Origin of the sequence: Anoxybacteroides rupiense, from assembly GCF_014196195.1 — a bacterium.
In the GTDB taxonomy this organism is placed as follows: domain Bacteria; phylum Bacillota; class Bacilli; order Bacillales; family Anoxybacillaceae; genus Anoxybacteroides; species Anoxybacteroides rupiense.
The window spans coordinates 173,014-230,684 of record NZ_JACIDF010000005.1 but is presented as its reverse complement, the minus strand read 5'-3'; the positions used below and the strand labels follow the sequence as shown (position 1 = coordinate 230,684).

Sequence of the window (57,671 nt, the reverse complement as noted above, 5' to 3'; positions counted from 1 at the left end):
TGGAAATCCTTGTTTTCTTCAATCTGTTTTAGATCTGATGGATTCACATCTTCCATTAAATCAATTTCGCCTTTTAACAGCGCATTTAAGCGAGCTGAGTTGTCAGGAATAGAGACGAAGATTAACTGATTTAATTTTGGATATCCTTTCATCCAATAATCCTTATTTTTCTCAAGCACAATCCGCTCATTTCGCTTCCATTCTTTAAAAACGAACGGACCGGTTCCCACAGGATTTTCTGCAAACTTATCGCCATATTTTTCGATAGCTGCCGGACTGGCGATCGCAAACGGCGGCATTGCAAGGTTTTTCAAAAATGGCGCTTGTGGACGTTTTAATACAAACTGAACGGTATGATCATCCAGAGCTTTTACTTCTTTAATCACATGGCTTTCGTCATTTTTATATCCGCCAAACATCGATCCATAGTATGGGAATTGGTCGGCATTTCCATTAGCCCACCGTTCGAAATTAAATACGACAGCTTCAGCGTTAAAGTCAGTGCCATCATGGAATTTAACGCCTTGTCGAAGCGTAAATGTGTACGTTAACCCGTCTGGAGAGATATCCCATTTTTCAGCTAGTCCAGGCTGGACAGATGTGTCACCTTCATTATAGTCCAGCAGTGTATCAAAGATATTTTTCGTTACCTTCAATGATTCCCCATCTGTCACTGTTGCAGGGTCAAGTGCAACCGAGTCTCCCCCGCGCCCATATACTAGCGTGCTTTGTGACGATGTTCCTCCCTTTCCACCGCTGCTTGTCTTTTCTGATTTTCCACAGCCGACAAGCGCTACAGACAGTGCCAGCATAACAGCAAGCAATGTCATCAATGACTTTTTCTTCATAACATATTCCCCCTTTTTCCAGTAGCCTTATGTTTATGACTTCGTTGCGTTTCATCTCATTGATAAAGATGGCAAGCAACGTAATGTCCTTTTTCAACCTCTTGGAGCGTTGGCCTTGTCGTTTTACAAATGTCCATACAAGCGCTGCATCTTGTATGAAAAGCGCAACCTTTTGGCGGATTAGCCGGGCTTGGCAAATCCCCTGTTAAAAGTTGCCGTTCCTGCTGATATTCAGGATCTGGAATAGGAACGGCCGATAGCAGCGCCTTTGTATACGGATGTTTAGGAGATTCGTATAGTACATCACTATCAGCTAACTCTACCATCCGGCCTAAATACATGACTCCTACACGGTCGCTGATATGGCGAACAACTCCTAAATCATGCGCGATAAAAATATAGGTGAGCCCAAATTCCTTTTGCAAATCCTCCAGTAAATTTAATACTTGCGCTTGAATCGATACGTCTAACGCGGAAACAGGCTCATCGGCAATAATCAGCTTCGGCCGGGTCATCAAGGCACGGGCAATGCCAATTCTTTGGCGCTGTCCCCCGCTAAATTGGTGTGGATACCGCTTGGCATGATAACTTCCCAGGCCTACAACCTCCAGCATTTCGTAAACTTTCTTCTTCCGCTCCTGCTTCGAGCCGATTCCATGTACAACTAGCGGCTCTTCAAGAATCTTTTCTACCGTATGGCGCGGGTTAAGAGAAGCAAAGGGGTCTTGAAATACCATCTGCATGTCGCGGCGCACTTTTCGTAATTCTTGCTTCGATAAATTTGTAATCTCTTGATTCTCAAACACAATTGAACCTTCTGTCGGTTCAATTAAACGCAGAAGCATTCGCCCCGTTGTTGATTTCCCACAGCCGCTTTCTCCAACAATGCCTAACGTTTCTCCTTTATACACAGTAAAAGTCAGATCGTCGACAGCTTTTACCTCGCCAATTTTTTTGCTGAAAACACCGCCCGTAATCGGGAAGTATTTTTTAAGATCTTTCACCTGCAACAACGGCTCGGTCACCCTTCGTTTCCTCCTCTCTTTGATGCAAAAAACAACGAACGCGATGCCCTGTTTGATCAATGGAGTATAGCTGCGGTGTTTCTTGAAAACATCGAGCAAACGCATGCTCACACCGTGCTGCAAACCGGCATCCTTGTTTGATCGTTCCCGGTTTTGGAACATTGCCCGGAATCGAATAAAGACGTTCCTTTTTTTCACGAATATCAGGAACAGACTGAATTAAACCGATTGTATAAGGGTGTTTTGGTTGCTTAAAAATCGTATGTACGTCGCCTTCCTCGACAATTTTTCCTGAATACATGACAATCACTCGCTGGCACACTTCTGCCACGACCCCTAAATCGTGAGTGATCATCATAATAGCGGTCTGGAAGTTTTGGTTTAAATCCTTCATGAGCTTTAAAATTTGCGCTTGAATGGTCACATCTAACGCAGTCGTCGGTTCATCGGCGATCAAAACAGCCGGACGACAAGCCATTGCCATCGCGATCATGACCCTTTGCCTCATTCCTCCCGATAATTGGTGAGGATATTCGTCGATGATGTCTTCCGCTCGCGGAAGACCGACTAGCTTTAACATTTCAATCGACCGCAGACGCGCTTCTTTTTTTGTGAGGTCTGTATGTGTACGAATGGCTTCGATTAGTTGATTGCCGATCGTAAACAACGGATTAAGAGAAGTCATTGGCTCTTGAAAGATCATCGCAATTTCATTTCCCCGAATCGCTTTCATTCTTTTTTCCGACGCATTGACAAGATTTTCGCCTTTCAACCAAATTTCGCCACCAACGACTCGTCCGATTCCTTTTGGTAACAGCCCCATAATCGATAACGAGGTCACGCTTTTTCCACACCCAGATTCTCCAACAATCCCCAAAACTTCCCCCTCGTTTATATAAAAATCGATATCATCGACGGCCGGAATTTCTCCATCATCTGTAAAAAAGGATGTTTTCAATCCTTTTACTTCTAGCACTCGTTGTTCACTCATGACGTCACCTCCTATCTAAATAAAAAAGAATAGTAGTACAATTCTGCCATTTTCATTTAAATTATGCCATGCATAGAAGAATAATACAATAATAATATTCTAAAAAGTTCAAATTATATAAATAAAACAAAAATACCTGGATGAAAGAGGAAAACTATTCCTTTCCAATATGAAGAAAAGCATCTGCGAAATCTCCGATATGATATTAAAAATCCTCGCCGCGCAGCATGTCCGATCAATAACTGGTTTTGCACGCTCTCTTTGTATTTAATTTCCTTCAATAATGATGAATATTTTTTTACTTTATCTCTTTATCAATCCAAAGACAGCGGCTTCGTCTCTTACATACAACTACAAACCTACGGACAAAGGCAAATCACCTACTTGCCCTGATTGCACTTTGGATTGACGCATCAAATTGTATCTATAACCTATGTCCATTGATTTTTCGACATCCCCAATCATTTTCTGAACGTTTGAACAGTTTTATTTTTTATTTATGCCGCTTTTCCAATCCGAATCTACACGAAAAAATAGGGTTCAGACACAAGTGTCTGAACCCTATTTTTTTGAACACTAGTATTAACTGCGATATGAAAGAAACTTCTCATACCACATGTCAATAAAATCAGGCGCAAACGGTCCTTTTCGCTGCTGGATCCAGCTAACGAGCTTTTGAACATTATTTTTTAAAATGCGATCGATCACAGCTGGATAATTCATCTCCTGTCGATGGCGCTCATACTCATCTTCATCTAAAAGATTATAGGTCATGCTTGGAAAAACTTTTATATCAAGATCATAATCAATATATTTAAGCGCCTCTTGATCCCAAACAAACGGCGAGCTTAAATTGCAATAATAATAAACGCCATCCTCGCGAATCATTCCGATAATATTAAACCAATGCTTCGCGTGAAAAAAACAAATGGCAGGCTCTCTAGTAATCCAAGTCCTTCCATCAGATTCTGTCACAACTGTTCGATCATTTGCTGCAATAATATAATTGGACGTTCCTTTTAATACCAATGTTTCTTTCCAAATTCGATGAATCGAACCATTATGCTTATAGCTTTGAATTTGGATAATTTCTCCTTCACGTGGATATTTTGTCGTCATTTTTCTTACCTACTTTCATATGGACACTTTCTATATATAATGATCCAACCCAAACCAATAAACCGTACTGAATTTCTCGCTTTTTTTGCCCTAGTCGGCAAGACTATTTACTTTCCGAACAAGTATGCCCTTCTCAAACAAGGGACCCTTGGTAGATACATTTGAATATATTATAAATAATTTCGCTTCGAATTGAAAACAAAAGAGCCACCAACTCATTATGATGGCTCGCCCGCATGACAATAATGGCGCTGGTAGGATCGAATGACTTCCTCCGTTTGTTTTTCAAATGTTTGCTGAATTTCTTTTAATTGCTGCTTCATTTGCTGAATTTCTTCTTGAACCGATTGCAGCTTCGCTTCATTTTGCAGTTCAATTAATTCTTCTTCTATGGATTGACATCTCTCAATTTCTGATTGCAAAAATAATAGCTGCTCCATCGTTTTTAGCTGCTCGCCGACTAAACGATCAAAAAGCTCCATACTCTTTCTCCCCTTTCAGCATTCTATCTTAATACATTCGGGAAAAGAGCAGGAATTTCCTTTGACTATATCTGTAGAGTAGTGATAACTTTTGTCGAGCATGTAGATAAAAAAGCGCAAAGCGTCCCGCCGAGGAGAGCTTGCGCAGATAACTCAGCGAAGCGGCTCAACATGTCGCTGCCACAGTGCGCAAACTGATGGCGCTTGAAGGTAGACAGCACCTTACGAACAGGATATAAAAAGGCACCCCTTTACCGAAAAAAGGAGTGCCTATAATGATATAGTCAAGCATGTTCACGCATTGGACGCTTAGCGTGATGATTTTTGTGATTTGCGCGCTTCAGCTTGAGCGTTTTGTTGTTTTACTTCTTGGACATCTGTTTCAGCAGCAAATTCTGTGCCAAATTGTCCTGCCGCACCAGCTTGAGCGTTTTGTTGTCTTACCTCTTGAATGTTTGTACCAGCAGCCGTTTTGTTTGGTTGTTTTGCCATCGTTATCACCTCCACGACTTTAATGTGTCCAGGAGGTGATTTTTTTATCCGCAAAAAATTACGCCGGCAGACGTAAATAAAATCAAGTTGAATTTCTTCGTCTGACAAGCCATAGATAGCAGCCAATGGAACGAAAAAACAGCCCATATCCATTCATGAACCTTCCCCCCACTCCGTTAAGAGATGGAAGACTTCTCAGCGCAGTATGTTAAAAATTCGGATAGCCTAAGAAAAAAATGGATCAACCATGCTACATTAATAAAGATCTGCCACCATCCACAATAATGGTCTGTCCTCGTATCATTTCCGCTTGATCAGATAATAAAAATAAAACAGCATTGACGATGTCCTTCGGCTCGACCATTCGTCCGGCTGGCGTTTTGGCAACAGCATCAGCCAACAATTCAGCGCGATTCGGAAAATGTTTCAACGCGTCTGTATCAATTGCCCCGCCAGAGACGGCATTGACAGAAATATTTTTCGCCGCTAGTTCTACAGCTAGATAGCGAGTCAACGACTCAACAGCTGCTTTTGAAACCCCTACCGCTGTATAGTTTTCTAAATATCGGATGGAACCGAGCGAGCTAATGCTTACAATTTTTCCGCCTCCGACCTTTTCCATACGCTTTGCTGCTTCTTGCGCGCAAAAGAGCAAGGCCTTGCTGTTAATATGCATTGTCCAATCCCAATGGGATTCTTCCAATTCCATCGCTGCCCGCAATACTCCAGATGCAGCATTATTAATGAGAACATCTACTCGACCAAAAGCTTCGTCAATTTGTGCAAACATTTCCTGGATCTTTTCAACTTTTCCTACATTCGCTTTGACTACAAGCGCATGTTGACCTAATGCTTCAATTTCTTTCGCCGTCTGTAAAGCTGCTTCCTTGCTTCGCGCATAGTTGACAACGATATCGTAGCCTTCCTGCGCTAATCGAAGGGCAATCGCTTTGCCAATTCCCCGGCTGCTTCCAGTCACTACTGCCACTTTTTTGCTCATTTCTTCCTCTCCTTTATTATGTATAAATTTACGGGCTATTTTTTACACTATTGAGAAAAAGGAGGAATAGCCCATGTATGTTGGTCGTGATATGACAGAACTTTCCATGATACCAAAATCGAAATGGAAAGATAGCGAACTCGCCTTCTTTCACCATTCATTCCAGCAAATAGCCCCGTATTTAAACGCGGAGGGACAAGCCATTCATCGCGAAATCATTGAAGAAATTGAAGCGCGCGGTGTAAAACGAACAGAAGCTACCTATACAAAAGGAACAAGGCCATCCTATGACTAAGGACGATTTTTTAGTCTGCCTTCCATCATTCACTCTCATGTTTTCACATCAGACGACTAGCAGACAAGAAGCGCAGTCATACAAAGTGCAGATCCGCCCAAGGCAGCAGTTGTTAACAGTCTGAGGCGGATTTTTATCCGCCTTCCTGTTTGAATTGCTTATATTCTTTCCAAATGCGTTGGTGTGACACAGGAAAAGCAAGCTGCTGAATCTCTTGCTCGCTCACTAGCTTTAGACGATCTGTTTCCGCTATATCGCCCATGATTGTACCACAATATACAACAATATTCCAAACCAAGTGGGAAAACACATGCTCTAAAGCGGCAAAAGGAGAACTTAGCTCCACGCAAGCCCCATATTCTTTTTTTAGAAAAGCGGTCAATTCTTTTTGCGGCTGTTCTTTTCCTACCTCACAGTTTGGAAATTCCCATAAATTCGCTAAAAGCCCTTCTTGATCCCGCTTATGAATGAGAATACACCCCCGTTTATCCATAACAACAGCAGCAGCGATAGAAACCTCCTTCACTTTCGCTTTTTTTGTTTTCACAGGCAGCTCTTCTTGTCTTCCTTCTGCAAATGCTCGGCAATGGGCCTGAACAGGACAAAGCAAACAAGCAGGTTTCCCCGGAACACAAATGAGAGCTCCGAGCTCCATCAAAGCTTGGTTAAAATAAGAAGGATTCTCATGAGAAATAATCATTCTTACGATGTTTTCGAATATTTTCCTCGTTTTTACCTTTGCGATGTCTTCCTCTACTAAAAAAATTCTCGATAATACACGCATCACGTTGCCATCTACAGCTGGCTCTGGAAGCCCGTACGCGATGCTCAGCACCGCTCCAGTCGTATACGGTCCTACACCTTTTAGCTTTGAAAATTCCTCTGCGCTGTCAGGCACTTTCCCTCCGTACCGCTCCTTTACTTCTTTTACCGCGGCATGCAAATTGCGGACGCGCGAATAATATCCGAGCCCTTCCCAAGCTTTGAGCACTTTCTCTTCATCAGCAGTTGCCAAAGATTCTAAAGTGGGAAATTGCTCCATAAACTGATGAAAATAAGGGATGACCGTATCGACTCTCGTTTGCTGCAACATCACTTCAGATACCCAAATTTTATACGGATCACTGTCCTTTCTCCACGGCAAATCGCGCTGCTCGCGCTCAAACCACTGAATTAAATCACGCTGAAACGCTTCGATCTGAAATTCTTCAATAAATGGTTGCATTTGTTGGTTCACGTTTGCTCCTCCAAGATGTTAAACTAATGATAGTATAGTGTGGATGTACAAAAAATTTCAATCGTTTGGTACATACCCAATCATCTAAAGAAAAGATGGATATACTATGAAACAGAACACTATAAGGAGGCTTCTTCGTTGGACACGGGAACACATATTGTCATGGGAGTGGCATTAGGAAGCATCGCCACTTTAGATCCTGTTATTGCACATGATCCAGCTTTAGCACAAGCTGTTTTAATCGGTACGCTAATAGGCTCTCAAGCTCCTGATTTAGATACGGTTTTAAAGCTAAAAAATAACGCTAAATATATTCGCAATCACCGCGGCATCACTCACTCCATTCCAGCTTTATTGATTTGGCCTCTACTCATTACAGGAGTTATTGCTCATTTTTATCCTATATCCAATATGTTTCATTTATGGATCTGGATTTCAATCGCTGTGTTTTTTCATGTGTTTGTCGATATTTTTAATGCCTATGGGACACAGGCTTTGCGGCCATTTACAAAAAAATGGGTTGCTCTTGGCGTGATTAATACGTTTGATCCGGCCATTTTTGGAATGCATCTTGCTGGCATCGGACTCTTGTTTCTTGGCGCTCATCCAGGCTATACGTTTTTAGCGATTTACGTGCTGTTAGTCGGCTATTATATCATTCGCTTTCGCCAGCAAGCCATGATTAAAAAAGCGGTGATGGAAACCATTCCGCATGTGGAGCAAATCATTACCGTGCCGACCTTGCGTTTTCGTGAATGGCATTTAGCGATTACGGCCAAAGACCACTTTTTCGTCGGCCGTGCCAAAAACGGCGCAATCCATATTTTAGATACATTTGAAAGATGCCCGATTCCTTCTCATCCCGCGATTGAAGCAGCCAAAAAAGATGAAAATTTAGCAGCCTTTCTCTCTTTTTCACCTGTTTATCGCTGGGAAGTCAATGAATATAGCGATCATTATGAAGTTCGCTTTACCGACCTGCGCTATCGAAACAAAGGATACTATCCATTTGTGGCTGTTGTACAGCTTGATCGCCATTTTCATGTTGTCAGCTCTTATACAGGGTGGATTTTCAGTGAAGGAAAATTGCGCAAAAAGCTCGAATTAATTCCGGGCTAATAAGTGATTGAAATCCCCACAATCGCTTCACGTTGTAGACAAAGTCAAATGGGCTTTGTCTACAATCATTTTAACGTCCTCATTATCTTGTGCTGGCTGCATATCAGACCGGCTTGAAAACGCTTGGCAAGCAAGGAACGCAGCCGAGTGAAGACGCAAATCGAATCAAAACGTTTTAAGCGGACAAACAAGGTCAGCGACACAGGATGAAAGCGGTTGAAACCACCAACCACCTATTTAGTGCTTTAAATAGTCGTCTCGGTTTAGTAAATGCTTGTACTTAGGATTTGTGGCCTCGAATTCATGGAGCTTGGCACCATATTGCCTAATCCATTGTCGAACCACTCTTTCTGTTAATTCTTTTCCCTTATAGGAATAACCTGCACGCGCATAAGTAGCTTCAAAATCCTCCCATAATAGCTCTACCCACGTTCGTGCTTGTGCATATGCCAGCGCATCATTTTGGTCGAGCAACTCCTTTGTCAGCCGCTCAAAATATGCGTTCATTGTCATCGTTTTCCTCTCCTTTCCTGCCAAGATTTGAACACATAACATGTCGACAATTCGCTATACTAAAAATGTGTTGGCAAACAACACAAACAGGAATGACGAAAGGGGAAACAGAGTCATGCGCAATAAAGAACGCAACTTCCCTAACCAAAATCATAACAAATTAGAAGGCGAACCTCGTGCCAAGGCAGAATACGCTTCTAAGCGCGCAAATGGCACGATTAATACCCATCCGCAGGAACGCATGAGCGCTTCAAATCATCGGGATGAATAACGTCTTACACTTATTTAATGACGTCCATCGTTTTTCATCCGTTTTCATGTCTTGCTTATGTCAAGTTTTTTTACCCTGAATGTATCTATAGACGTCCATGACGAATTTTCCCGGCTTAGGCGTCTATACAGGAGGTGCCGGATCGTGAATCGTCATTCTCGAAAAAAATTTTACAATAATCTTTATTCCAATCCGTTTCAGCAGCCATGGGCGAACCCAAAGCATGCCCACTCCCAAGTTAATGGCGAAACGCAACAAACCGTCGATTTAATGATTTTAGAACGACAAACAAGAAAACAATCGTAAGCTTGCGTAACAGCCAGAGAGCTTTCACATCTCTGGCTGTTACGCCTTCATTAACAAAGAAATCGGCAAAGCCTCCTCTTCACCATCGCCATTCAATCGGTATCCCCATGCAAACACTCCGTTTAAATAACGAATTTTAAAAAAAGAGCCAGGATCTCCATCAATTTCATATATATCTCCGGGCTGAAAATCCTCTGGATTCAATAAATACGCCTTTGCCATAGCGATTTTCCGCTCATAAACCGCTAATTCATTCACCATTCCCATTTGTTCTGCTTTGCGCGCCTTTTCCGTCAGTGCGGCTATTTCTTGCTTCAGCTCATATTCTGTCATCTCGCTATACCGTTTTTGCATCATCTTTCATTCCTCCTCGCTTTTCATTATAGTATAATTTGGACATCTTGATCTCCTAATAAAAACCTGTTATGATTTTCAAGTTGTATACATGGATGAACGGATAGGCTATAAAGCCATTATTCAAGCCACGATGGATAAAGAACAGCAGTCAACGGAGGATAAGCATATGGAAGCAATCGTCATTACAGGGGCAGGAACAGGCCTAGGAAAGCAACTAGCTTTGAAATACGCTAAGAAAGGGCATCCCATCATTTTAATGGGGAGACGAGAGCACCCTCTTTTCGCCGTTAAACAAGAAATTGAAGCAAATGAAGGCCAAGCATTTATTTACACATTAGATATCCGAAGCTATGAAGACGTTTGCCAAGTATCAGCACAAATCATCCAGCAGCATAAAATAAGGTGTCTAATTAATAACGCTGGGATCGGGCATTTTGGTTCTCTCGCTTCCCTCACATGCGAACAAATTCATGAAATGATCGAAACGAATGTTTGCGGAACCATTTATATGACAAAAGCTTTTCTTCCCTATTTTCAAACATTGCCTAAAGCAAAAATCATCAATATTATCTCGACAGCCGGACTGCGAGGAAAAGTAAATGAATCTGTTTATGCAGCCACTAAATTTGCAGTTCGCGGATTTACTGAAAGTCTTGTTAAAGAGCTTGAGAACACTCCTATTTCTATAACAGCCGTATACATGGGAGGAATGGACACGCCTTTTTGGGAAGGAACCGATCATATTCAAGACCGTTCCCGCCTTCTTCCTCCTGAACAAATCGCTGAGTATATTATTCAAAATGAAAATGGACAGGCTGAAATGATCATTGAATCGAATAAGTTGTTATAGCCATCCATATCAGTGATCGTCACATCCCCATTTCATATGCCAGTGGAACATTGGCTTCTGATCACGTCAGCAAAATATATCGTTCCAGCTGGTTTTATTCATGAAGGGGGAAGCTGCATAAGAGCGTTGCGATAAATCAATGAATTTTCCAACGCCATCCCATGGCTTTCATCGTTTTCTAGTCGACTTAAATGCCCGCTCATATCGTTTTTTACAGATGCCATAAGAAGCTGGGACTGATGGCCGCTTCAAAAGCAGAATCTCATCTTTTTCGACGGTCGGTGTTTAATCGCCCGACCGTCGACCGCTCGCGTGGAAACAAATGTTGAGAGATCTGTTGCATCTCATGCACACCGAGCCCCACAGATAAACAAGGCTTATTTCTACTTCATTGATTTTCCTCTTCTTTTAGCTTATTTAGCATTTCATTAATTTTTTCAAGCGAAAAACCTTTTCGATATAGCGCTTGCTTCATTTTTTGGTCATATATCAAACCATTATAAGCCTGATAACGACGATGGGCCTTCCGCGCATGGTGCTCAAGCGCCTCCCATTCTTTTGCTTCGTCTGGAGCTTGTGCATGCTCATCCGTTATTTTTTGAGCCATCCATCGTGGAAATCCTTTGCGCTGCAATAGCTGTTCAATATATTGCTTCCATTCATAAGCAGAACGATGCTTGGTCTGTTTCATCGCTTTTTCATATAGCTTTTTGGCGGCTTCTAGCTGGCGATCCTCTGTCAATAACAACAAGGTCTGTTCAATGAGATCTTCTGCAATCCCCAAGCCTTCAAGCTCTCTGCGAATAACGGCCGGCCCCTTTAAAGTGGTTTTTATTTGTGTTTGGACATAAGCGTGCGCAAACTCTTCGTCATTTACATATTGATGTTTCTTTAATTCATGTAGCACGTCGCGGATAACGGCTTCCGTTTTCCCTTTTTTCTTTAAATGATTGACCACTTCTTGTTCAGAACGCATGCGATACGAAAGAAAATGAAGCGCTATTTGATATGCTTTTTTCACTTCATCTGCATATACTATTTCTTGAAATGTAAATTCATCCACTTCCATTCCTTTTTTCAGCCGAAACTCAATCAGCACATTTTGATCCACACTAAACGAGAAGCGTTCTCCATTTTCCTTAAGTGCATGAATCATCAAACGTTCCCGGTTTTCTTGCTGCACCTCAATTTTAATAATAAGCATGATCAACCCTCCATCATTTATGATATCAAAAAAGGAATCAAGCATCGATAAAGCGAACTATGTAAAAAAGAAAAGAGGTGGATGAATTGAACATTGCAATTGCTGGAGGAACCGGTTTTGTTGGGAAAACGCTCACACATTACTTACAGCAAAAGAATCATGAATTATACATTTTGACAAGAAGAACCCCTCCCACATCTTCGTTGCCAAATGTCCATTATATGCAATGGATGACATCTAAAAGCCGCCCAGAAGCCGCGCTTCCCTCACTTGATGCGATCATTAACTTGGCTGGAGAGTCCATTAACAGCGGAAGATGGACAAAAAAACGAAAAGAGCGAATCGTCCAAAGCCGATTATCTTCCACGAAAGAAATCATTCGTTTTATGCGCCTTTTGCCTTCTCTCCCCCGTGTGTTCATTAACGCTAGCGCGATCGGCATTTACGGAACTTCCTTCGCCGATACATTCACCGAAAACACGGAAACGATTGGAAACGATTTTCTTGCGCAAACCGTCAAGAAATGGGAAAAGGAAGCAAGTCAGGCCCAAATACTCGGAACTCGTACCATTTTTGCTCGTTTTGGCATCATTATCGGCAAAAACGGAGGAGCGCTTGGAAAAATAGCGCTCCCATATCGCTGCTGGATGGGCGGAACAATCGGATCGGGGAAGCAATGGGTCTCATGGATTCATATAGAGGATGTTGTTCGAGCCATCGAATATATGCTAACCCATGAACAGCTTGTCGGACCTGTCAATCTAACAGCACCGTCTCCTGTTACGATGGATGAATTAGGGAAAACAATAGCTTTCGTTCTAAAGCGCCCTCATTGGTTGCCTATTTCCGAACCAATGCTGCGGTTGCTTTTAGGAGAAAAGAGCAGCCTCGTATTAGAAGGTCAACGAGTCATTCCCAAAAAGCTACAAGAATCAGGATTTTCGTTTTCTTTTCCTTCTCTTGACACGGCACTGCTCCATCTATTCAAAGACAGCGACGAATTATAGGAGAAGACTGTCGTAGCTATTTCCTATCATCAGAATATAGCTTTGGAACATTTGACTCTTTTATATGAGATTCTTGCCGTTTTTCAATAGTGGAATGACGAGATCCATGGATGGATCTTCACTCTTTTTACACATCCGTTTGATAAACGCAAGTCCCAAATTGCCTCTGGCCGTCAACAGGGTAACTGCTCCGCCTTTTAGTTATACGGCCATGATTCTTTATCGATGGCGATAACACTCAAGTGATCGCTCCGTCTGAAGTTTTGGAATTCTTCATCACAAACCCGTGCTTAAAGAACAGATCAAACACGGACAACAAGGGAGTTGGCGATGAAAAAACGATTATTAACCAATGCAACGATTCATCCTATCACAAGTGCGACGATGCATCAGGCAGATTTACTTATAGAAAATGGAAGAATCAAAGCAATCGACTATCAATTATGTCCTGATGAACAAACAGAAGTGATTGATTGTGGAGGAAAGCATTTATTTCCTGGTTTCATTGATGTTCATACACATCTTGGCTTGTATGACGAAGGAACAGGCTGGGCAGGAAACGATGCCAATGAAACGATCGAAATGATGACACCTCATATTCGAGCGATCGATAGCGTCTATCCTTTTGATCCCGGCTTCCGTGATGCTATTTCTCATGGGATTACAGCCGTTCACATTATGCCGGGCAGCGCCAATGTGATCGGCGGAACGACTTCCGTTATTAAAACATATGGAACAAACGTTTCTCGCATGTTAATAAAAGAAACGGCCGGTTTAAAAATTGCGCTCGGGGAAAATCCAAAGCGCATCCACAGCAATGGCAGCGAAGCATCCATTACCCGCATGGGCATTATGGGAATGCTTCGTGAAACCTTTTATAAAGCAAAATATTGCACTCATCCTGAAGATTTGCGCATGGCCCCAATTGTTCGTGCACTCAAACGAGAAATCCCTGTACGCATTCATGCTCATAGAGCTGATGACATTATTTCCGCTATCCGCTTCGCAGAAGAGTTTCATCTCGATTTACGTATTGAGCATTGCACAGAAGGACACTTTATCGCCAAAGAATTAGGTGAGAAAAAATTAAAAGTATCGGTCGGGCCAACCTTGACACGCCGCTCAAAGGTCGAACTGACAAATAAAAGCTGGATGACATATAAAATTCTTCATGATGCCGGTGTCGAAGTGTCAATAACAACCGATCATCCCTATACGCCTATTCAATATTTAAATATTTGTGCTTCCGTCGCTGTCCGTGAGGGACTGGAAGAGCAAAAAGCAATCGAAGGAATCACGATTCTTCCAGCACGCAATTTAGGAGTGGATGAGCACATCGGCAGCCTAGAGGTTGGTAAAGACGCGGATCTTGTTCTATGGAATGCCCATCCGTTCCACTACTTGGCAAAACCTATTTTCACCATGGTAAATGGGGAAATGATATACACAAAAAATTAACAAAAAAGCTATTTCCTTTTTACACATAATCATGTATGATGAAGGAAGCCATTACATGAAAAATGGACCTACAATTAGATAATGACGCTTCAAATCAAGGGAAGGCAAATGGTGCGCCACCAGCCGAGATGCTGGTTCTAGTGGGTTCGATTCCCACCCCGAAATTTTTTGATTGAAATACATTAAAAAATTTCGAGGGTGGTTTCCCACGTGTAAGCTGCCCTCAAAACAGGAGGGAAATGCAATGTTAAAAAAACGTGAATTGCAGGATTGTCAAGCTCTTTACGAACTAATGGTGCACCCTGAGGTCTTCCCTTTTGTGCGCCAAAAAGCCCATTCCTATGAGGAATTTCTCTTTATTACTAAACAAACCATCGAAGCCGAAGAGCGCGGTGAGCTCATTTCGCGGACCATTTTAGATGAATGGGGCAATCCGATCGGCACGATTAGCTTGTTCGATGTTCAAGATGGAGCAGGATTTTTAGGAACATGGCTAGGCAAGCCTTATCACGGCCAAGGTTACAATCAACAAGCAAAGCAGGCATTCTTTAACGAATTATTTTATGAACTTTCTATTCAAACCATTTTTATGAGAATTCGCAAAGTGAATGTCCGCTCGATAAAAGCAGCCGAAAAACTCCCTTATGTCACATTAGCAAATGAAAGAAGGAAAAGCTTATTTGACGAAATCAACCAAGGTAAGGATATCTATCATTTATACGAAATTTCAAAAGATAACTACACGCTTTATACGATGCGCTGTCCTCTGCTTTTAGAAGAAGAACAGCAAAGAAAAGAAGCGTAGACAAAGAGGAACTCTCACAGTTGGCTGAGCAGTTCCTTTTTTTGCATAAAATGAAGGCGGATAGGGAAAAATAACAATGAAAAAACTGCCGTAAAGCGAGGGCAAAACGATGAATGAGAAACGAAAACGCGAAAAAACAAAAAACACCCTGTCTAGCGCTCAAGAAGTGATCTATTCACGCGAGTTCAAATTGGCTGATCGAGCCGGGGGCTATACAGCAAAAAAAGCCCGTCATTAATCCAATCCTGCTATTGACAGCTGTGTTGATGATCCTAATAACAACCATTTGACATCGTTTGATGCTTAGGAACGCCAGCGGGCAAATGAATGGGCCTTCTGGCGTTTTTGTCTGAGAAAAGAAGGCAGAAACGAGACCATCCTGTATTTTTTAGTAAAATAATGGATCATCAACATTTATGTACTACTTATACTTTTTCCGCGCTGTGTCATCCTAAACATGAATCAAGATTGATTCATCCTAGCTATGGAGGGGACAATTGTTATGGGCAGATCTCGAGGACAACGCACACGCGACAAAAACAAAGCATCTCTTCCACAAGTTCCAAAACAGCTCAAATCGGATGGTTTAGATGTTGAATATTCACGTGAACTTGCCGATCATGAAGATTTAGAAGCTGAAGCACGCGCAGCTGCTTCCGGAATTCGTCAAAGTCAAAGACGAAACAACTAGAAACTGTTTTTAAAAAACAGAAGCAATCAGGTTGTAGACAAAGTCCACATGGACTTTGTCTACAACCATTTTAACATCCCTCATTTGTTTGGGATCAGTGTGGTTCGATCGCCCGACTCTCGAAAGCGGATCACCAATCGATATCGATCATGTAACGCTCCACTAGTACCATGGGTTTCATTTCTTCTTCATGATTAATCGTCAGTCCCATTTTCGCTTTCATGTAAATCTTGTAGTTCTAAAACGGATTCAATTCTCATCCATTCCGGGCGCAGACGATATTCTTTCATTTTTTTTGTAATGACTTGTTTTATCGCCTCTTCTGGCGAATGAGCATATACAAGGCTTCTTCCTTGCAAAACGCTTCCGTCCTCTACGAACGAATTCCAACATACACGGTACGTTTTCATTTTGTTCACCTTCTGACCTTCTGGTACTTGCCAGCCTCATCTTATTTTCAAAAATTCACCATCTGCCATTTCCCCATATCCCCGCTTTACAAAAAAGCCTCCTGTCAGCTATATGCAAGTTATCCCGTGAATCTTGCGATGAAAAAAGGAGCTTGTACATGCTTTGATTTTCTTCATCACTACCTATTACATGATTCCTTTTTCCTTTAGAATAGACAGAAGCTGCCAAGCTGCTCCTCTATTTTTCATCCATGAAGAAAAATCGACATTTTTTTGCAATCTATGATCGGACAAATGTCACCTTGGTCTGTTCATTCTAATCACAAAACCGATGCACTTCTTTGCATCGCTACATCATTTCATCAATACATTTACTAAATCCTTTTATAGATACTATATGGTGGCTCTCCATCTTAAAGAATGTTTTTTTCAAAATTTAGCTGATAAACCTTTGCAATGAGTTGGGAGCGATCTTTTACTTCTAATTTTCTAAAAATATTCGTGATGTGATTTTTAACCGTATGTATACTAATATATAGTTGTTCCGCAATATCACGATTGCTTAGCCCTTCTACAACATATTTGAGTACATCCAGCTCTCTTGGCGTTAGCACTTGGGAAAACATCGCTTGATCAACACTTAACGACTTGTCTTCAGAAGATGGGAACAGCTTTTGTAAATGAATGGCCATCATGTTTGTCAGTAAAGCAAGGCAGACTTCCCTCTCTTCTATCTGTTCGGGCTGCGTGACATATATAGCAAACACCCCTTGAACATGCTTGTTAATATAAAATGGACACTCAATGACCATCATCCGCCCCATTTCGATCGAGCGCGGTACCATACAAGCGTGCATTGGCTCATTGTGCAAATAATGCTTCCTTACATATTCAAGGTAATAAGATAAATCGCTTTTTTTGTGTGAAGTTTGAGAATCAGCAATGATTTTTTGTTCATTATACTGCTGAAGGACAATGACACTTTGCTCGCCATCCATTAAGTCAAGCGCGGCATTCACAGCTAGCTGCAGTATTTCATCGCCATGTTCTTTTTCGCTCATCGATGCGCTTAGTTCATTTAGCTTTTTTAAGCCAAGAAAGTGTTGTTTCGTGCATACCAGCTGTTCGTAGGATAAGCATGCTTCCATTAATTTCACAAGCAAATAACCTTTTTCTTTAATTTCTTTAGAAAATCGTATTTTTTCTTTACTTCCGACAAAAATGGCTCCCAATACGATTCCATTTTGCTTAATTGGATAAACAAACAGCGTTTTTAATTCGTTGCGGTCGGCCCAATCGCCAAGTTTAAGCTTCGCTGATATGTTTTCTAAATATAACGGCTCCCCTTCTTGAATCAGGCGGTGGATGATCGGATGATGTATCGTATAAACAGGTTGCAGCCAGCTTTGTTTTTCCTCTTGACTTACGAATTTCTGGATCACAAAACGCTGACGGTTCATACGCTTTGCATAAGCTGTGATATGAATAGATGGGTGGAGCTGTTGAAGCATGCGTAAATATGTTTGGATCGGTATCGATGGAAAAGAATTCGATTTCACAGCACGTTGCAGCAATCTAACCGGCTTGCGATATTCCTGTTTCAGCAGCTCATTTTCGAGTAACTTAGCGCAAACAGAGGCCATTTTTCCCATCATATAGAGCTTGGAACGAATGCTGGACAGTGAATGCGCAGGCGTGTTCGCCGAAAATTTTTTCTGTTTTGTCCCCTCTTCCGCCTCATTAATTTGTGCCTTTCTATTTTGTATAACAAATGGCCCAGCCCAAATTAATGCTTGCGACTGTCCTCCTACAACAACAGGCGCAACCAATCCCTTTATTCCTTGAAATGTTAGATCAATCATGGCCGGAGCGGTCAGCTGCAAATAAGATTTCCATCGTTGCCGCATCACTTGTTTTATTTCTTCCCTCTCAGAAGTAAGCAGGCATTGAGAAAATGGATCGATATTTGAAATAGAGGTTAATGATGTTTGCTGAGAATCGATAATCACCATCGGCAGTCCAACGAGAGAAGCATAGGCTTCTTGAACGCTTTGCAACAATTCATTTACATTCAACCTTACTTTCCTCCCTGTTTTTTTGTTCATACTCCATCGACTTCATAGGACCATAAAAACCCATTCATAAGCTATCTTACCTACACACCTCTCTCTTTGCATGAGAACATTTAACCAATACGCCTACATTTTCATTAAAAAATGGCACACTCGTCAAAACGCTCGTACCTTAAGAAGTAAAAGGATGATTTTCAATTTTGATTTTCCAAGACTCGTATGGCTTCTTTTACCTATAAAACGATCCACAACAAACAATGGGAACATGGATTACGCCATGTTTTTTCTAATTGGACAAACGAGATGATGAATAGTGATGTAACCTAGCGTGTTAAAAGTTGTATGGATGTGAAGTTTGCGTCATTCTCCCCTTCTACCAAATGTGATGAGGGCAAGTTAAAAAAGTGTCTCTGATGGTAGAAAATTTTTGGATCCATTGTCCCGTCTTCAAGATGTATTTTCATTTACATGAACAATCCGTTGCTACATTTGTTACTAAAGCTACATTGTCATGATAAGCCGAAAAGCGCAGACATCTCTCCACACTTTCAAAGCTCTTGCGGCTTAGCTAAATAATACCCTTGACCAAAATAGATGCCTAATGATTGGGCGCATTGCATGTCTTCTTTTGTTTCAATTCCTTCCAATATCATTTTTGTTCCCTCATTAAAAAATTGCATCGTGGATAAGATGGCTCTTTGCTTTTTATGGCTTTTTGCTAAATCCTTTGCAAAATAACGGTCGAGCTTGATTACCTGCGGTTCAATCTCGATCAACGCTTGAAGCGAATATTCTCCTTTTCCTAAATCATCTAACGCCACGACAAATCCTTTTTTCTTTAGTAAATACACATTTTGCAGCATTTCATCTAAGTTTTGAATTCGTTCCGATTCGTTAATTTCCAAAATAATTTGCTGATGAGCAAGTGAAGCTGCCTGCACTAGCTGTTCCAATGTTTCAAGAAACATTGGTGCTGCAACTGTCGAAGGATACACATTCAGCGACAAAAACAAGTCATGTGTATTGGCAGCCTTGATATAAGCTGCAAAACACTTGATAGAATTAGTAATGGAAGCCATATCAAGTTCGTATAAATAACCGTTCTCATGTGCATCATGAAAGAGTAAATCCGGGCTTTTCACAAATGGACAACGCAACAAGCTCTCATATCCAACGATGCTTTGACCAGGCAGATAATAGATCGGTTGGAATGCATTCGTAAATAAATGATCGTCGATAATTCTTTTCACGGATTGTGTAGTTATTGCCACTAGTCTCCCCCTCCATTGCATTCGAACACTGCAATATACAAAAGCACATAGTATAAACATACGGATACAAATATCCTACGGTTTAGATACGAATTTCTCAGCATTCAGGCCGACATCATATAATCCTTCATAGTGAAATAGCGAATCGGTCATAGATAGGGCCAGATTAGAAAATCGGCATAAACAAGACGCTTCTATCGACTATATCAATACAACTTCAAGATGGAACGAATGGTGTCTGTCAGCATCCATAGTCAGAGGCAAGACGGTGACTTGCCTCAGTCACGTTAAAGTGTGACTGAGCGCCGATCAACAAACTTTAGAACAACAGGTATGTTGATTATCCAAAAAAACAATGAACAGTACTGGCTTTCTCGCTTTTCTGCTATAGTCAGCAAGTCTAACGGCATGTCCTTTTCGAACCATCGACACTCGGTGAACCAATTCATTTGTCCACAGGCGGTGTTCATGGCTTGAGGAAAGAAGCAAAAAAGCAACATTAAGCCGTATCATGCTGTTTTTAAACAAAATAATGGATCATCAACACTAGTGTTAGAACATTGACTTTAGACCTATTATGGAAATTAGTCTGAACGAAATAAAACTGCCCTCTATATCGAATTAAAAGAGGGCAGTTTTTACATACTATTCCAGTTAAAAACAAAAACCTTCTTTATTACTTTCATCCATAAGAAGGGCAACTGGCTGGCATGTCTATTTGAACAATAGATTTAGCCCCTTTAGCTTTGCGTCCTACCCTTTCGAGTAGTTTGCCGTTTCTATATTCAGTTTTTCAGAGTAAGATGTATAAAACATACAAGCTTCAACTCTTCTATACTAACACTATTAAACAGAATATACAAATCATGATGCTAAGATTTTGTTGTATTTTGTCATATTAAGTAATATTTTGTCTAAACATGCAAACAATTCAATGATAGCATACATAATATGAAAAGTGAATCGATTTTTTTATTTTCTCCAATTCAAGACAAATCACTCTCTCCCTATATACCCAAAATGAATTATGTAAAACTGAAAGATGTAGTATCTTGAAAAATCTTCAGATTGTAAAAAAGCATCCCCCGTATCTATGCCAATGTTAACATGTCAATAAGATGATTATCCTCATATAGAGGAAAATGATAAATGACAGAAACTGAGATTTATTTCATAAAACAAAAAGATAGAGCCGAAACGAAATCGGCTCTATTTTGTGCATCCAGATGGGATATAAGGCTATAAACGCTTGACTGCTGAACGACACACCTTTTTCACTTACATTTTCCATCTCTGCTTTCTTTTCTTCCTTAACATATACCGTTCCTCCGCATCCCTGTATTGCTGTTTTTCCTCTTCTGTTTCTGGGATCACGGCTGGCACAGAAGTTGGTTTTCCTGATTCATCTAACGCAACAAATGTTAAATAGGCATGAGCTGTTACTCTCCTTTCTCCTGTCAATAAATTTTCCGCCTCTACTTTCACAAATACTTCCATTGATGTTCGATGGGCCCATGTTACATAGGCCTCTAAATAAATGGCTTCTCCTGCCTTGATCGGAGCAAGAAAATCTACAGAATCGCTTGAAGCTGTCACCACTGGCTTCCGGCAATGCCTCATCGCCGCAATACAAGCAATTTTATCAATATATGCCATAACTTTTCCGCCAAAAATAGTATGATGATGGTTCGTATCTGATGGGAGCACTAAATCGGTTAATAGTGTCCGTGACTCACTTGCTCGTTTTGACTGCGTCATAGCGTTTTCCTTCCTCCCATTCTTTTTTCTCTTCCAGCAATCTCGCACGCACCAACTTGGCAGCAGCCACCATATTTTTTAAAGAGGCTACTGTCTCTTGTTCTTTCCGCGTTTTTAGCCCGCAATCGGGATTGACCCAAAATTGTTCCGGGTTCAAGACTTGCAGAGATCTTTCAATCATTTCCGCCATTTCCGCTACAGACGGAACTCGCGGACTATGAATATCATAAACGCCTAATCCAATTCCTTTCGGATATGTTTCTTTTGCAAAAACAGAAATCATTTCACCATGGCTTCTGGATGTTTCAATTGAAATTACATCTGCATCCATTTGATTGATGACAGGCAGATAAGACGAAAAATCACAATAGCACATATGAGTATGAATTTGCGTCTCATCCTTTACAATGGAAGTGGCTACACGAAACATCCGTACAGCCCACTCTAAATATTCCTGCTTCTTTTCTTCTTTTAGAGGAAGTCCCTCAAGCAAAGCGGGCTCATCCACTTGAATGACTGAAATTCCTGATTCCTCTAGTGCTTTGATTTCGTTTCGCAACGCAAGGGCAATTTGCTCCGCTACTTTATGTCGAGGCAGATCATCACGAACAAATGACCAATTTAAAATAGTGACAGGACCTGTGAGCATTCCTTTGACTATTTTTTCTGTTAACGATTGTGCGTATACACTTTCCTTAACCGTCATCGGCTGCAAAAATTCGACATCGCCGTATATAATCGGCGGGCGAACGCAGCGCGAACCATATGATTGCACCCATCCATTTTCAGTAAAGGCAAAACCCCCTAATTTTTCGGCAAAAAATTCGACCATATCGGTTCTTTCAAATTCACCGTGCACCAAAACATCTAATCCTATTTTTTCTTGAATATCGATCCATCTCTTAATTTCCGCTTCAATAAAGCGCTCATATTGCGGCTGGCTCCACTCGCCTTTTTTGAGCTTTTGGCGCGCTTTCCGCACTTCTGCTGTCTGTGGAAAACTGCCAATTGTCGTCGTTGGCAATATTGGAAGCTGGCTTATTTCTTGCTGCTTCTTTTGCCGTACCAAATAGGATGATGCTCTCTCAAGCTGCGCCTTCGTTAGGTTCTCGCACTCCTTGTGCACGTTCGCATTATATCTTGAAGCATCCTTTTTCCATAAATGAAGCGCTTGTTGATTTTGAGCATAATAATGAGCGCGCTTTCCTTCGCCATCGATGAATCGTTCTGTTAAATACACAAGCTCCTCCAGCTTTTCATCAGCAAATGCCAGCATCTGCTGCAAGTTCAAAGGCAATGTTTTTTCGTATGTTGTCGTAACAGGGACATGCAGCAAGCTATTTGATGGCTGCAGCCATAACCGTTCAGATGGGACAGAATGCAAAATTTTTTCCACGAGACGGCTGGCTGCCGACAGGTCGGTCCGCCAAATATTGCGTCCATCAATCACCCCTGCCGCTAGCACTTTATCTTCTGGAAAACCGCTCTTCGATAAATGGCGCAAATTTTTCTCTAGGCCATAAACAAAATCAAGGCCAATCCCGCTAACAGGAAGCTTGATTAGTTCTTCATACCAGTCTACTGCCTCAAAGTATGTCTGCAACATCATCTTTAAGTTAGGAGCAGCTTGAGGCAACCGCTCATAAACAGATACAAATTCCTCCATCTCTTTTTTGGTTAAGGAAGTAGCAAGAATGGGTTCATCAATCTGTATCCATTTTACCCCCTCGCGCTCCAGCTCCTTTAGTATTTGCTCATAAAGCGGAAGCAGCAATGATAGAAAATAGGAAAATTGCTTTTCATCATAGCCTTTGGAAAGCTTCATAAACGTATAAGGTCCGATCAAAACAGGTTTTCCTTCAACTCCTAATTTCTCCTTCGCTTCCCGAAAATCCTTTAATGGTTTGTTTTCTGTTATATGCAGGCGGGAGCTTTGTTCCTTGCTCCATTCTGGAACAATGTAATGATAATTGGTGTTAAACCATTTCGTCATTTCGCATGCTGGTGCTTTTTCATTGCCGCGCGCCATCGCGAAATAAACTGAGAGAGGAACCTCTCCCCCCTGATAATCGAAACGTTCAGGAATGAAACCAAACATAGCCGCTGTATCAAGCATATGATCATAAAGGGTAAAGTCGCCAACCGGCACAAGATCAATCCCTATTTCCCGCTGCTTTTTGATATGGTTTAGCCGAATGGACTGCATCGTGTCCAAAAAAATTTTTTCGTCTATCTCTCCATTCCAGAAAGATTCTAATGCTTTTTTCCACTCTCGTTTTTCCCCAATACGTGGATAGCCAAGATTGCTTGATTTCATTTCCTCACTCTCTCCTATCATTTTATTTTTATCGTTTTTCCACTCTCTACCTGATCTTTAGGCGGGACTTGCCTGATAGGAAATCTATGTTGTCCATTCGATGGCTCGGTTTCCCGTTCATCCTTCCAGCTGAGTTGCTCTTCTCCTCACATCTCCCCGCATTCACCGCGATTTGACGTCATGTTTCTTTTTCCGAATAAAAAAAAAGCATTCCTAACGCTCCAACGGAAGCTAGAAATGCCATAAAAAAGGATTAATCCCTTTGTCCATGATGAACACCTCCCTATCCTCCGTAGGTAAAAGCAGTGTTGTCAGAACAGGCAGGTCTCCTGACTTAAGGATCATTGCTTTCCGCTCGCCTTCCCAATCTTTGATCAGTGGCAGTAAAGCGGAAAGCTCCTCTATTACAGTGGCGGGACCGTGCCGGAATCTCACCGGTCTTCCCTTTTCATCCGCAGGGAGCCTTGGACTGGGCCATTTAGTCTTGACTCACCTTTGGAACCTGTTCCCACATTTATTTTCTTGTTCGCCAAGAAAAAAACGCTTCAAACCTCCATTCTAAGCCTGTCATGAAGTATCAGAAAAATTTTACAATAACCCTATCATTCTTCGAAAAAATTGTCAAGGAGATTAAGTCTTCTGATTCATGGCGCAAATCTAATTTCGACAGAAGTCGATCGCTTTTATTAAGATTAACCATTCAAAAAGAGCATTCCAGTTTCAAAGCGTAACAAGTATCAACCAATAAGCTGTAGACCGTGTTGTTCGAATGCTCAACCGTCGAAATCGGAGCATCACCTTCTCATTTTTCATCCTTAAGTTATATCTAGATAACTTTCATGATCGAACACTGTCGGAAGCAGCCCAGGCCACCTGTTAGAAAGTTAAGAATTTTTTTGTTTTCGTCTCAGAAAAAATATGATATAGTGAACTTGAAAATTGAATAACTTTGGTTAGGATCAGGTATCGGTAAGCAAAAGAGCGCTTGACCGGTTTAAAAGGGAAGTTCGGTGCAAATCCGACGCTGTCCCGCAACTGTAAATGGGAGCAACCTGCCAAAACCACTGTTGAATGCTTGACATATCAACGGGAAGGGGCTAGGAAGCGATGAACATAAGCCAGGAGACCTGCCTGATTCGGTCCACACCAAAAACCTACGAGGATAGGGGGTGTTGAGGAAGCGGAAAAAACATATGTTTTTTTGTATATGTTTTTCATAGGGAATCGTATGCGCTTTTTCAGCATCTTCATTTGCGAAGATGCTTTTTTTATTTGCTTCAAGCGCATGTCCATCATTCGAATCGTATTGGAACTTGAGAACGAAAGGACAGACATCATGCACAACACATTCGGAACAAAGCAATATTTTTTGGAAGCGTTTAAGCAAACGGTCATGAACAATTTTACAATACATCCACCCGTTTCTTTAATGGATCTGTACGATCATTATCAATCGGAAATTGCCGTCCGCCTCCCTTTGTCAGAACAGCCATCATGCCGTGCTAATTTGCAGCAAGCATATCAAGAAATACGACAAGAACTTGTTTTCAGCAAGGAGGCGGCAGACGAAAGCAAATGATTTTAAATTAAGGAGGGATCTTTTTGGAATTTCGTCCAGGATTAGAAGAAATCATAGCGGCTGAAACGAAAATTTCATTTCTTGATGTGGAGAATGAAGAAATCGTCATCCGGGGATATGATCTGATCAAGCTTGCAGAAACCAAAACATATACCGAGGCAGCACATCTGCTTATTGAAGGAAAACTACCGTCACAGCCAGAAAAAGAGCGCTTTGAAATGCAGCTTCACACACAAAGAACACTGCCGCAAGAACTGGTGAAAATTTTGAAGCAGCTGCCGCAAACTACCCATCCGATGGATGCACTGCGAACCGGTATTTCCGTTTTAGCCAGCTTTGACCCACATCTCGATGAACGAACAGAAGCAGCTAATAAAGAAAAAGCGATTAAGCTTTTGGCTCAAGTACCTGCCATTATTGCAAGCAGCCATCGCTTGTTGCATAACCAGCCAGTCGTTCCATCGCACCAAGAACTCTCTTACAGCGCCAATTTTCTATATATGCTGACAGGGAAGCAACCAAGCGAGCTGGAAGTGGAAATATTTGACCGTTCGCTCATCGCTTATATTGAGCATGAGCTGCCAAACTCGACATTTACAGCGCGCGTCATTTCCTCCACCCACGCCGATTTGTACGGAGCATTGACAGGGGCTGTGTCATCGTTAAAGGGGCATCTTCATGGAGGAGCCAACGAGGCCGTGATGTATATGCTCAAAGAAGCAGAATCGCCAGAAAAATACAAACAGCTGCTCTATCAAAAGCTAGCCAATAAGGAACGAATTATGGGATTTGGTCATCGCGTATACATGAAAAAGATGGATCCACGAGCCTTGCTTATGAAAAAGGCGCTTCAAGAGCTTAGCGAAGTCCGCGGCGACACGACTCTGCTCGAAATGTGCGAGGCGGGAGAAACAATTATGAGAGAAGAAAAAGGACTCTATCCAAATCTAGATTACTATGCTGCTCCTGTCTATTATTTGCTTGGTATTCCAATTGAGCTTTACACACCGATTTTCTTTAGTGCCCGAACCGCCGGCCTTTGCGCCCACGTGATTGAACAGCATAACAATAACCGGCTATACCGCCCTCGCGTCAAATATGTCGGAGAGCGCCACCTGCAAGTGAACTGAAAAAGCAGATTAAACGCTCACCCGAAGAGGAATTGGGGCCAGCAATTCCTCTTCTTTTTATCATAATATAAATGGAGTCTAGAAAGGAAGAGATTCATGAGTGAAGTTTTAATAAAAAATAATGAAAAACAACAAACAGACGAATTGCTTGTTCAAATTGCGGATTATGTTCTTAACGGAAAAATCGAAAGTCATGAAGCATTCGAAACAGCTCGCTATGTCCTATTGGACACGTTAGGCTGCGGCATTCTTGCACTCCGCTATCCGGAATGCACAAAACTGTTAGGCCCCATTGTGCCAGGGACCGTCGTTCCTAACGGCTGCCGCATTCCCGGAACTTCTTTTGTTCTTGATCCCGTCCAAGGTGCATTTAATATCGGCTGCATGATTCGCTGGCTTGACTATAATGATACATGGCTAGCTGCGGAATGGGGACACCCTTCTGATAATCTCGGGGGCATCTTAGCCGCTGCCGATTACGTAAGCCGCCGCAATATTTCGCAAGCAAAAAAGCCGCTGAACATGAGCGATGTGCTGAAAGCGATGATTCAGGCCCATGAAATTCAAGGAGTGCTTGCACTGGAAAATAGTTTAAATCGCGTAGGATTAGACCATGTACTCTTCGTTAAAGTGGCGTCGACAGCTGTTGTCACCAAGCTTTTCGGCGGGGGACGCGAAGAAATAATCAATGCCCTATCGAATGCTTGGCTCGATAACTCCAGCCTGCGTACATATCGTCACGCCCCAAATACAGGATCGCGAAAATCGTGGGCTGCTGGAGATGCAACAAGTCGAGCTGTTCGTCTTGCACTCATGTCTTTAACAGGTGAAATGGGATATCCAACTGCTCTTTCCGCACCAAATTGGGGATTTGAAGATGTGCTATTCAAAGGGCAAAAGTTGAAGCTTGCTCGTTCTCTTGGATCATATGTAATGGAGAATGTTCTTTTCAAAATTTCTTATCCTGCTGAGTTCCATGCCCAAACAGCAGTCGAGTGCGCCATTGAGCTCCATCCTGAAGTGAAGGATCGCCTGGACGAAATTGAGGAGATTATCATTACAACCCATGAATCAGCCATCCGCATTATTGATAAAACCGGGCCATTGCATAATCCTGCCGATCGCGACCATTGCCTTCAATACATCACAGCGGTCGGTCTTATCTACGGAAATTTAACGGCTGATCACTATGAAGACGAAATCGCGCAAGACCCAAGAATCGATGCCCTTCGCGAGAAAATGACCGTTATCGAAAATAAACAATACAGCCGTGACTATCTTGATCCAGAAAAGCGTTCGATTGCTAACGCCGTACAAATTCGCTTTCAGAATGGCAGCGAAACAAGGCAAATCGTCCGCGAATATCCGATCGGACATCGTTTCCGCCGCCAGGAAGCAATCCCTAAATTATTAGAAAAATACACGAAAAACCTTGAAACACGTTTTCCAAAAAAACAGATTGACCGCATCTTAGACATTTCTCTCGATCAAGACCGGCTCGCAGCTACCCCTGTACATGAATTTGTCGATTTATTTGTCATTTAATCATTTAAAAATACTAAAGCAGGTTTCTCTTGAAGCTAGGAGAAAATGAATGCTTATGCCTTGAAAAATTCATTGGAAAGGGAGGGAGCTCCTTTGGTTTGGATTGTCGAACGTGAATCAACACAACACGAACTTGCCGAACGATTTCGCTATTTAATGAACGCCCCGGAAATTTTGCAAATTCCAGGCGCTCATGACGGAATGGCGGCCCTTATTGCCAGAAAAGTCGGCTTTCAAGCTCTTTATTTATCAGGAGCAGCGTTTACCGCCAGCCGTGGGCTTCCTGATTTAGGCATTATTACTTCAGAAGAAGTGGCACAGCGAGCACGAGAGCTAGTTCGTGCGACCAATTTGCCGTTGCTAGTGGATATTGATACAGGGTTTGGCGGCATTCTTAACACGGCACGCACAGCAAAAGAAATGGTGGAAGCACGTGTGGCTGCCGTGCAAATCGAAGATCAGGAACTGCCAAAAAAATGCGGCCATTTGAATGGTAAGAAGCTCGTTTCTCCAGAAGAGATGGTACAAAAAATTAAAGTGTTGAAGGAAGTAGCCCCTTCACTTGTGGTCGTGGCTCGCACCGATGCGTATGCCGTCGAAGGAATTGAGCAAACGATTGAGCGGACACGCCGATATGCGGAAGCAGGCGCAGATGCCATTTTTCCAGAAGCATTAACAAGCAAAGACGATTTCGCTAAGATGAAACAAGCCATCTCGATTCCGCTGCTCGCAAATATGACAGAATTCGGAAAAACTCCATATTATACTGCTGAAGAATTTGCAGCTCTCGGCTATTCTATGGTCATTTATCCGGTCACTTCGCTTCGGGTTGCTGCAAAAGCGTATGAGCGAGTATATGAAGCGATTTTAACAACCGGCACGCAAAAAAACGAGCTTGACCAGATGCAATCACGCAAAGAATTATATGATGTCATTCATTATTACGATTTTGAAGCTCTCGATCAGACCATTGCAAAAACCGTTCTTCCTGATGATGACTTGTCAAATGAAAGAGAAGCTGATCAACGCTACAAATGAACACATGTTTTCCCTGACTCCATAAGTAAAGGCGCACTCTCCTCATGTTCATCACTGATGAGCATGAGGAGAATAAGTTATAGACAAAGTCAATGCTGACTTTGTCTATTGATGCTTTCAAAACGGTTGACAGATAAGCACCACAGCCGAGTGAGGATGCAAACGGAACAAAAGATGTTTATATGAAGGTCGTTTGTCAACAATCTAGCATTTGCGTTTTAGTCCTGCTTCTTGATCGCTTGTCCTCTCCTATTCCTCTATCTTTTTCCTCTACGATTTAATCAAGGTAATAAAAAGAAGCCCTATGCTGATGACCGGAACGCTAATCTATCTAAATGATAGATTTCTCCGTAGCTAGAATTGCAGCTGGATTTATATGTAAAATAACAAGGAGGTTGATGATCCAGTAAAAACCCATTGACATCGCTTGATTCCTAGCCTTTCTGTCGTAGTCGGCAAGCGAATGGCTCATCAACACTTGTGATAAAATAATATTGAATCTTTTGGCCTTATACAGAACCACCCCAGCATCAAATCGTACGAATAGAAGATGAATCCTTGCCAAGCATTGAAACGTACTGCATACATGAGGGAAAGATAAGAAAAAAACGGAGGTGAAAAAGGATGAAGCCCGACGTTAAAGAAAAAATAAAAAATTGGTTATTAGTGATTATGATTTCAGCACTTGTCGGTTCATTTTTATTGTTCTTTTTAGGCTATTATCGGACAGGGTTAGCTGTTGGAGCCGTGTTTATGTTTCTTTCCCTGTTTTTAGGACAATGGTATTCCGCTAAAAGGGTAGATGATTTATATCATTCCGAATACAAAAGAAACAAAAGATAACGAGCCATTTTCGATCTACTCAACGATATACATCCATAGAAATAATCTCTTCCTTATCTAAAGCTTTTGCTGTCCGCGATCGCTTCTATACAAAGCAAAAAGGACAGAGAGCGTTTTTCTCCCTGTCCTTTAAAACATATATAATGACATTTCAAGCTTTACTTTCTCTTGCTTTTTTTACAGCATGCGTAATGCTTGCTGCAAGTCCTCCCCAAATCACTACAATTCCCACGATCATCATGACTATGGCACTTGTTTCCATGTATTGAAACCTCCTCCCTAGTCTACTTTAGATGTTGCCCCTGCAGGCCACCGTTTTGCTGAAAACATCCATCCAACAAGTACGACCAGAGCCGCAACAATCCAACCAAACACTGTCACAAACCAAGTTTCATAACCGCCATAGTTTTCCGCAATGTTCGTTCGAATATTATCAAACATCATGTAGCCTAGCACAAGCGGTGTAATGACACTTAAGCAAATTTTCCACCAAGCTCCTAACATAATATCTGAAATAGCGTTAGCATGCGTTTGCAAATGATTCAGTTCACGCACAATCCATGCAATGAAAATGACCTCAACCAATCCTGCTAAGGCAACCCCGAAAGTATTAATAAAGTAGTCAATTGTATCAAGGAAATAAAGCCCGCCTTTAGAAGCAAACAAAATCGACAAAATAGCGGCCAAGCCCCCGCCTATCGCTACTGCTTTATGACGGGAAACGCCAAACTTTTCTTGAATTCCTGCCACATACGTTTCTGAAATCGAAATCAGCGAAGTTAATCCTGCTAATGTTAATGATAAAAAGAATAGAACGCCAAAAAACTGATTAAATGCCGGAAACTCATTGATAATTTGCGGGAAGACAACAAACGCCAGACCGACGCCGCCAGAAACGACCTCTTCCACAGTTTTTCCTTGCTGCTGTGCTAAGAAGCCCAACACACTAAAGACTCCGATTCCTGCCAGCAACTCAAAGCTGGAGTTGGCAAATCCTGTAATAAAAGCATTGTTTGTCAAATCTGACTTCTTTGGAAGATAGCTTGAATAAGTAATCATAATGGCAAATGCAATAGATAAACTAAAGAAAATTTGGCTGTAAGCAGCGATCCAAACTTTCCCATCCATAATTCGATCCCAGTTTGGCTTGAAAAATGTATTTAGCCCTGTTGCTGCTCCATCCAATGTCACTGCTCGAATGACAATAATTAAAAATAACACGACTAATGTGGGAAGAAAAATCTTATTTGCTGTTTCAATCCCCTTCTTAACTCCATTAAATAAAACGATAAGCGTAACCGCCCAAACAAGAATTAATGGAATAAAAACACCTGGAACAATTCCGCCAAACTGTCCTGGGGTTCCCACAAGCTTCAAATAGTCTCCAAATAAGAATTTCTCCGTATCGCTTCCCCATTTTAAATTAAATGAAAACACAGTATAGGACATCGCCCAAGCGATGATCACTGCATAATACGTAGAAATAACAAAAGAAATGAGTACTTGCCACCAACCAATCCATTCGGCCTTTTTGTTGATTCTTAAAAAAGATAAAGGCGCAGAACCGCGATACTTATGACCAATCGTAAACTCTAGAACAAGAATAGGAATCCCTGCTGTCAGTAGAGCGAATAGATAGGGAAGAAAAAACGCTCCGCCACCATTTTCGTAAGCAACAGCAGGAAATCTCCAAATATTCCCCAATCCAATAGCAGATCCTGCAGCAGCTAAAATAAATCCAGCGCGTGTCCCCCATTGCTGTCGATTTTCCATGCCAATAGCCCTCCTTTAATTCGTTAGTTTTTTGGCTGAACACCCTCTCTTTTTGCCATCTCCAACAAAAATCAATCTGAATTAATAGTTTTTTCAGATTTTTTAAATTATATAAAAATTATACTCTTTTCTATTATCACTGTCAAAATAATATTTCAGAAAATATACTTTAATCAGTATATTCTGGATGCGACTTGACACATTCTTTTCATCATCATGGAATTTGAATTGTTTTTTACGTTTAGGCAGCGAACAATGCTATCTTAAACTCAAAAATATTAAAAAGAATCAATTGTATTATCTATAAAAATGTATAAATATAATATTTTGTTTAAAATAATAAATCGTCGATTCCCTTGCTGAGAATCGACGATTGGAATCAGACACAATCATCCAGTTGTTTTAGCTCGACTTGGTTACGCTTGAAAAGCCCCTGTTTGCTGATACGACCATCCATTCATACTGGCGCAGCTTGACAGCAAATAACGTGAGCGGATCATGATACATTTCTGGATTTGTTTTCATCTTTTCTAAATCTTTTTCTTTTTTATAAATCTCTGTTTTCATTTCATCCACTGTCTGATTGAGCGCAGCAAACGATTTACGGAAGAAAATAGAAATATCGCGCTCAAGCGTTTTTTCAAACAGCTCGAACTGCAGAAGCAGCTGCTTGATAATGGATTCTGTCACATCGATATAATCCTCATTTTCAACAAATTGTTTATATCTATTATATAACATGAGATTATTTTGCTGGAATACTCCAAACAATTTTCCGGCGCCTTTCAATAATATTTGATATGGGGTACGGCGCAGAAAAATATTCACTTTTTCCAGCTCTACACTGCTCGTCATTCGATCAGCATCACGCTGCCAGTCATCAAGCACTCTAAAATCGCATAGCAGCTGAAGCCGTTCTTCACCAAACAGTTTATTAAATCCTTCGCCCATTTCATGGAGGAACGCTTGGCAATCGTTCAGTTCATCATTCGCTGTGTCAATCCAATCTTGCAACAAACGATACAGCTTCGGCAACACGCGTTCATGTACATGAGCGTCGATTCTTCGATTCATTTCATCATTTAATTCTAAATGAATGCTGCGGAAATCGCTGTCTTCTTGAATCATCTCAGAGCATCCGCGCAAAATCTCCGGAATCTTCTCCGTTAAATCTTCCTTGACTTCCGCTAATACTTTATCGAAGGTCCTTGTAATCGTCCGCACTTTTTCATTTTTTAAATCCGCCAACTGATTGATCGCACCGCTTAGCTTTGCCACCATCTCTTCATTCCAGCGAATGGAGTCCGCTAATTTTTCCTCCATTTCCGTCCATTTACTCAATAAATGATGAATAAACTGTCGGGTAAATATTAGCATCTTTTCGACCCTGTCCGCTTCTGTAACGCCATGGTTCAGGCTTCTAAAAAATTCGTGAATCTCATGCTGCTGCTTCCGGCTTCTTAAATAAGAGGAATAGGCCAATACCTTTGCGTTCGGAAAATAAGCCTGCACCCTTGAGCGTGTCTCCTCTAAAATGGCAGCTGCTTCATGCTCATCATAAATTTCATCCATTTTGTTTACTAGAAAATGCACAGGAAGATGCGGCGCGCACTCCCGAATATACATAAGAATTTCTTGTTCATTTTCAGTAAACGGATCATTCACATCCAATACAAATAAAACGCTATCCGCTAAGTGCAAATAGTTTTCTACCGCTTCTTCCAGTCGGCTTCGATGATTAAATCCAGGTGTATCAATAAGCGCCAGGCGATTCTCTTGTAAAATAGGCGCTGGCAGTGAAAACTCCATAATGGAGCTGTTCATTTGCTTGTTCAGTCGTCTATCAATCGCTTCCTGAAACTCGTGAAAGTTTAAAGTAATTAACTCATCATCTGATACCTTTCGAATCTCCGTTTCTTCTCCTCCTCTAAAGACAATAATAGAAGAGGTCGGAGCCGTTAAAATATTTTCGCCAAGAAGTGAATTGACAAACGCAGATTTGCCGTTTCCTGAAGCTCCCGCTACAAAAACACGGTATGTCTGCAAATCCATCAATTCCTGCATCAGCCATCTATAGCGGTAGCCACGGTCTGCCTTCTGCGACTCCGCCCATCTAATAATGGAATTAAATAATTCAAGGCTGTATTCTAAGCCGTCAAATTCATTTTTCGCTTGAAAGATAAGATCTTCGGCCTCGCGGACAATCTCGTCATTTAAGCTGTTCGGAAATTTCTCACTCCATGCCAGCACAGCCGCAGAAGCAAACAAAACATAGGAATGATTGGCGATTTTGATCCAGTTTGTTAAAAGATTAGGGATAAAATTCTCCACATCTCTTAATAAGTAAGCTCCGCTAATTAATTCAAAATACGTATCCTGATACAGTTCGGATAATCTTTTCCACGATTGCTTGCGGTTCGCTCCTAAATGAAAGAATAACTCATTAAATTCCTGAAGCCATGAAAAATAGGCCCGATCATTTTGATAATGAGTCCATAGCGCTTCCGCCAGCTGTTCAAATCTTCCTTGATCCAATTCATACAATACAGCTAAGCACTTTAAAAAATACGATGGCTCGAAAAGCTTTGTATAGCCGCGTTCTGCATAATCGATTAACATATCAAACCAACGCTGCGACTCTGTCCGAATGGCCTCATTTGCCGCCAACTCGATTGCGCTTTTCCAATCTCGATGCTTTTCGAAAAAGCTACGAGCCATTTCGGTCACATCTCCATAATCCGGATGAAACGCTACCGCTTGTTTAATAATTTGATCCGCTTTCTCCATATTGCCTTGATCGATATACAAGGAAAACAGCTGCAGCAACACCTCTGCTTGCAAAACGGCGCTTTCTGCTTCAATCGATTTATAAATCTCTTCAGCCATCGACAGCTGTCCAAGCTCATAATAACAATCAGCAATGTTTTTCTTCGCCCACGGCTCTAAGTCATTGTGGGTATTTTCCCATTTAAAAATCGCCGCTTCATAATCCTTTTTGTGAAAATATACCTCTCCTTGGGCAAAACGAATGGCCGAGATATCAGCTGTACCGTCTTTATATCCTTCAAGAAATGCCTCTCCAAGTAAATGAACGGGATCCTTCTCTCCCGGCGTCATAAATGTTTCATAAAATGTTTTTTTGATCAGTTGATTCTCCAACATCATTCTTATCCCCCGATCTCTATATTTCATTGTCTATCATCCTTATAGACGATATCATCTTCATGTGAGGCATGATGATGAACGATGACAACAATTTATATGCTTAGGCTCCCGATCACATCATGTATTGAAAATATACGGCAATATAATGGCGCTTGTATTCCTTTGATCGAATACCAATAGCCGAATGTTCACCAAGATATAGGTGATAACAAAAAGCTTACGGAACACGAATGATCCAATCAGTATTTGTTGCTACGCCAGCAAAATTTTATCGAACAGAATAGAATCTTTGATTCTCTGTTATCGTCATTTTCCCATATCTATTTAATATATTAGATGAAAAAAGTGAAATACCTTTTCTTTTTTACTCTTTCCTAACTTCATCGGTTTCCTTTGCGATTCTAGCAGTCTGATCATCAACACGCATCATTCTCTTTCCGTCCACAGTATTCTAGCAGACTTACATTTTCATAAGGTTTCAAATTGCTTTCATTTATGATACAGATTTTTATCACGATGTAAAAAACAATCCAGTTTTCGGAAAAATAGATCCCATATAGAGGCCCATAACTAAAAATTTCATCAACAACAGAAAAATGGAAATCACACTTTGCAGAATTCTCTCTACCTCCTTCCTATAAATTAAATAAATGGAATCAGGTGTGTTGATGATCCAATACCCCCCATTGACATTGCTTGGTTCCCCGCTTTTCTGCTGTAGTCGGCAAGCTAGATTGCATGCCCTCCTCGAACAACGAACGCTTTGCGGGCAAATACACTTGCCCGCTGGCGTTCTGGTTCAAGGGAAGAGGCAGAAAAGCTTGTGTCTAGCTCAATCATTCCATATTTTTAGTAAAATAACGGATTATTAACACTTGTGAAATGGAATATTTTTAGGATATCGTATCGTTTTTCGTCCAATCACTGGATCGAATCATAAACCGCTTCCTGAGCCATAGATAGCTCTGAAAGCAGCGTTGCTTTGAGCTTCTGTAGCGTGTGAACGCGTGACAAAAACTCTTCCAGTGATTTGTCTCCAGTTGCCAAAAGATCATTTATTTGATCTCCAATATACCCTATGGCATGATAGAGCATGATGATCGATATCACTTGCCCCCTCAACCTTTGATCCCATATGTGCGAGCGTTGATCATCCGCTTTCGCCGGTCGAAAGACAAGTCAGTGACTTGTTTTCCGACCGCGAGCTTTAGCAGATACCGTTTATTCATCAGGTATATAGAACGAGGACAATAAATGGGGCCATTTTCTCTAGCGCTACGAGTCTTCAATATGTATATCATGATTTTGGTGAGATCATGTCAGCTTTGCTTAGCCTGCGGAAGAAAGAAACTTGAAGAATAAGCATTCCATATAAAAAAGGATAGGAGATCGCTGAATACCATAAATTCCAATGATGATGATATAAAAAACCGACACGTACCGCTAACCATTCATAAAAAGTGGAAAAAATGCTCCAGCCCAACAGATATAAGCTTTTTTTCTTCCATGTTCCATCGTAAGGATACCAGTTAATAATGAGCATGGAAGCGGCAGGATATATTCCGAATAAAACCAATAACGTTTTGGCTTCGATCATAAAAGGATAGAAAAAACCATACAGATCATATTTTTCGGCAAATCGGTCGACGATCTCTGAAGTAAACAATGCAAATAAAATGCAGCTATAATATTCAATGCGCATTAATTTCTTTTTCATCATAATCGCAATAAGATTAAATACAATAATGGAAAAATAAAGAATCCACAATCAAAACCACTCCTACCATTTATTCTGCATTCTTTCTTATATTCTTTATGGTTTGTAGCTTTCCACTCTGCATATCCATTGATAATATTTTAAAATCAGTATGAGCAAAAAAGGATAGCTCAATGCAGAATAGGTTAAATTCCACCAGCCGTAACGCAAATACCTCCACGGTTCCGGCAATAAAGCACTCGCTTCGTATAAAACGATCAGAATCCAAAAACTTATAAAACAAACAACGCGTTTGGATAACGAATCTCTAAAAGGATACCAGCTTAAGAAGAGCATATTGACAGCTGGGATCAGCACTACTCTTGCAGGAAATGACTCCCATTTAATCTCTTTTGTAAAATACCAATACGCTTCGTATTTGGTGCTTAAATACAAATCGACAATATTCTGAATCGCAATCGTAAAAGTCCAAATGTGTATGATTTGATTTTTTGTCAAGCGTTTATTTGTCATAAAAGCCGTACAATTAAACAAAAGAGCGGCAACAACTAATCCCAACACTCTATTCATCCTTTTTCTTTTTATTAACAGTTTCATCCTCTCTTGTGCAATTTATGCGAAAACTTGAGACAAACCGATGATTCAAGCTTTATAAACCCGCGATGCTAGTTGACAGTTACATACAACAATATATAGCCTCTTCCGACCTTCCCGTGTTAGCGTTTTCACATATCGTTTTTAATAGAATCCAATGACCACAACTATGATGGACATACTACCTAATGAGAATAAAAACTTTTCTTTATTTTTGTCGAATGGATTTATAAAATAAATAAAACTTGTCCAAAATCCTAATATAGATACCTTTTGAAAAGAGGAGCAAAAATATATGTTCAATCAAACCCTTCTTTGGATTTCGTTTATTTTTCCTTGGTTTCTGCTGCTATTTTTTCATAAACAAAAAATTAAACGATTTATGGCAACCGGCTTTCTTTGTGCGTTAATCATGACGATCATTTTTCAATTGGGCGAAAGGCTCCATTGGTGGACTGTCAAAGAAACCATTTTTCCTCTCACACATCTAACGCCGATGATTTACAGTTTCTATGTGGTTGCTCCCATCATTGTTTTGTATTTTACTTTCGGAAACTTTTGGTTTTACATGCTTGTCAATGCGGTGATGGATATCATCTATGCTGTCGGTCTCATGAAATGGTACGAATATCTAGGGATTATGGAGTACCACAATATCAACGACTTCTCAAGATTTTTGATTCTTCAAGCCGTCGCTATTCTTATTTACTGGTTTCAAAAATGGCATGACTCTTCCTCCCTTAGCGGTTCTCCCTACGCCTAATCATAACGGAGGATTCGCCAGACTAGATCAACGGAGCATCTCTGGATAGAATGGCAGCAGACGGTTTCGAAGGTCATGTCAAAAATAGGCATACACTTCCTTCTTCATGTAGGCGTGTGGCAAAGGCCTGAACAACACGTCCCCATGCAAGTCGGAGTGTTGTTTAGGCACTCGACCAGCGAAAAAATCATATAAAGCGACAAATGTTGAACGGCCAAGCTTTTCTCTGTAGTGGGAATGTTGCTTTGCGGTTGATTCACTCAAGGAATGACAGGATAGATGGACTACCAATGATAGGATACCTCTCCCACCTCTTAGCGGAGTGGAAATGGAGGAAATAGCTTTGCTTTAAGATTCCAGACCTTGACAGAACAATAACCGCCCCCTTTTTAACAGGGGGACGGTTATTGCTTTTTTATTTCTTCTTTATCACTTGTAATCACAGACTTCTTGAAAGAAAAGGCTTCATTCAGCATAAGATTAAAACCTAACCACCAGCACTGCGCTAGGAATGGGCCATTAGCTTTTGAATCGCTAAAAAGAGGCTCCAGGCCGCTACTCCTAATCCAATGGACAAAGCCAGTGGAAATGAAGCTCTCAAGGATAAAGCGACTATTAATAATAAACAAGCAGTCGCTGGCAGCCCCCATAAAACACCGAACGCAAACTCACTTAAACGCTTTGTTGGTTCACCTTGAACATAAAGCCAGCATAAGCTTAATAAACTGACTAACGGCAGTGCTGCTATAGCTCCGCCAAATGTAGGGAATCTTCTCGCCACTTCCGTTACAATCCCGATCATGATGGCAGAAATCACAATTTTCACTAACGAAAACATTTTTCTGCCTCCTCACTCAACATCGAAAAAGCCTTCCGTATCATTTCTAAGTCGGATGAACTAAAATTCTCTAATACTTTTCTTAGTTTGTCTCGATCAAGCCGAGTATGCCGATACAGCACGCGTCTCCCTTCTTCCGTTAAAGCCACAAACACTTTTCGTTCGTCTCTACTGCTTCTTTGTTTTGTTACAAACCCTTTTTGAATCAGCCTTTTTGTATGCTCAGAAGCGGTATTATGAGATATATGGAGATGTTCCGCCAAGTCTCCGATCGTCGCTTCCCCATTTTTTTCAATGTACTGAAGCAATCGAACCGCTTGATGAGTAAGTGGCTCTTCGTGAACGTAGTGCAGTAAATAATAAATATTTGTCCATTGTTCATTCATCGCTTCAATCATGTCATCCAATGACATTCAACATCCCCCCTCCTTTTATATCATATTATACGATATATTCTTAAAAAAAGACATATAAAAATCGTTACGCATAAAAAACGGGCCAAAAAGTAATAAACTGAGGGAATGAATGATCACTTTAACAAAAAATGAGAGCTCGAAACCGATCTCTCATCAACCACTTGCTTATTGAAGGTTTTCCATTACGTCCCACAAAACGTCCGATAAGGGCGATCGGACGGCGGAGGCAGTTGGGCATACTCATTTTGTTCCGAAGAATAAGCATAAGGATCGGAAAGAGCATAAAGCAGCCGCTCCATTACGCTGTAGTCCCCATGCTCAACCGCCGCTTCTAATGCTTCTTCAACCCGATGATTGCGCGGAATGATCGCCGGGTTGCTGTTGCGCATTAACTCATATACTTCTTCTTTTGCGTGCGGCTGTCTTTTAAGCCTTGCTTGCCACTTCTCATGCCAAGCGCGAAATTCTTTTGCGCAAAATAGCGGCATTCCTTCAAGCTGCCCCAGTGTCAATGATCGAAATGTATTCGTGTAATCCGCCTGATGTGTTTGCATCAGCTGCAATAGCTCGGTCATAAGAGCGGCGTCTTGCTCCTCCTCTGTGTACAGGCCCAGCTTCGCCCGCATTCCCGTGAGCCAATGCTGCTGATACAGGTTAGGAAATGCCGAAAGCGCCGCTTCAGCCGACTCGACGGCCTGTTCCTCCTCCTCATGCAATAACGGCAATAAACTCTCCGCCAGCCTTGCTAAATTCCAGCCGCCGATATATGGCTGGTGGCCGTATGCATAACGGCCTTGCGTATCAATCGAGCTAAACACCGTTGCTAAGTCATAGGTGTCCATAAAGGCACAAGGGCCATAATCTATCGTCTCGCCGCTGATCGTCATATTGTCCGTATTCATCACCCCATGCACAAAACCGACTAATTGCCACTTGGCAATCAGCTCGGCCTGACGCTTGATGACTTCCTCAAGCAAGAACAGATAACGGTTAGGCGCCGTCTCAAAGTTCGGAAAGTGCCGTTCCAGTGCATAGTCAGCCAACGTTCGAAGCTCTTCAACCGTTCCCCAATTGGCCGCATATTGAAACGTTCCGACGCGCAAATGGCTCGAAGCAACCCGGGTTAAAATCGCTCCCGGTAATTCGGTCTCGCGAAAAATGGTCTCACCCGTTGTCACAACGGCTAAGCTGCGCGTAGTCGGGATGCCAAGGGCATGCATCGCCTCGCTAATGATATACTCTCTAAGCATGGGGCCAAGCGCCGCACGCCCATCCCCGCCACGGGAATATGGTGTCCGCCCTGAACCTTTGAGCTGAATATCCAATCGTTCGCCCTGAGGCGTGATTTGCTCCCCAAGCAAAATCGCTCTTCCATCCCCTAACATCGTAAAATAGCCGAATTGATGCCCCGCATAGGCTTGCGCGAGAGGCTCCGCTCCCTCTGGAACCTGGTTTCCGGCAAGTACGGCGACTCCTTCCTCACTTGCAAGCGCTTCATCATTTAATCCGAGCGAAACAGCTAATGGGCGATTCAGTATAACCAGCTCCGGAGAACCAACAGGAGTCGGAAGAAGCTTGCTGAAGAAACGATTGGGCAAGCGCGCGTAGCTATTATCAAAATTCCATCCCTCGTTCAATCATCTCATCTCCTTTTGCGGCAGATCGATGCCGCGGTTCGTTAAGCTTATTTTACGTTTATTATGATGATTATATAAAGAAAAAATGTCTATTTCTTCTTTCGTGAATTAGAAGATAAATCGTTCATTTTCTATGCTCAACCTATGGCTATAATTAAAAGTAATTAAAAAAATTCTGAAGGAGGAAATTAAAAATGGAAGATATACTAAAACAAATTTTTGTCGAATTGCAGAAAATAAGTGGACGATTAGAGCGCATGGAACAAGGACAGGAAGAAATACGATTTGAACTTGCCGAGTTAAAACAAGGACAAGAGCAGCTTCAAAAAAATATCATAAACAACCTCGGGCTCTATAACGAAAAAAATTCTAGAATATGTAGATGACAAAACAGAAGCATGGAACAAACGTATGTTTACTGTCGAAACGGCTGTCCAACGCCTATTAAGGCCGTAAACAATAGGGAGATCATATCCTCAAAATAAAGCAATCAATCGAATTCCAGTGGCTAAACACCTACTTTTTGATAGTTGCTCTTCTTTAACCCGCGCTAAAATACAAACACACCGACTAGGAAAATCCAAAACGTCAGGCTAAACATTGGAGCATCAAAACGGAACGAAAGAATGTCATCACATAAATATCCAAAAACGCGTGAGCATCATAAGTTGTATAGAGAATCAAGGTGCATCCCATACTCTTTCCTTCACTACAATCCATTGAACCAGTAGTGGCAACGAAACATACCCACCCTCTGTTATATATACACATATTTAAGAAATAAAGTTAGAAAGCATGGAGAAAAGTATTTTTTGCCCCCACAACGGCTACAACCGTTGATATATCAACATTTATAAAGGGAGATAATGATGAATAAATTATCAAAAATATCATTTGGAACTGCTATTACCATATTTATTAGTTTGGCGATTATAGTTATTGGAGCAATATACATATTCCAACAAGACGGCTTATTATCAGAGGATTACAGTACTTTTCCGCCTGAAGGCAAATTAATCACAAATAACGAAGAATACATGTTAGATTTAAAAGCTTACAAATGGAAAGTAGGGAATAGTGTGTCTGAAAATAAGATGGAACAAAATGCAAGTGTTTATGCTTTGGGGCAAAAGAAAAGCCCCATAGAAGTAAATAAAAAACAGATGGCAAAACCGCTGTTTATTAAGCATCAAGAATTTAAGCTTGAGCAAATAAAAGCTTATTTGTGGAGAGATGAAAATCAAAAAGAGGGGTAGAGGAAAATCGTACTTTTATTCTGCCAAATAATCCAGGGAACTATGTATTAGAACTAAATATAAAAAGTAATCGCAGTCATGTCCAATATGTTGGAAAAATTGTTGTAAAGTAAAGGTGTCAAGGCTGATCATTTTGCCCCGAAATCGCCGGTTTATTCATCCTCCTTTTTTCTTGCCGAATCCTCTTTTCCCGTAATCAATAGCTGTCCTCATTCTTTCCTTTGATTGAAATATTACTCAATGAATGATAAAGGCTCATTCATCATGCTACTTTATAACTTTAAAAACAAAAAAATCCGGCAATAGCCGTGATTTTGATTATTGTAAGGATTCAGCAATTTTGATCAATTGGTCAACCTCGATGTTCATACCTCGTACATTAAAGTAGAGGTCCCTCTAGGCAGAAAAAGAAAATACGTAACTTGGACAAGAGAAGAGCTAAACCGATTCTTAAGTTTCGCTAAATTAGAAAACATCATATACTATACCGCCTTCTTAACAGCAGCCTACACCGGAATGCGCCGGGGTGAGCTTTTAGGGCTGAAATGGCAGGACATTGATTTTGAACATGCACAAATTCATATTCAACGAAATTTAATTTATGACGAAGACGGATTTCGATTTGGAAACTTGAAAACAGAAGCTTCCCAGCGCATCATTGCGATAGATGACTTTCTCTTAAAAGGATTGAAACGATATAAAGCCAAACAAGCTGAGATTAAATTGATCATGGGAAATCAATATGAAGATAACGACCTTGTCTTTGCACGTGAAACAGGAAAACCGATTTTCCCGCGCACCTTAACGGATGTGTTTAACCGGGGGATCAAAGCAGCCGGAGTAAAGAAAATCTGATTCCATGACTTAAGACATACTCATGCTACATTGCTTCTCGAAGCAGGAGCCGGACTAAAGGAGGTTCAAGATCGACTGGGACATGCTTCTATCAAAACAACTGGCGATATTTATGCTCATGTAACGAAAGAAATTGCAGAAAAAACCGCACATTTGTTTGGAGATTTTATAAGAAAAAACGGCTAAGTGGCACAAATGTGGTCAAATGCCGCTTAGCCTTCTTCAAAATCCCTTTATTTCAAGGTTAGTTTCGCCACACACTCCACATGCGCGGTGTGCGGAAACATGTCGACGGGCTGGATGTAGTCGACTTGATACGTTTTGGATAGCCGGTCAATGTCGCGCGCGAGGCTTGATGGGTTACAGGAGACGTAGACGATTTTGGATGGCTTGACCTGAAGAATGGTGCGCAATAAAGCTTCGTCACAGCCGGTGCGCGGCGGGTCGACAATCACCACATCAGGGCGCCAGCCTTCTTTCACCCACTTTGGCAGAATATGTTCTGCTTTTCCGACCGTATATACCGCGTGGTGAAATCCGTGGCGCGCAGCGTTTTTGCGTGCATCCTCAATCGCTTCACGAATCGTGTCCATTCCGCGCACTTCCCCGGCATCTTTCGCGAGCCAAAGCCCGATCGTCCCGACACCGCAATATGCATCAACCACTTTTTCGTGCCCTGTCAGCCTTGCTGCTTTTTTCACTTCATCATAGAGCTTGACGGTTTGCACAGGATTCAATTGAAAAAAAGCGCGAGCCGAGAGCTCGAATGAAAGATCGCCAAGCACCTCTTGAATGTACTCTTCCCCTTCAAGCAAAAATGTCTCTTCGCCAAAAATAAGCGATGTTTTCTGGCCGTTCACGTTTTGCATGATCGACTTCACCTCCGGAAGCCGGCGCTGAATCTCTGAAATCAGCAGCTCTTTCCGTGGCAGTTCTTTTTTGGCGGTAATGAACACAAGCTGCACTTCTTTTGTGTGAAAGCCAACTCTGGCAACAATGGTGCGCACAATTCCCGTCCGTTTCCGTTCGTTGTAAATCGGGATGCGTAAATCCTCTAAAATCGTTTTGACGATCGCCGTTACTCGATTTGTAGCTTGATGCTGGATGACGCATTCCGCGATATCGATTAATTGATGGGAGCCCATTCCATACAGACCGGCAATGACGTTTTCATTCCGCTTTCCGACTTGAAATTGGCTTTTATTGCGGTAATGCCATGGGTCTTCCATGCCGATAGCCGGCTTGATCTCCAACGCTTCCACAGGAATGCGGCAGTGCCGTTCAAACGCTTGGATGACAATATCACGCTTCGCCTCAAGCTGCGCTTGATAATCGAAATGCTGAAGCTGGCAACCGCCGCACTGCTCGTAAACGGGACAACGCGGAGTGACGCGATGAGCGGACGATCTGCGTATTTTTTTAATCTTCGCCTCAGCGTATTTTGGATGAATAGTTGTCGCCTCTACCACGACCTCTTCTCCTGGAAGCGCTCCTGGCACAAAAACAACCTGCTTTTTAAAATAACCGACTCCTTCCCCATTGATGCCAAGCCGCTTAATCGTCAACGGAAATTGTTGTCCTTTCTGAATGGTAATCGCTGTTTTCCCCATGCTTTCAACTCCTATTCGATGCTTCTCCATAAATACAGCGAGGCATAGCTTAAATACGGCTCCCATTTTTGAGCAAGCGCCTCCATTTGCTCTGGAGAAGGCTTGGTTTCTAAGTGAAGTAATTTTTGAATGGCTCGCTGCAGCCCGATATCGGCTTTTGGAAACAGATTAGGGCGTCCAAGTCCAAACAAAAGAAAATTTTGCACTGTCCATGGACCAATGCCGCGAATCGGGAGCAGCATGTTGGCCACTTCCGCGTCCTCCGCATGCTGCAGTTCCCTGAAGCGCAGCTTCCCTTCCACCATCAGCCGCGATGTATGGATAATGTATTCCGCCTTTTTACCGCTGAGCTGCAATGACCGCAGATCATCATAATGAAGCGCGGCAATTTCCTCGGGCCGCGGATAAAACCAGATTCCCTCTCTTTCCGTTCCAAAAGCTTTCACAAACCGTTCGGTTAAACGATAGGCCACTTTTAAATGAAGCTGTTGGTGAATAAAGCACTTCATCAGACAAAAATAAAGGTCGAAGTCCAAAATGAGCGGTGTTCCTTCATGCTCAAGAAACAGCTCGCGCAATTCTGTTTGTAAAAAATGTTGGTGAATCGGCGCAAGCGGCATATTCCATTGAAAAATATCGGAAATTCTTTTGACAATTTCCTCCTTCAGCTCTTCGTGTTCCGCTTCAACCAAAAACGCCGGATTGCTTTTATCACCGATGCTTTGTACGAAAACCGCCACTGGAACATCACGGATATAAAGCGGTACAGCCAGTCGCTGTCGTTCAACATCGGCCACTGTGAGAGGGTCTAACGCCAACCTTTCCAATACGCGTGAAAAATCATAAGGAGCGCTTACTTTTATGTGTTGCTGCCACATGTCCGTTCCTTCCTTTTTTCTTTCATTATACGAAACAAAACCCTTTGAACAAAAGCTCAAAGGGTAAAGAGCAACGGATGAAAACGCATTTTTTCTGCCATTAAGTCATCGAGACTTTTAAAAGTATACCCTTGCTTGCGCAAATCATCAATTACTTTGGCAAGCGCATCCGCATTATCTTTAGAAACGGTATGAAGCAAAATAATCGCTCCTGGATGAATTTGCTTCATAATCTGATCATAAGAATATTTCCAGCCTTTTTGCTGGTCGGTATTCCAGTCGACAAAGGCAAGCGACCAAAAGACATGGTAATAGCCGAGCTCACGAGCGACGGCCATCGTTCGCTCACTGAAAATGCCCCGTGGAGGACGAAGGTACATCATGCCTTTTTGTCCCGTCAATTCCGCTGTTCTTTGCCGTACGGATTCCAACTCTTTGCGCAGGCGCTCATCGCTTACTTGCGTTAAATCAGGATGATGCCAAGAGTGATTACCGACGATATGCCCTTCTTTCACCATGCGTTTGACCAAATCAGGCGCCGTTTCTAAATAATGTCCTGTCACAAAAAAGGTGGCTGGTACCCTCTTTTGCTTAAGTACATCTAAAATTTGTGCCGTATAGCCATTTTCATATCCGTTATCAAAAGTTAAATAAATCTCCTTTTTTTGCGTATTTCCTATATAAAAACCATCGTATTTGACAAGCAGTTCGCTCCATTCCTTTCCGGCAGACGGCGGCTGATGATCTTTGCTTTTGGCAAATCCCCAATGAATGGGGGTGTTGGCAGTTGCGTAAGCCGTCTGTGACATGAGCGGAATGGCCACCATCCATAAAGATAAAAATAAAACAAGTCGCTTCATTGTTTCTCTCCCCTAAAAATAAATTCGCTATAATTAGGGTTTTCTTTATACGAGCTGCTTAGTCAATCCATTTTCTTCAAAAAAACCGCTAGCGTTGATCGCTAGCGGTTCAGACTGTTATCAAACACTTTCATGATGCTTCCTTGATTCGTTTTCTCGCTCGGCTGTGTTTCTTATCGGCCAAGCCTTGTCAAGTTAGGACGATCAGGAATGGATGATGCGTAAAGTGGTTGCAGACAAGCTCAACATGGATTTTGTCTACACCCTTGTTTTTTCCGCTTATTTAAATACCGGCTCTTTAAATTGCGCCAATGTTTCTAATGATGATTTTTCTACATCCTCGTGAAGGCTGTTGCCATGAGAGTCCATTGTCACGACAGCGGTAAAGTTTTCCACTTTCAAATGCCACATCGCTTCCGGGATACCAAATTCTAACAGATTGACACCCTCGACCGATTTGATACAGTCCGCATAATATTGTGCTGCTCCACCGATCGCATTTAAGTAAACGCCGCCATGTTCTTTTAATGCGGACAATGTTTTCGCTCCCATGCCGCCCTTTCCAATCACCGCGCGAATGCCGAATTTTTTCATAATGTCACCTTGATAAGGTTCCTCGCGAATGCTTGTTGTCGGTCCTGCCGCCTTCACATGCCATTTGCCTTCTTTATCTTTCAGCATAACCGGACCGCAATGATAAATAATTTGTCCATTTAAATCAACCGGAGCATCATGATCCATTAAATATTTATGGATCGCATCACGTCCTGTATAGATCATGCCATTAATGCGAACCACATCGCCGACTTTCAACTGGCGAATCTGCTCTTCTGTAATCGGCGCTTCGAGCACAATTTCACGTGATTCTCCCACTCCTGTCGAAGCTTTTTCTTCCACCTTCTCTAATTCTTCGGCAAAATCCACATCTTCTCCGTCTTGATAGAGCCATTCTTGAATTTCCCCTGTTTCTGGATGAATCTTCACTCCAAGACGACGGAATGCCCAGCAATTATAGGCAACAGAAACGAAGAAGCTAGCCGGAATACGATGCATCACACCAATTTTACAGCCAAGAAGCGTCGTTTCACCGCCAAATCCCATTGTGCCGATGCCAAGCTTATTAGCATTTTCCATAATATATTCTTCTAACTGGCGAAGTTCTTCGTTCGGATTGACATCATCCACAGAACGAAAGAGCTGTTCCTTTGCCAGATCATATCCGGAAGAACGGTCGCCGCCGATGCCGACACCGATGAATCCGGCACTGCATCCTTGGCCTTGCGCTTGATATACGGAATGCAAAATACATTTGCGGATTCCATCTAAATCGCGTCCGGCTCGTCCAAGTCCTTCCAATTCGCAAGGCAAGCTATATTGAATATTTTTATTTTCACAGCCGCCGCCTTTTAAAATGAGACGAACATCAATATAGTCCTTTTCCCATTGCTCGAATTTTATGACTGGGACACCTACTCCTAAGTTGTCGCCGCTGTTTTCTCCTGTTAGCGAATCGACGGAGTTTGGCCGAAGCTTTCCATCTTTTGTCGCTTGCACGACCGCCTGGCGAATCGCTTCTTTCATTTGAATTTGATTCACTCCGACAGGAACCTTAATTTTAAATGTTGGCAACCCTGTATCCTGACAGATAGGCGATACATTTTCATCGGCCATTTTTATATTCCCAGCAATGGTCGATAGAGCCATTGCGGCACGAGTTCCGGCATTTTCTCTTGCTTTGGCGCGAGCGATGGCCCGCCGAACATCTTTTGGAAGCTTCGTTGATGTCTCAACAATAAGCTGGTACATACTTTCTTGAAATTTTTCCATCCTAAACGCCCCTTCCCCTTTGTTCATCATATGTATCCATCGTTCGACTTCTTTTTTATTATACTCCTTTTTAGTGATGGATGAAAACGGATGGCATTGGAAAAAAGAAAAAAGCCGTATGACGGCTTTTTACCAGCTTTTTTTGAATTGTTCATATTTCATTTCGAGCGAATCAATGACGGCAATGAGTCGATCAATATCCTCTAAATCCGCAGCCTCTGGATCTAGCGAATCAAGCATGTGCAGCAGCATGTTGAAACGCTCCTCTAGATATTTCAATTGTTTTTCTTTCTCATAAACAGCATTACCCACTACGTTTCTCTCCTTTCTCCCTTTCATCGTACATGATTGTTCAAGAAATGACAATCAACTATAATGAAGATGAATGGACTTTAAATAGTAAAGGAGAATGATATGGCTCGTTTAACACTGGAACCGATTAGCCCATCCTTTGACCCATGGGAGGCCTATCTGGATGTTCAGCAATACGGTTCATTGCAGTTAACCAATGTCGAATTTACGACCACCACATTATGTAATATGCGCTGTGAACATTGCGCTGTTGGTTATACATTACAAACGAAAGATCCTAAAGCATTGCCTCTTGATCTGCTTATCCGGCGTCTGGAAGAAATTCCATATTTGCGTTCGTTAAGTATTACAGGCGGTGAACCGATGCTTTCGCTCAAGTCGGTTAACGAGTATGTCGTTCCATTATTGAAATATGCCCGCGAACGCGGAGTGCGGACACAAATCAACTCCAACTTAACGCTGGATTTGGAGCGCTATGAAAAAATTATTCCATATTTAGATGTGCTTCATATTTCTCATAACTGGGGCACAATGGAGGATTTTGTTGAAGGCGGGTTTGCCATGATGGAACGAAAGCCAAACATCCGCCAGCGCGAAGCCTACTTTGAACGAATGATTGAAAACGCCAAAGCTCTTTCACAAATGGGAGTTATCGTCTCTGCCGAAACGATGCTCAATAAACGGACATTGCCGCATTTAAAAAACATTCATAATCAAATTGTTCATGAAATGCAATGTAAGCGGCATGAGGTGCATCCGATGTACCCGAGCGACTTTGCCAGTGCGCTAGAAGCGCTGTCGCTTGATGAGCTGCGGAAAGCTATTCATTATTTGCTGGATATTCGCGATGAAAACGTCTGGATGCTCTTCGGAACGCTGCCATTTTATCCTTGCAGCAGTAACGAAGACGATCTCGCCTTACTGAAACGGCTATATGCCAGCAAAAATGTGACTGTGCGCAACGATCCAGATGGTCGGTCCCGCTTAAATGTCAACATTTTTACTGGAGAAATTATTGTAACGGACTTCGGCGACGAACCATCACTCGGCAATATCCAGCATCACTCTCTGCTTGAGGCCTATGAAAGATGGATGGATTCTTCACTTGCCCAACAACTGAATTGCCACTGTCCATCGGTGCAATGCCTCGGCCCAAATGTTCTTGTTAAGAATAGCTATTATTGCGATGTTGATTTTACCAATAGAGCTGCGCGCATCATCAAATAAACATCGTATTCATCCTAGATATTGTAAAATGGCAGACAAAGCCGAAAAGGACTTTGTCTGCCACTAAAATGAAATCAAAGACAAAAGTAGCCCTCAATGACGAACAGAAGGCAGACCTTTATGCGAAGAGTAAAGTGGATATAGAAGATGCGTTCGGAAACATTAAGGGCAATCTGTCGTTTACTCGATTTCTGTTCGGTAGACTGGAAAAGGTGCAAACAGGATTCAGGATAGTGGCAATACCCCCTTCTGAAATTAGCAGACATCTGACACGCTCTTTTGGGACGAGTCCAATCTAAGGAGGAGAGCATTTCCTTAATGTGCAGTTGCGCGTTTTTGTTGAGCTGTTCGTGTTCTACGTTGACCAATGTATTGCTTCAAAGCTGGTATCGCAAATCGATCTACTCCAAAATAGTAAGCCCCTGCTCCTACAAATAGTAATATAACTGCCGCTGTTAATAAAACGGGATTTGTGCTCACAGTACCCGCTAATAAGAAGTTTAAGTTCATAAACGCTCCTGCGAGCAATGCTGGAATCGTTGCCGCTCCAATGATTAACCCTACCCCAACAAGCACTTCACCATATGGGATTAGAATATTAAATAGCTTGACATTTGGAATCGCAACATTTTCAAGAAAAGCAGCATACCATCCTTGAACAGCTGGATTTTCTCCTGTCGCTTTTGCCAGAGCACCTTGTAAAAAGCCACTCGCATCAAATTCCCCTGTCACCTTATGAAGTCCTGCTTCCAACCACTGAATTCCCAACCATACTCTCATCACGGTCCAAATAACAGCTGCTTGAGGAGTCTGATACCATCTCATTTTTTATTCCTCCCAAATTTTATTTGTGAAATATTTCACATAACGTACCAAAAAAATAAGTGTATAAAGTTCTGTTCTTTCGTATTAGTTTGTGAAACATTTCACTAATCCATTACATCTTTAGTGTAATTTATTTTTACTTTATTTGCAATATCGTTCACGTGATTGTCATAATAAAACCATTTACATGAGAAGCGGCAAATCCTTTGAAGCTATACACAGAGTAGAGAAGTTATTCACAAAAAGCATATTTATATCTTTGTGAATTATGTGTATAACTAGGAAAAATCTCAGCAAATCAATATGGTTTTTGTGGATAAATATGTGAACACAATCATTACGAGCTCTTTTCTCTATTTAACACATCCAGCGGGAAGCTTTCCACCTCTAAACGAAGTGAAGGGGAAGAGGTTTATATTTAGGGAAACCATTGAAAAAGAGTACCCGTTTATCAAAATGGAAATTTCCTGAAATTAAGAGATGAGCAAATCACACGACACTTATTACTATGTTCCAAAAACAAACAGATGTACGAATCCATCCATACAAGAGACATAAACCTCTTTTTAGCTAGTTGGATCCCTCATCTATTCCAACCAAGGAATCGGTTCATGTTTGCAGGCATCCGCCACGTGAACTTCAGAAAAAAGAAAAAGAGCAAATGGGAAAATAACCCATTTTCCCATCCACTCTTTTGTAAAGGTTTTTGAACAAGCCCCCTTATCTTGGTTGATCGCTGATCACATAAGAAAAAGAGAGGCGGTCCTGGACTGGAATCCAGGCACCGATTCCTTGTGTCGTCACATTTTTTACCATGATTTTTTTCTTGTTTCCTTTGAGGACAATATATACTTCTCCATATGTGACCTTTCCTTTTTCATTCACCGCTGGAGCATATGCATATAAGTAGCCCATTTTCTTCGCTGGCACTTGATACGACTGGTCTTTTTTCGTTCCGATGCCGATCACCGTACTAAATGACAATGGCAAGCTGGTTTTTTTCATTGCCGTTAGCAACATCATCTTTTTGACCGCTTCCTCGCTTGGAACTTGCGCTGTTAATCCGCCGCGAATTTGCTTTTGCATTTCTTGTCTATAATGCAGCTTTTGCGCTGCTTTGCCGCCGCGGTTATCCAAAAAGTTTGTATTCACCTTTTGATATTCCCAGTTTGTTGAGGTCTCTAGCGATTGATAGTTAAGCGGCCATTGACCCAAATAAATCGTTGCTCGATATCCAATAGAGAATGGAGTGCTTGATATTGATGATTCATTTAATAAACGAATCAGTTCTGGATTTTCAATTTTAACATTGGCAGATTGAAGCAATTGTTTAGCGAGAGAGCTCGGCTGTAAATAAGGCAAATCCTGCGTCGAATTCGGATACGTATTTTCCTTTGATATATCGACAGCGGAATTGCCCAGCACTTGTTTCAATGCAGCGGCGTGGGCTAAAATAGGCGAATATATCATTAGAACGCTCATTACACAACTAATGATCCACTTTTTCATTGCACCAACTCCTTTCCATTGCTGCTTTCTTCGTTATTTTTTTCAAAAAAAGAACGTTTATCCATCCTAAAAAAATTTATTATTATTCATTTTAATGTTAAAAATATTCAAATAATATGATATACTATCTCATAGATGTGCTGTTTTTCCTCCTATTGATGCAATACCGCCATCGCTTGGTCGATTAGGACAAGCGAAAAAAGACTCTGCAAACGCAGAGTCTTTTTTTTACAACAAGTAAAAGCCGATTCCCATAATAATATAAGCAGCCAAAAGCGTAGCTCCTTCAAACCAGTTGGTGTCTCCGTCATTTGAAAGAACGATAATCAGCAATACAGATGTAGCCATCGCCGCCAATTCAGGAAGCGAAAAAACAAGCGGCATGCTTGTCGGGAAGCACAGAGAAATAAGAACAAGCACGGGAGCGACAAACATGGCGATTTGCAGTGTAGACCCAATAGCAATTTCAACTGCCACATTCATTTTGTTTTTATACGCCATAATGATGGCAGAAGCATGCTCTGCCGCATTTCCGACAATCGCAACGATGATGATTCCGATAAACAGCTCGCTCCAGCCAAACGATTCAGCCACTGTTTCAAATGTATGAACAAGCCTTTCCGATATGTAAGCAACCGCTACAGTAGCGAGAGCTAAAATCGTAATCGCTTTTCCTTTGCCCCATTCCGGCTCTTCATGATGCTCTGCTTCGTCCGATTTTTGCTGATAGACGCCGCGATGCGTCACCAGCTTAAAGTACAGAGCGGCCAAATAAAGAATAATCATAATGACGGAAATACCAATGCTTAGCGATAAGGTTTTCGTTTGCGACATATTCGTCGAAAATACTTCCGGGATCACAAACGCCACTAAAATAGCAAATGTTAGCAACCCTGCGTTATGACGGGCATCATACACATTAAACTCTTGACGCTTATACTTGAGTCCCCCCACAAAAAACGATAACCCCGCAACCAATAACAGATTGCCTAATACCGAGCCTGTTAAGGAAGCTAGTACTACTTCCACCAGTCCCGCTTTCAATGCAAAAACCGAGATAATCAACTCCACCGCATTGCCAAACGTTGCATTTAGCAGTCCACCAATACGCGGACCTGTCACAATGGCCAAGCTCTCCGTCGCCCGGCCCATATAACTCGCTAACGCAATGATCGTAAGGCAATAAATCAAAAACATCATCACTGAAGGCCAATGGAGAAGTCCTCCAATCACTGATAGCGGTACCCCGACAAACACCATTAGCGCAAATATTTTATTCATCTTTTGCACCCAACCTTTCCACTATGGAATAAGCTCAAATGTTTCCGTAATACGGATGCAGCCTTCCACCGATTGAACCATTGGACAGTTTTTTCTGGCGATTTCCAAAGATTTCGCCACTTGCCTCTCATCTAAATCGCTGCCTTTAATCATAAAATGGAGATGGATGGCTTCCACACGGTTCGCTTCCTTTTCATTACGTGCCACATCAGCCCGAATTTTTATGTCCTCTATATGCAATCGTTTCTTTTCTAAAATTTTTCTCAATACTCCGCCGCTGCAAACAGCAATGGAAGAAACAAGCAGCTGATAAGGACGGAAACCGTAAGCTTCATCTCCAGCTACATGTAAATCTCCATATTCAAGATTCGTGTAAAACCCCACTTCCTTCATCACAAATTCCATAGATTGCTCACCTCTTTTTTCTTGTTTTCCATCCAAAAGCTATGTACCATGATAATCGACGTACTTTTTAGCAAACGAGGGGTTTCATTATGCGACTTTGGATTCTAGTCAGCATTGTTTCTATTTCCGGATTATCGCAAGGCATGCTGCTTCCTTTGTTATCTATTATTATGGAAAAGCACGGATTTTCTTCTTCCGTTAACGGCATGCACGCTACTGCCATGTATATAGGTGTGTTGCTGATTTCTCCGTTTCTCGAAAAGCCATTGCGAAAATATGGATATCGGCCCATGATTATGCTTGGTGGTTTTATTGTACTATTGTCTCTCCTTTTATTTCCACTATGGCATTCATTTTTATTTTGGTTTGTATTACGCTTGTTCATTGGGATCGGCGATCATATGCTTCACTTTGCGACTCAAACATGGATTACTGATTTTTCGCCGACACAACGCCGCGGGCGCAATTTATCGTTATATGGCTTATTTTTCGGAATTGGTTTTGCCGTTGGCCCGATGCTTGCATCGCTTGTTGAGATTCACGAGGCGCTGCCGTTTCTTTTATCTTCCTTATTGAGCTTTGCAGGATGGCTTACTGTTTTTTCGCTCAAAAATGCGCATCCTGAAGTCAACGATGCTTCGGAAAAATCCAGTGGACTGCGCCGTTTCACACAAACATGGAAATATGCTTGGACGGCATTATCGCTTCCGTTTGCCTATGGTTTCCTAGAGGCTGCCATTCATGGCATTTTCCCTGTTTATGCGCTACGAGAGCACATTTCGGTCGAACATATCTCCTTTATTTTGCCAGCTTTTTCAATTGGAAGCATCCTATTTCAATTACCGCTCGGCATTTTTAGCGATCGCTTGGGCCGCAAAACAGTCCTTATCACAGCTGTGCTTCTTGGGAGTTTGAGCTTTATCAGCGCTCAGTTTTTTACGAATTCACCTCTTGGTCTTTTTGCCTGCTTTTTTGTGGCTGGGATGTTCGTTGGTTCGCTCTTTTCGCTTGGCATTACCTATATGGCCGATTTGCTCCCAAAAACACTGCTTCCAGCCGGAAATTTATTATCTGGCATCCTTTACAGCGTGGGAAGCATGGTGGGGCCTTTTTCACTTGGAGTCATCATCCAATACAAACAAGGAGGCAGCTTTTTTGTCACTGTCAGCACCCTTTTGTTCCTCATTTTTCTTATCCTTGCATACAATAAACCAAAGGAGATCAGGGAGACCGCAGATCATTGATCTCCTTTTTTTATCACCAACCTGTTCTGTCTCCTTGACTGAAGAAGATTCATCATGAGAAGACATAAAAATATATTGACCTTCTCTCCATTCTGTTATATAATACAAACAACAAAAATAAACCCTGTTTTAAAACAGTATGAAAGGGAGAGGAAGAATGAGCAGAGCCGAACGGAAAAATATGATTGAGTTTATTGAAAAAGTTAAAGGATTCACAAAAGAACAGCTTTTATACATGACAGATGCGGAAATTGAACACATTTATAATCAAACCTATTATCACTACGAGGAACTCGCTGAATAAAGGGCTGCCTTGACGACAGCCCTTTTCTTTTTTTATTTAATGGTATCCATTTTGTCCGTTTGCACTGCTGCTTGTTTTATGCTTTGGCCGGTTTTTTCCTTTTTGTTTCGTGCCGCCATCTTTTTTAGTATGCTTTGTCATGATGATTCCTCCTTAACTAACCGGATACAATGGTTATCATCCCCGCTCCAATCGCAGTTTATAAAAGGGAATTGCGCTCTACCGTTCCCGTTTCCTTCCTTCTCGTTGGCATTCCAAAACCGCATTCAATTCTCCACCCAACACAATGATCATTCCGGATAAATAAAACCAAATCATTAAAATAATAATGCCCCCAAGGCTCCCATACATAGATGTATAACTAGAAAAACTCTCTACGTAATAAGAAAAAGCGAGAGATGTAACAATCCAGCCAATGGTAGCAAACATGGCACCTGCCATCACTTGCTTATAATGTAATTGCTTATTCGGAGCAAAATAATACAGCGAAGTAAACACACCGAACAAAATAAGGAAGCTGACAATCCAGCGAAACGCGCTCCAAATCATTAAAAAGATACCCGAAATGCCGAGCATGGAGGATAAAAAAAGCCCGATCGTTTTCCCAAAAACGGGCAATACTAGAGCCACTACAATCACAAGCATCATTCCAAATGTCAGCAAAATGGACACGCCTCTAGCCGCGATAAAGGAACGGCTTTCTTGCACATCATAAGCACGATTAAACGCACGAACAATAGCGTCAATACCATTCGAAGCAGACCAGACAGCTCCTATAATTCCGAATGACAACAGCTTGCCATTTTGGTGATTCATAACATAATGAATATTTGCTTCGATAAGGTCCATCGCTTCCTTCGGGGCATATTGGCGAACAACCGATAAAACGTCCTCATGCTCGATTGGCAAATACGCCATCAATGTAAATAAAAAAATCAGAAAAGGAAAAAGAGAAAGAAGGAAAAAATAAGCTAACTCAGCTGAAAGACGAGAGACTTCATCTTCCCGAAACCGCTTGACCATTTCACGTATAAACGTGAGGTTCATCATCATGACCATATGCTCCCTTCACTTTTTCAGGCGAAGATCTTTATGCTTGATTGCATCGTATGATTCTTTTACCCACTCGATCATCTCTGGTGTTTTTTCAGCTACTTCTTTTATTTTTTCCGCTGTATAGACTACGTCTTCCGCAAGCTGTCCTATACTCTCGCGGCATTCATGGATTCGCTCTGGCAGCTGGCGAATCAGCTTGCCTCGTTGCCCCCATACCTCTTTCAGCGAATGCCTCGTTTCTCGATCAAGCAGCGAAACAGCCGCACCAATAACCGCTCCGATCATGATGTTTCTTGCGATTTTCATCTTCTCCTCCCCCTTTGGTTGATTATATTCCTTGTTCTTTTTTAATCGCTTCAAGCAAATGCCGGCAGCCCTTTTGGATTAGCTCGTACACTTCGGTAAAATTACCTGTATAATAAGGATCCGGTACATCAGCTATATCGCTGTCTGGAACAAAATCAAGTAAACGGCCAACAAAGCCAGCTTTATTATATCCAGCCAAGCGCTTTAAATCCTCCATGTTTTCGACATCCATCGCAATAACATAGTCAAACATCCGCAAATCCTCTTCGCCAATTTGTCTTGCCCGAATTCCTGAAAAATCAATTCCCTTCTTTGTTAAAATGCTTTGCGTTCCTTCATGAGGCGGATTGCCGATATGCCAATTCCCCGTTCCCGCCGAATCGATCATAATTTGATCTTCAAGCCCTTCTTTTTTGACCAAGTCGCGAAAAATGGCTTCAGCCATTGGTGATCGGCAAATATTCCCAAGACAAACAAATAACACTTTAATCATCACAACACATCTCCCTTCGCTATCCATTATAAACAAAATAACAGTATACATGTATATTCTTTCATTCCTTCCATATGGTACAATGACTCTATCCATCAAATTCAGAAAGGATGAGACTTTTGGATTTATCGCAAAAATCTCTTGAAAATATGGAATACATGATTGAAAAAATAAAGGAAAAGCTGAAGGTTCTCAACTTTGATGTGATGAAGTCATCCCATTTTGACGAAACGCTATATGAGGAGTTAAGAGATCTTTATGAAATGGTCATGAGAAAAAGCTCCTTCAGCCCTAATGAAATGCAAGCCATTGTCGAAGAGCTTGGAAATTTACGCAAACGATAATGAAACAAGATAGAGGCTTTTCCATGCTGGAAGCGGTGTCCGCGCCTGCTCCGTTTTTTCTATAAAAAGGCGCCTCGTCAGCTTTTTAGGTGACAGACAATGTCCAAATGGTCGTTGTCTGTCATTCTTTTAGGCATATTCCC

Annotated in this window: 59 protein-coding genes, 1 pseudogene and 3 riboswitches (1 of these 63 running past the window's edge); of the genes and pseudogenes, 23 read left to right on the top strand and 37 right to left on the bottom strand. The window is 41.7% G+C overall.

Translation table 11 applies throughout. The features are described from left to right. From GGQ95_RS10835 to fabL, 7 genes are all read right to left on the bottom strand, one after another. Positions 1–848 carry the 5' portion of an ABC transporter substrate-binding protein gene (locus GGQ95_RS10835; RefSeq protein ID WP_183186747.1) on the bottom strand. Its footprint begins 757 nt before the window's first position, so 848 of the gene's 1,605 nt are visible here — the first part of the coding sequence; the start codon lies at positions 846–848; its stop codon lies off the left edge, out of view. A gap of 56 nt (positions 849–904) precedes the next feature. Continuing rightward, the gene (locus tag GGQ95_RS10830) at positions 905–1,873 is read right to left on the bottom strand and encodes an ABC transporter ATP-binding protein (protein WP_066146788.1); all 969 of its coding nucleotides are present in this window, start codon (positions 1,871–1,873) and stop codon (positions 905–907) included. Then, entirely contained in the window at positions 1,839–2,864 is a 1,026-nt protein-coding gene (locus GGQ95_RS10825) for an ABC transporter ATP-binding protein (RefSeq protein WP_080860111.1), read from the bottom strand. Before GGQ95_RS10825 ends, GGQ95_RS10830 begins: the two co-directional genes overlap by 35 nt. 582 nt (positions 2,865–3,446) lie before the next feature. Continuing rightward, a complete protein-coding gene (ntdP, locus tag GGQ95_RS10820) occupies positions 3,447–3,983 on the bottom strand; it encodes a nucleoside tri-diphosphate phosphatase (RefSeq protein ID WP_044741738.1) in 537 nt (178 codons plus the stop codon). Positions 3,984–4,201: 218 nt separating this feature from the next. Then, positions 4,202–4,465, bottom strand: a complete 264-nt coding sequence (locus tag GGQ95_RS10815) for a YgaB family protein (RefSeq protein ID WP_044741739.1) — start codon at positions 4,463–4,465, stop codon at positions 4,202–4,204. Positions 4,466–4,774: 309 nt separating this feature from the next. Then, positions 4,775–4,957 carry a gamma-type small acid-soluble spore protein gene (locus GGQ95_RS10810; RefSeq protein WP_044741775.1) on the bottom strand — a complete coding sequence of 61 codons (183 nt, stop codon included), beginning with the start codon at positions 4,955–4,957 and terminating at the stop codon, positions 4,775–4,777. A 250-nt stretch (positions 4,958–5,207) separates the two neighbouring features. Next, positions 5,208–5,957 carry an enoyl-[acyl-carrier-protein] reductase FabL gene (gene fabL / locus GGQ95_RS10805; RefSeq protein WP_044741740.1) on the bottom strand — a complete coding sequence of 250 codons (750 nt, stop codon included), beginning with the start codon at positions 5,955–5,957 and terminating at the stop codon, positions 5,208–5,210. A gap of 73 nt (positions 5,958–6,030) precedes the next feature. Here fabL and yfhS point away from each other — a divergent pair, with 73 nt between their 5' ends. Next, positions 6,031–6,252, top strand: a complete 222-nt coding sequence (yfhS, locus tag GGQ95_RS10800) for a mother cell protein YfhS (protein ID WP_044741741.1) — start codon at positions 6,031–6,033, stop codon at positions 6,250–6,252. A gap of 133 nt (positions 6,253–6,385) precedes the next feature. Here the strand turns inward: yfhS and mutY are convergent, their stop codons facing one another. Next, positions 6,386–7,477 carry an A/G-specific adenine glycosylase gene (mutY, locus tag GGQ95_RS10795; protein WP_066146837.1) on the bottom strand — a complete coding sequence of 364 codons (1,092 nt, stop codon included), beginning with the start codon at positions 7,475–7,477 and terminating at the stop codon, positions 6,386–6,388. Positions 7,478–7,627: 150 nt separating this feature from the next. On the opposite strand from mutY, the gene GGQ95_RS10790 reads away from it, so the two are divergent. Further along, positions 7,628–8,608, top strand: a complete 981-nt coding sequence (locus GGQ95_RS10790; protein ID WP_066146779.1) for a metal-dependent hydrolase — start codon at positions 7,628–7,630, stop codon at positions 8,606–8,608. 237 nt (positions 8,609–8,845) lie between these two features. Here the strand turns inward: GGQ95_RS10790 and GGQ95_RS10785 are convergent, their stop codons facing one another. Then, on the bottom strand, positions 8,846–9,115 hold the full coding sequence (locus GGQ95_RS10785; protein ID WP_066146834.1) for a YfhJ family protein: 270 nt from the start codon (positions 9,113–9,115) through the stop codon (positions 8,846–8,848). Positions 9,116–9,236: 121 nt separating this feature from the next. Between GGQ95_RS10785 and GGQ95_RS10780 the strand changes: the two genes are divergently transcribed. Both GGQ95_RS10780 and GGQ95_RS10775 read left to right on the top strand, forming a co-directional pair. Further along, a complete protein-coding gene (locus GGQ95_RS10780; protein ID WP_066146776.1) occupies positions 9,237–9,392 on the top strand; it encodes a small, acid-soluble spore protein K in 156 nt (51 codons plus the stop codon). A gap of 144 nt (positions 9,393–9,536) precedes the next feature. Continuing rightward, complete coding sequence (locus GGQ95_RS10775) at positions 9,537–9,698, top strand: YpzG family protein (protein WP_080860116.1); 162 nt, start codon at positions 9,537–9,539, stop codon at positions 9,696–9,698. Positions 9,699–9,737: 39 nt separating this feature from the next. On the opposite strand, the gene GGQ95_RS10770 is transcribed toward GGQ95_RS10775, so the two are convergent. Next, on the bottom strand, positions 9,738–10,055 hold the full coding sequence (locus GGQ95_RS10770) for a YfhH family protein (protein WP_044741744.1): 318 nt from the start codon (positions 10,053–10,055) through the stop codon (positions 9,738–9,740). A gap of 166 nt (positions 10,056–10,221) precedes the next feature. Between GGQ95_RS10770 and GGQ95_RS10765 the strand changes: the two genes are divergently transcribed. After that, the gene (locus tag GGQ95_RS10765; RefSeq protein ID WP_066146831.1) at positions 10,222–10,905 is read left to right on the top strand and encodes an SDR family NAD(P)-dependent oxidoreductase; all 684 of its coding nucleotides are present in this window, start codon (positions 10,222–10,224) and stop codon (positions 10,903–10,905) included. Positions 10,906–11,293: 388 nt separating this feature from the next. Here the strand turns inward: GGQ95_RS10765 and recX are convergent, their stop codons facing one another. Further along, on the bottom strand, positions 11,294–12,109 hold the full coding sequence (gene recX / locus GGQ95_RS10760; protein WP_221212075.1) for a recombination regulator RecX: 816 nt from the start codon (positions 12,107–12,109) through the stop codon (positions 11,294–11,296). Positions 12,110–12,195: 86 nt separating this feature from the next. On the opposite strand from recX, the gene GGQ95_RS10755 reads away from it, so the two are divergent. From GGQ95_RS10755 to GGQ95_RS10735, 5 genes are all read left to right on the top strand, one after another. Next, positions 12,196–13,116 carry a TIGR01777 family oxidoreductase gene (locus GGQ95_RS10755; RefSeq protein WP_183186746.1) on the top strand — a complete coding sequence of 307 codons (921 nt, stop codon included), beginning with the start codon at positions 12,196–12,198 and terminating at the stop codon, positions 13,114–13,116. 330 nt (positions 13,117–13,446) lie between these two features. After that, a complete protein-coding gene (locus tag GGQ95_RS10750; RefSeq protein WP_183186745.1) occupies positions 13,447–14,574 on the top strand; it encodes an amidohydrolase in 1,128 nt (375 codons plus the stop codon). Positions 14,575–14,818: 244 nt separating this feature from the next. Then, a complete protein-coding gene (locus GGQ95_RS10745) occupies positions 14,819–15,379 on the top strand; it encodes a GNAT family N-acetyltransferase (protein ID WP_080860124.1) in 561 nt (186 codons plus the stop codon). Between the two features lie 109 nt (positions 15,380–15,488). Beyond that, complete coding sequence (locus GGQ95_RS10740; protein WP_080860125.1) at positions 15,489–15,617, top strand: YfhE family protein; 129 nt, start codon at positions 15,489–15,491, stop codon at positions 15,615–15,617. 264 nt (positions 15,618–15,881) lie between these two features. Next, positions 15,882–16,070 (top strand): YfhD family protein, encoded by a 189-nt coding sequence (locus GGQ95_RS10735; protein ID WP_066146764.1) that lies wholly within the window; start codon positions 15,882–15,884, stop codon positions 16,068–16,070. A 194-nt stretch (positions 16,071–16,264) separates the two neighbouring features. On the opposite strand, the gene GGQ95_RS10730 is transcribed toward GGQ95_RS10735, so the two are convergent. The 5 genes from GGQ95_RS10730 to metE all read right to left on the bottom strand — a co-directional run bounded on the left by GGQ95_RS10730 (position 16,265) and on the right by metE (position 23,898). Continuing rightward, the gene (locus GGQ95_RS10730) at positions 16,265–16,489 is read right to left on the bottom strand and encodes a hypothetical protein (RefSeq protein WP_139788056.1); all 225 of its coding nucleotides are present in this window, start codon (positions 16,487–16,489) and stop codon (positions 16,265–16,267) included. Between the two features lie 404 nt (positions 16,490–16,893). After that, complete coding sequence (locus GGQ95_RS18605) at positions 16,894–18,555, bottom strand: LuxR C-terminal-related transcriptional regulator (protein ID WP_183186744.1); 1,662 nt, start codon at positions 18,553–18,555, stop codon at positions 16,894–16,896. 545 nt (positions 18,556–19,100) lie between these two features. Continuing rightward, positions 19,101–19,823, bottom strand: coding sequence for an EAL domain-containing protein (locus tag GGQ95_RS10720; RefSeq protein WP_159719342.1), 723 nt, complete (start codon positions 19,821–19,823; stop codon positions 19,101–19,103). Positions 19,824–20,516: 693 nt separating this feature from the next. Beyond that, positions 20,517–20,608, bottom strand: a riboswitch (cyclic di-GMP riboswitch). A gap of 493 nt (positions 20,609–21,101) precedes the next feature. After that, positions 21,102–21,581, bottom strand: a complete 480-nt coding sequence (locus GGQ95_RS10715) for an acyl-CoA thioesterase (RefSeq protein WP_044741750.1) — start codon at positions 21,579–21,581, stop codon at positions 21,102–21,104. Next, entirely contained in the window at positions 21,556–23,898 is a 2,343-nt protein-coding gene (metE, locus tag GGQ95_RS10710; RefSeq protein ID WP_159719341.1) for a 5-methyltetrahydropteroyltriglutamate--homocysteine S-methyltransferase, read from the bottom strand. The genes GGQ95_RS10715 and metE overlap by 26 nt, the downstream gene beginning before the upstream one ends. Positions 23,899–24,200: 302 nt before the next feature. Beyond that, a riboswitch (cobalamin riboswitch) is annotated at positions 24,201–24,381 on the bottom strand. Between the two features lie 461 nt (positions 24,382–24,842). Further along, a riboswitch (cobalamin riboswitch) is annotated at positions 24,843–25,047 on the top strand. 187 nt (positions 25,048–25,234) lie between these two features. Between metE and GGQ95_RS10705 the strand changes: the two genes are divergently transcribed. The 5 genes from GGQ95_RS10705 (at position 25,235) to GGQ95_RS10685 (ending at position 30,033) form a co-directional block, all read left to right on the top strand. After that, positions 25,235–25,477, top strand: coding sequence for a hypothetical protein (locus tag GGQ95_RS10705; protein ID WP_159719340.1), 243 nt, complete (start codon positions 25,235–25,237; stop codon positions 25,475–25,477). A gap of 23 nt (positions 25,478–25,500) precedes the next feature. Next, complete coding sequence (gene mmgD / locus GGQ95_RS10700) at positions 25,501–26,607, top strand: citrate synthase (RefSeq protein WP_159719339.1); 1,107 nt, start codon at positions 25,501–25,503, stop codon at positions 26,605–26,607. A gap of 96 nt (positions 26,608–26,703) precedes the next feature. After that, on the top strand, positions 26,704–28,152 hold the full coding sequence (locus GGQ95_RS10695) for a bifunctional 2-methylcitrate dehydratase/aconitate hydratase (protein ID WP_183186743.1): 1,449 nt from the start codon (positions 26,704–26,706) through the stop codon (positions 28,150–28,152). Positions 28,153–28,245: 93 nt separating this feature from the next. Further along, positions 28,246–29,190: a methylisocitrate lyase gene (gene prpB, locus GGQ95_RS10690; RefSeq protein ID WP_183186742.1), complete on the top strand. Its 945-nt coding sequence runs from the start codon at positions 28,246–28,248 to the stop codon at positions 29,188–29,190. A gap of 624 nt (positions 29,191–29,814) precedes the next feature. Continuing rightward, the gene (locus tag GGQ95_RS10685; RefSeq protein WP_044741756.1) at positions 29,815–30,033 is read left to right on the top strand and encodes a hypothetical protein; all 219 of its coding nucleotides are present in this window, start codon (positions 29,815–29,817) and stop codon (positions 30,031–30,033) included. Positions 30,034–30,184: 151 nt separating this feature from the next. Here GGQ95_RS10685 and GGQ95_RS10680 read toward each other — a convergent pair whose 3' ends face one another. The 6 genes from GGQ95_RS10680 to GGQ95_RS10660 all read right to left on the bottom strand — a co-directional run bounded on the left by GGQ95_RS10680 (position 30,185) and on the right by GGQ95_RS10660 (position 37,258). Then, complete coding sequence (locus tag GGQ95_RS10680) at positions 30,185–30,295, bottom strand: methionine/alanine import family NSS transporter small subunit (protein WP_082063435.1); 111 nt, start codon at positions 30,293–30,295, stop codon at positions 30,185–30,187. A gap of 17 nt (positions 30,296–30,312) precedes the next feature. Then, on the bottom strand, positions 30,313–31,806 hold the full coding sequence (locus tag GGQ95_RS10675; protein WP_183186741.1) for a sodium-dependent transporter: 1,494 nt from the start codon (positions 31,804–31,806) through the stop codon (positions 30,313–30,315). Between the two features lie 402 nt (positions 31,807–32,208). Continuing rightward, complete coding sequence (locus GGQ95_RS10670) at positions 32,209–34,971, bottom strand: dynamin family protein (protein WP_183186758.1); 2,763 nt, start codon at positions 34,969–34,971, stop codon at positions 32,209–32,211. Positions 34,972–35,892: 921 nt separating this feature from the next. Beyond that, positions 35,893–36,081 carry a hypothetical protein gene (locus GGQ95_RS18145; RefSeq protein ID WP_221212074.1) on the bottom strand — a complete coding sequence of 63 codons (189 nt, stop codon included), beginning with the start codon at positions 36,079–36,081 and terminating at the stop codon, positions 35,893–35,895. 187 nt (positions 36,082–36,268) lie between these two features. Beyond that, positions 36,269–36,739, bottom strand: a complete 471-nt coding sequence (locus GGQ95_RS10665; protein WP_052660905.1) for a CBO0543 family protein — start codon at positions 36,737–36,739, stop codon at positions 36,269–36,271. A 45-nt stretch (positions 36,740–36,784) separates the two neighbouring features. Continuing rightward, positions 36,785–37,258 carry a hypothetical protein gene (locus GGQ95_RS10660; protein WP_221212073.1) on the bottom strand — a complete coding sequence of 158 codons (474 nt, stop codon included), beginning with the start codon at positions 37,256–37,258 and terminating at the stop codon, positions 36,785–36,787. A gap of 319 nt (positions 37,259–37,577) precedes the next feature. On the opposite strand from GGQ95_RS10660, the gene GGQ95_RS10655 reads away from it, so the two are divergent. Further along, positions 37,578–38,045: a hypothetical protein gene (locus GGQ95_RS10655; RefSeq protein ID WP_066146731.1), complete on the top strand. Its 468-nt coding sequence runs from the start codon at positions 37,578–37,580 to the stop codon at positions 38,043–38,045. Positions 38,046–38,550: 505 nt separating this feature from the next. Here the strand turns inward: GGQ95_RS10655 and GGQ95_RS10650 are convergent. The 3 genes from GGQ95_RS10650 to GGQ95_RS10640 all read right to left on the bottom strand — a co-directional run bounded on the left by GGQ95_RS10650 (position 38,551) and on the right by GGQ95_RS10640 (position 40,936). Continuing rightward, positions 38,551–38,883, bottom strand: a complete 333-nt coding sequence (locus GGQ95_RS10650; RefSeq protein ID WP_044741762.1) for a DUF3147 family protein — start codon at positions 38,881–38,883, stop codon at positions 38,551–38,553. After that, entirely contained in the window at positions 38,871–39,296 is a 426-nt protein-coding gene (locus tag GGQ95_RS10645; protein ID WP_044741763.1) for a MarR family winged helix-turn-helix transcriptional regulator, read from the bottom strand. The genes GGQ95_RS10650 and GGQ95_RS10645 overlap by 13 nt, the downstream gene beginning before the upstream one ends. A 185-nt stretch (positions 39,297–39,481) precedes the next feature. Further along, on the bottom strand, positions 39,482–40,936 hold the full coding sequence (locus GGQ95_RS10640; RefSeq protein ID WP_183186739.1) for a protein adenylyltransferase SelO: 1,455 nt from the start codon (positions 40,934–40,936) through the stop codon (positions 39,482–39,484). A gap of 194 nt (positions 40,937–41,130) precedes the next feature. On the opposite strand from GGQ95_RS10640, the gene GGQ95_RS10635 reads away from it, so the two are divergent. The 3 genes and pseudogenes from GGQ95_RS10635 to GGQ95_RS10625 all read left to right on the top strand — a co-directional run bounded on the left by GGQ95_RS10635 (position 41,131) and on the right by GGQ95_RS10625 (position 43,233). Then, complete coding sequence (locus GGQ95_RS10635) at positions 41,131–41,322, top strand: hypothetical protein (RefSeq protein ID WP_183186738.1); 192 nt, start codon at positions 41,131–41,133, stop codon at positions 41,320–41,322. 483 nt (positions 41,323–41,805) lie between these two features. After that, a complete protein-coding gene (locus GGQ95_RS10630; protein WP_183186737.1) occupies positions 41,806–42,192 on the top strand; it encodes a hypothetical protein in 387 nt (128 codons plus the stop codon). A gap of 348 nt (positions 42,193–42,540) precedes the next feature. Further along, positions 42,541–43,233: pseudogene (locus GGQ95_RS10625) on the top strand (site-specific integrase). A 47-nt stretch (positions 43,234–43,280) separates the two neighbouring features. On the opposite strand, the gene rlmD reads toward GGQ95_RS10625, so the two are convergent. The 5 genes from rlmD to GGQ95_RS10600 form a co-directional block, all read right to left on the bottom strand. After that, positions 43,281–44,657, bottom strand: a complete 1,377-nt coding sequence (gene rlmD, locus GGQ95_RS10620; protein WP_183186736.1) for a 23S rRNA (uracil(1939)-C(5))-methyltransferase RlmD — start codon at positions 44,655–44,657, stop codon at positions 43,281–43,283. A gap of 11 nt (positions 44,658–44,668) precedes the next feature. Next, positions 44,669–45,535 carry a DNA-3-methyladenine glycosylase family protein gene (locus tag GGQ95_RS10615; protein WP_183186735.1) on the bottom strand — a complete coding sequence of 289 codons (867 nt, stop codon included), beginning with the start codon at positions 45,533–45,535 and terminating at the stop codon, positions 44,669–44,671. Positions 45,536–45,591: 56 nt separating this feature from the next. Then, complete coding sequence (gene pdaA, locus GGQ95_RS10610; protein ID WP_370514197.1) at positions 45,592–46,362, bottom strand: delta-lactam-biosynthetic de-N-acetylase; 771 nt, start codon at positions 46,360–46,362, stop codon at positions 45,592–45,594. Between the two features lie 312 nt (positions 46,363–46,674). Next, positions 46,675–48,222, bottom strand: a complete 1,548-nt coding sequence (locus GGQ95_RS10605) for a fumarate hydratase (protein ID WP_066146708.1) — start codon at positions 48,220–48,222, stop codon at positions 46,675–46,677. 129 nt (positions 48,223–48,351) lie between these two features. Beyond that, positions 48,352–48,534 carry an SE1561 family protein gene (locus GGQ95_RS10600; protein WP_066146705.1) on the bottom strand — a complete coding sequence of 61 codons (183 nt, stop codon included), beginning with the start codon at positions 48,532–48,534 and terminating at the stop codon, positions 48,352–48,354. 102 nt (positions 48,535–48,636) lie between these two features. On the opposite strand from GGQ95_RS10600, the gene yfkAB reads away from it, so the two are divergent. After that, positions 48,637–49,761, top strand: a complete 1,125-nt coding sequence (gene yfkAB, locus GGQ95_RS10595) for a radical SAM/CxCxxxxC motif protein YfkAB (RefSeq protein ID WP_159719316.1) — start codon at positions 48,637–48,639, stop codon at positions 49,759–49,761. Between the two features lie 315 nt (positions 49,762–50,076). On the opposite strand, the gene GGQ95_RS10590 is transcribed toward yfkAB, so the two are convergent. From GGQ95_RS10590 to GGQ95_RS10575, 4 genes are all read right to left on the bottom strand, one after another. Then, entirely contained in the window at positions 50,077–50,586 is a 510-nt protein-coding gene (locus GGQ95_RS10590; RefSeq protein WP_066146697.1) for a DoxX family protein, read from the bottom strand. 720 nt (positions 50,587–51,306) lie between these two features. After that, positions 51,307–52,095: a YfkD famly protein gene (locus GGQ95_RS10585; protein ID WP_066146694.1), complete on the bottom strand. Its 789-nt coding sequence runs from the start codon at positions 52,093–52,095 to the stop codon at positions 51,307–51,309. A gap of 228 nt (positions 52,096–52,323) precedes the next feature. After that, entirely contained in the window at positions 52,324–53,376 is a 1,053-nt protein-coding gene (cax, locus tag GGQ95_RS10580) for a calcium/proton exchanger (protein WP_183186734.1), read from the bottom strand. A 21-nt stretch (positions 53,377–53,397) separates the two neighbouring features. Continuing rightward, complete coding sequence (locus GGQ95_RS10575) at positions 53,398–53,781, bottom strand: OsmC family protein (protein ID WP_066146687.1); 384 nt, start codon at positions 53,779–53,781, stop codon at positions 53,398–53,400. An 89-nt stretch (positions 53,782–53,870) separates the two neighbouring features. Between GGQ95_RS10575 and GGQ95_RS10570 the strand changes: the two genes are divergently transcribed. Both GGQ95_RS10570 and GGQ95_RS10565 read left to right on the top strand, forming a co-directional pair. Next, positions 53,871–55,025: an MFS transporter gene (locus tag GGQ95_RS10570; RefSeq protein ID WP_159719314.1), complete on the top strand. Its 1,155-nt coding sequence runs from the start codon at positions 53,871–53,873 to the stop codon at positions 55,023–55,025. 157 nt (positions 55,026–55,182) lie between these two features. Continuing rightward, positions 55,183–55,329 (top strand): BH0509 family protein, encoded by a 147-nt coding sequence (locus tag GGQ95_RS10565; protein WP_044743851.1) that lies wholly within the window; start codon positions 55,183–55,185, stop codon positions 55,327–55,329. A gap of 219 nt (positions 55,330–55,548) precedes the next feature. Here GGQ95_RS10565 and GGQ95_RS10560 read toward each other — a convergent pair whose 3' ends face one another. The 3 genes from GGQ95_RS10560 to GGQ95_RS10550 are packed head-to-tail and all read right to left on the bottom strand — an operon-like array spanning position 55,549 to position 57,184. Beyond that, positions 55,549–56,382: a YihY/virulence factor BrkB family protein gene (locus tag GGQ95_RS10560; RefSeq protein WP_044743852.1), complete on the bottom strand. Its 834-nt coding sequence runs from the start codon at positions 56,380–56,382 to the stop codon at positions 55,549–55,551. A 15-nt stretch (positions 56,383–56,397) separates the two neighbouring features. Beyond that, positions 56,398–56,691, bottom strand: coding sequence for a YtxH domain-containing protein (locus tag GGQ95_RS10555; RefSeq protein ID WP_044743853.1), 294 nt, complete (start codon positions 56,689–56,691; stop codon positions 56,398–56,400). A 22-nt stretch (positions 56,692–56,713) separates the two neighbouring features. Next, positions 56,714–57,184 (bottom strand): low molecular weight protein-tyrosine-phosphatase, encoded by a 471-nt coding sequence (locus GGQ95_RS10550; protein WP_183186733.1) that lies wholly within the window; start codon positions 57,182–57,184, stop codon positions 56,714–56,716. A gap of 119 nt (positions 57,185–57,303) precedes the next feature. On the opposite strand from GGQ95_RS10550, the gene GGQ95_RS10545 reads away from it, so the two are divergent. Next, a complete protein-coding gene (locus tag GGQ95_RS10545; RefSeq protein WP_044743855.1) occupies positions 57,304–57,528 on the top strand; it encodes a DUF1128 domain-containing protein in 225 nt (74 codons plus the stop codon). Positions 57,529–57,671 lie beyond the last annotated feature (143 nt).

Coding starts and splice junctions, on each gene's coding strand:
- GGQ95_RS10825 (WP_080860111.1), bottom strand. CDS start 2,864: ATGAGTGAACAACGAGTGCTAGAAGTAAAAGGATTGAAAACATCCTTT.
- ntdP (WP_044741738.1), bottom strand. CDS start 3,983: ATGACGACAAAATATCCACGTGAAGGAGAAATTATCCAAATTCAAAGC.
- GGQ95_RS10815 (WP_044741739.1), bottom strand. CDS start 4,465: ATGGAGCTTTTTGATCGTTTAGTCGGCGAGCAGCTAAAAACGATGGAG.
- GGQ95_RS10810 (WP_044741775.1), bottom strand. CDS start 4,957: ATGGCAAAACAACCAAACAAAACGGCTGCTGGTACAAACATTCAAGAG.
- fabL (WP_044741740.1), bottom strand. CDS start 5,957: ATGAGCAAAAAAGTGGCAGTAGTGACTGGAAGCAGCCGGGGAATTGGC.
- yfhS (WP_044741741.1), top strand. CDS start 6,031: ATGTATGTTGGTCGTGATATGACAGAACTTTCCATGATACCAAAATCG.
- mutY (WP_066146837.1), bottom strand. CDS start 7,477: ATGCAACCATTTATTGAAGAATTTCAGATCGAAGCGTTTCAGCGTGAT.
- GGQ95_RS10785 (WP_066146834.1), bottom strand. CDS start 9,115: ATGAACGCATATTTTGAGCGGCTGACAAAGGAGTTGCTCGACCAAAAT.
- GGQ95_RS10780 (WP_066146776.1), top strand. CDS start 9,237: ATGCGCAATAAAGAACGCAACTTCCCTAACCAAAATCATAACAAATTA.
- GGQ95_RS10770 (WP_044741744.1), bottom strand. CDS start 10,055: ATGATGCAAAAACGGTATAGCGAGATGACAGAATATGAGCTGAAGCAA.
- GGQ95_RS10765 (WP_066146831.1), top strand. CDS start 10,222: ATGGAAGCAATCGTCATTACAGGGGCAGGAACAGGCCTAGGAAAGCAA.
- recX (WP_221212075.1), bottom strand. CDS start 12,109: ATGCTTATTATTAAAATTGAGGTGCAGCAAGAAAACCGGGAACGTTTG.
- GGQ95_RS10750 (WP_183186745.1), top strand. CDS start 13,447: ATGAAAAAACGATTATTAACCAATGCAACGATTCATCCTATCACAAGT.
- GGQ95_RS10745 (WP_080860124.1), top strand. CDS start 14,819: ATGTTAAAAAAACGTGAATTGCAGGATTGTCAAGCTCTTTACGAACTA.
- GGQ95_RS10740 (WP_080860125.1), top strand. CDS start 15,489: ATGAATGAGAAACGAAAACGCGAAAAAACAAAAAACACCCTGTCTAGC.
- GGQ95_RS10735 (WP_066146764.1), top strand. CDS start 15,882: ATGGGCAGATCTCGAGGACAACGCACACGCGACAAAAACAAAGCATCT.
- GGQ95_RS10715 (WP_044741750.1), bottom strand. CDS start 21,581: ATGACGCAGTCAAAACGAGCAAGTGAGTCACGGACACTATTAACCGAT.
- metE (WP_159719341.1), bottom strand. CDS start 23,898: ATGAAATCAAGCAATCTTGGCTATCCACGTATTGGGGAAAAACGAGAG.
- GGQ95_RS10705 (WP_159719340.1), top strand. CDS start 25,235: ATGCACAACACATTCGGAACAAAGCAATATTTTTTGGAAGCGTTTAAG.
- GGQ95_RS10695 (WP_183186743.1), top strand. CDS start 26,704: ATGAGTGAAGTTTTAATAAAAAATAATGAAAAACAACAAACAGACGAA.
- GGQ95_RS10685 (WP_044741756.1), top strand. CDS start 29,815: ATGAAGCCCGACGTTAAAGAAAAAATAAAAAATTGGTTATTAGTGATT.
- GGQ95_RS10680 (WP_082063435.1), bottom strand. CDS start 30,295: ATGGAAACAAGTGCCATAGTCATGATGATCGTGGGAATTGTAGTGATT.
- GGQ95_RS10675 (WP_183186741.1), bottom strand. CDS start 31,806: ATGGAAAATCGACAGCAATGGGGGACACGCGCTGGATTTATTTTAGCT.
- GGQ95_RS10670 (WP_183186758.1), bottom strand. CDS start 34,971: ATGATGTTGGAGAATCAACTGATCAAAAAAACATTTTATGAAACATTT.
- GGQ95_RS10660 (WP_221212073.1), bottom strand. CDS start 37,258: ATGAATAGAGTGTTGGGATTAGTTGTTGCCGCTCTTTTGTTTAATTGT.
- GGQ95_RS10655 (WP_066146731.1), top strand. CDS start 37,578: ATGTTCAATCAAACCCTTCTTTGGATTTCGTTTATTTTTCCTTGGTTT.
- GGQ95_RS10650 (WP_044741762.1), bottom strand. CDS start 38,883: ATGTTTTCGTTAGTGAAAATTGTGATTTCTGCCATCATGATCGGGATT.
- GGQ95_RS10645 (WP_044741763.1), bottom strand. CDS start 39,296: ATGTCATTGGATGACATGATTGAAGCGATGAATGAACAATGGACAAAT.
- GGQ95_RS10635 (WP_183186738.1), top strand. CDS start 41,131: ATGGAAGATATACTAAAACAAATTTTTGTCGAATTGCAGAAAATAAGT.
- GGQ95_RS10630 (WP_183186737.1), top strand. CDS start 41,806: ATGAATAAATTATCAAAAATATCATTTGGAACTGCTATTACCATATTT.
- rlmD (WP_183186736.1), bottom strand. CDS start 44,657: ATGGGGAAAACAGCGATTACCATTCAGAAAGGACAACAATTTCCGTTG.
- GGQ95_RS10615 (WP_183186735.1), bottom strand. CDS start 45,535: ATGTGGCAGCAACACATAAAAGTAAGCGCTCCTTATGATTTTTCACGC.
- pdaA (WP_370514197.1), bottom strand. CDS start 46,362: ATGGTGGCCATTCCGCTCATGTCACAGACGGCTTACGCAACTGCCAAC.
- GGQ95_RS10605 (WP_066146708.1), bottom strand. CDS start 48,222: ATGGAAAAATTTCAAGAAAGTATGTACCAGCTTATTGTTGAGACATCA.
- yfkAB (WP_159719316.1), top strand. CDS start 48,637: ATGGCTCGTTTAACACTGGAACCGATTAGCCCATCCTTTGACCCATGG.
- GGQ95_RS10590 (WP_066146697.1), bottom strand. CDS start 50,586: ATGAGATGGTATCAGACTCCTCAAGCAGCTGTTATTTGGACCGTGATG.
- GGQ95_RS10585 (WP_066146694.1), bottom strand. CDS start 52,095: ATGAAAAAGTGGATCATTAGTTGTGTAATGAGCGTTCTAATGATATAT.
- cax (WP_183186734.1), bottom strand. CDS start 53,376: ATGAATAAAATATTTGCGCTAATGGTGTTTGTCGGGGTACCGCTATCA.
- GGQ95_RS10575 (WP_066146687.1), bottom strand. CDS start 53,781: ATGGAATTTGTGATGAAGGAAGTGGGGTTTTACACGAATCTTGAATAT.
- GGQ95_RS10570 (WP_159719314.1), top strand. CDS start 53,871: ATGCGACTTTGGATTCTAGTCAGCATTGTTTCTATTTCCGGATTATCG.
- GGQ95_RS10565 (WP_044743851.1), top strand. CDS start 55,183: ATGAGCAGAGCCGAACGGAAAAATATGATTGAGTTTATTGAAAAAGTT.
- GGQ95_RS10560 (WP_044743852.1), bottom strand. CDS start 56,382: ATGATGATGAACCTCACGTTTATACGTGAAATGGTCAAGCGGTTTCGG.
- GGQ95_RS10555 (WP_044743853.1), bottom strand. CDS start 56,691: ATGAAAATCGCAAGAAACATCATGATCGGAGCGGTTATTGGTGCGGCT.
- GGQ95_RS10550 (WP_183186733.1), bottom strand. CDS start 57,184: ATGATTAAAGTGTTATTTGTTTGTCTTGGGAATATTTGCCGATCACCA.